This window comes from Xanthomonas vasicola pv. musacearum NCPPB 4379 (assembly GCF_000277895.2).
In the GTDB taxonomy this organism is placed as follows: Bacteria; Pseudomonadota; Gammaproteobacteria; order Xanthomonadales; family Xanthomonadaceae; genus Xanthomonas; species Xanthomonas vasicola.
In genome coordinates, this window is record NZ_CP034655.1 from 2,247,583 (window position 1) to 2,305,253 (window position 57,671).

At 62.7% G+C, this 57,671-nt stretch carries 39 protein-coding genes, 5 pseudogenes and 1 riboswitch (2 of these 45 only partly in view); of the genes and pseudogenes, 32 read left to right on the forward strand and 12 right to left on the reverse strand.

The window, feature by feature from the left end:
* The 3 genes from KWO_RS10490 to lolA all read left to right on the forward strand — a co-directional run.
* Nucleotides 1-196, forward strand: the end of a protein-coding gene (locus KWO_RS10490) for a DNA translocase FtsK (RefSeq protein ID WP_010380806.1). Its footprint begins 2,162 nt before the window's first position; only the last 196 of its 2,358 coding nucleotides appear in the window; the start codon falls outside the window, past its left edge; it ends in the stop codon at nt 194-196.
* Nucleotides 197-354: 158 nt separating this feature from the next.
* Nucleotides 355-2,286: a DUF3857 domain-containing transglutaminase family protein gene (locus KWO_RS10495; protein ID WP_010373562.1), complete on the forward strand. Its 1,932-nt coding sequence runs from the start codon at nt 355-357 to the stop codon at nt 2,284-2,286.
* Nucleotides 2,287-2,350: 64 nt separating this feature from the next.
* The gene (lolA, locus tag KWO_RS10500) at nt 2,351-3,022 is read left to right on the forward strand and encodes an outer membrane lipoprotein periplasmic chaperone LolA (RefSeq protein WP_017112868.1); all 672 of its coding nucleotides are present in this window, start codon (nt 2,351-2,353) and stop codon (nt 3,020-3,022) included.
* A 118-nt stretch (nt 3,023-3,140) separates the two neighbouring features.
* Here the strand turns inward: lolA and xopZ are convergent, their stop codons facing one another.
* Nucleotides 3,141-7,307 carry a XopZ family type III secretion system effector gene (gene xopZ, locus KWO_RS10505; RefSeq protein ID WP_010380804.1) on the reverse strand — a complete coding sequence of 1,389 codons (4,167 nt, stop codon included), beginning with the start codon at nt 7,305-7,307 and terminating at the stop codon, nt 3,141-3,143.
* Between the two features lie 234 nt (nt 7,308-7,541).
* On the opposite strand from xopZ, the gene KWO_RS10510 reads away from it, so the two are divergent.
* Both KWO_RS10510 and crcB read left to right on the forward strand, forming a co-directional pair.
* Nucleotides 7,542-8,915: a replication-associated recombination protein A gene (locus KWO_RS10510; RefSeq protein WP_010380801.1), complete on the forward strand. Its 1,374-nt coding sequence runs from the start codon at nt 7,542-7,544 to the stop codon at nt 8,913-8,915.
* A 2-nt stretch (nt 8,916-8,917) separates the two neighbouring features.
* Nucleotides 8,918-8,986: riboswitch (Fluoride riboswitch) on the forward strand.
* Nucleotides 8,987-9,095: 109 nt separating this feature from the next.
* Nucleotides 9,096-9,497, forward strand: a complete 402-nt coding sequence (gene crcB / locus KWO_RS10515) for a fluoride efflux transporter CrcB (RefSeq protein WP_017114189.1) — start codon at nt 9,096-9,098, stop codon at nt 9,495-9,497.
* A 336-nt stretch (nt 9,498-9,833) separates the two neighbouring features.
* Here crcB and KWO_RS10520 read toward each other — a convergent pair whose 3' ends face one another.
* From KWO_RS10520 to KWO_RS10530, 3 genes are all read right to left on the reverse strand, one after another.
* The gene (locus KWO_RS10520; RefSeq protein ID WP_017112864.1) at nt 9,834-11,039 is read right to left on the reverse strand and encodes an acetyl-CoA C-acyltransferase; all 1,206 of its coding nucleotides are present in this window, start codon (nt 11,037-11,039) and stop codon (nt 9,834-9,836) included.
* A 169-nt stretch (nt 11,040-11,208) separates the two neighbouring features.
* A complete protein-coding gene (locus KWO_RS10525) occupies nt 11,209-13,581 on the reverse strand; it encodes a 3-hydroxyacyl-CoA dehydrogenase/enoyl-CoA hydratase family protein (RefSeq protein WP_017112863.1) in 2,373 nt (790 codons plus the stop codon).
* A 24-nt stretch (nt 13,582-13,605) separates the two neighbouring features.
* Nucleotides 13,606-14,238 (reverse strand): TetR/AcrR family transcriptional regulator, encoded by a 633-nt coding sequence (locus tag KWO_RS10530; protein WP_010380788.1) that lies wholly within the window; start codon nt 14,236-14,238, stop codon nt 13,606-13,608.
* A 217-nt stretch (nt 14,239-14,455) separates the two neighbouring features.
* On the opposite strand from KWO_RS10530, the gene ndk reads away from it, so the two are divergent.
* The 8 genes from ndk (at nt 14,456) to KWO_RS10575 (ending at nt 22,710) form a co-directional block, all read left to right on the forward strand.
* Nucleotides 14,456-14,881: a nucleoside-diphosphate kinase gene (ndk, locus tag KWO_RS10535; RefSeq protein WP_002812972.1), complete on the forward strand. Its 426-nt coding sequence runs from the start codon at nt 14,456-14,458 to the stop codon at nt 14,879-14,881.
* A gap of 18 nt (nt 14,882-14,899) precedes the next feature.
* Nucleotides 14,900-16,105, forward strand: coding sequence for a dual-specificity RNA methyltransferase RlmN (gene rlmN / locus KWO_RS10540; protein WP_010380785.1), 1,206 nt, complete (start codon nt 14,900-14,902; stop codon nt 16,103-16,105).
* 10 nt (nt 16,106-16,115) lie between these two features.
* Nucleotides 16,116-16,904, forward strand: a complete 789-nt coding sequence (gene pilW, locus KWO_RS10545) for a type IV pilus biogenesis/stability protein PilW (RefSeq protein ID WP_010373540.1) — start codon at nt 16,116-16,118, stop codon at nt 16,902-16,904.
* A complete protein-coding gene (locus KWO_RS10550; protein ID WP_010380781.1) occupies nt 16,901-17,761 on the forward strand; it encodes a helix-turn-helix domain-containing protein in 861 nt (286 codons plus the stop codon). Before pilW ends, KWO_RS10550 begins: the two co-directional genes overlap by 4 nt.
* A gap of 70 nt (nt 17,762-17,831) precedes the next feature.
* Entirely contained in the window at nt 17,832-18,470 is a 639-nt protein-coding gene (locus KWO_RS10555; RefSeq protein ID WP_010373536.1) for a YfgM family protein, read from the forward strand.
* Nucleotides 18,470-19,687: an outer membrane protein assembly factor BamB gene (gene bamB / locus KWO_RS10560; protein ID WP_010373534.1), complete on the forward strand. Its 1,218-nt coding sequence runs from the start codon at nt 18,470-18,472 to the stop codon at nt 19,685-19,687. Before KWO_RS10555 ends, bamB begins: the two co-directional genes overlap by 1 nt.
* Nucleotides 19,688-19,697: 10 nt before the next feature.
* Nucleotides 19,698-21,095 carry a ribosome biogenesis GTPase Der gene (der, locus tag KWO_RS10565; protein ID WP_010380778.1) on the forward strand — a complete coding sequence of 466 codons (1,398 nt, stop codon included), beginning with the start codon at nt 19,698-19,700 and terminating at the stop codon, nt 21,093-21,095.
* 394 nt (nt 21,096-21,489) lie between these two features.
* A complete protein-coding gene (locus KWO_RS10575) occupies nt 21,490-22,710 on the forward strand; it encodes a molybdopterin molybdotransferase MoeA (protein WP_010380772.1) in 1,221 nt (406 codons plus the stop codon).
* A gap of 361 nt (nt 22,711-23,071) precedes the next feature.
* On the opposite strand, the gene moeB is transcribed toward KWO_RS10575, so the two are convergent.
* A complete protein-coding gene (moeB, locus tag KWO_RS10580; protein ID WP_010380769.1) occupies nt 23,072-24,214 on the reverse strand; it encodes a molybdopterin-synthase adenylyltransferase MoeB in 1,143 nt (380 codons plus the stop codon).
* Nucleotides 24,215-24,464: 250 nt separating this feature from the next.
* Between moeB and KWO_RS10585 the strand changes: the two genes are divergently transcribed.
* The 6 genes from KWO_RS10585 (at nt 24,465) to KWO_RS10610 (ending at nt 31,638) form a co-directional block, all read left to right on the forward strand.
* Nucleotides 24,465-27,128 (forward strand): TonB-dependent receptor, encoded by a 2,664-nt coding sequence (locus KWO_RS10585; protein ID WP_017112860.1) that lies wholly within the window; start codon nt 24,465-24,467, stop codon nt 27,126-27,128.
* Between the two features lie 82 nt (nt 27,129-27,210).
* Nucleotides 27,211-27,426, forward strand: coding sequence for a hypothetical protein (locus KWO_RS10590; RefSeq protein WP_010380761.1), 216 nt, complete (start codon nt 27,211-27,213; stop codon nt 27,424-27,426).
* A 523-nt stretch (nt 27,427-27,949) separates the two neighbouring features.
* Nucleotides 27,950-29,203, forward strand: a complete 1,254-nt coding sequence (locus KWO_RS10595) for a cytochrome P450 (RefSeq protein WP_010380758.1) — start codon at nt 27,950-27,952, stop codon at nt 29,201-29,203.
* Nucleotides 29,204-29,344: 141 nt separating this feature from the next.
* On the forward strand, nt 29,345-29,923 hold the full coding sequence (locus KWO_RS10600) for a DUF4142 domain-containing protein (protein WP_026112877.1): 579 nt from the start codon (nt 29,345-29,347) through the stop codon (nt 29,921-29,923).
* Between the two features lie 2 nt (nt 29,924-29,925).
* Nucleotides 29,926-30,456, forward strand: a complete 531-nt coding sequence (locus KWO_RS10605; protein WP_010380756.1) for a hypothetical protein — start codon at nt 29,926-29,928, stop codon at nt 30,454-30,456.
* A 12-nt stretch (nt 30,457-30,468) separates the two neighbouring features.
* Nucleotides 30,469-31,638: a zinc-dependent alcohol dehydrogenase gene (locus tag KWO_RS10610; RefSeq protein ID WP_010380755.1), complete on the forward strand. Its 1,170-nt coding sequence runs from the start codon at nt 30,469-30,471 to the stop codon at nt 31,636-31,638.
* A gap of 220 nt (nt 31,639-31,858) precedes the next feature.
* On the opposite strand, the gene KWO_RS10615 is transcribed toward KWO_RS10610, so the two are convergent.
* A complete protein-coding gene (locus KWO_RS10615; RefSeq protein WP_026112492.1) occupies nt 31,859-32,629 on the reverse strand; it encodes an OBAP family protein in 771 nt (256 codons plus the stop codon).
* A 146-nt stretch (nt 32,630-32,775) separates the two neighbouring features.
* On the opposite strand from KWO_RS10615, the gene xth reads away from it, so the two are divergent.
* Entirely contained in the window at nt 32,776-33,765 is a 990-nt protein-coding gene (gene xth, locus KWO_RS10620; protein WP_010373500.1) for an exodeoxyribonuclease III, read from the forward strand.
* Between the two features lie 40 nt (nt 33,766-33,805).
* Here xth and KWO_RS22560 read toward each other — a convergent pair.
* A pseudogene (locus tag KWO_RS22560) lies at nt 33,806-34,079 on the reverse strand (hypothetical protein).
* Nucleotides 34,080-34,263: 184 nt separating this feature from the next.
* Here KWO_RS22560 and KWO_RS10625 point away from each other — a divergent pair.
* Genes KWO_RS10625 through KWO_RS10635 form a run of 3 tightly spaced genes read left to right on the forward strand, consistent with a single transcriptional unit; the run spans nt 34,264 to nt 36,491 of the window.
* Entirely contained in the window at nt 34,264-35,538 is a 1,275-nt protein-coding gene (locus tag KWO_RS10625; RefSeq protein ID WP_017113729.1) for a molybdopterin molybdotransferase MoeA, read from the forward strand.
* A 37-nt stretch (nt 35,539-35,575) separates the two neighbouring features.
* On the forward strand, nt 35,576-36,145 hold the full coding sequence (locus KWO_RS10630) for a molybdenum cofactor guanylyltransferase (RefSeq protein WP_010380748.1): 570 nt from the start codon (nt 35,576-35,578) through the stop codon (nt 36,143-36,145).
* The gene (locus KWO_RS10635; RefSeq protein ID WP_010373493.1) at nt 36,129-36,491 is read left to right on the forward strand and encodes a hypothetical protein; all 363 of its coding nucleotides are present in this window, start codon (nt 36,129-36,131) and stop codon (nt 36,489-36,491) included. Before KWO_RS10630 ends, KWO_RS10635 begins: the two co-directional genes overlap by 17 nt.
* 144 nt (nt 36,492-36,635) lie before the next feature.
* Here the strand turns inward: KWO_RS10635 and KWO_RS10640 are convergent, their stop codons facing one another.
* Nucleotides 36,636-37,631, reverse strand: a complete 996-nt coding sequence (locus KWO_RS10640; protein ID WP_017112855.1) for an NAD(P)-dependent oxidoreductase — start codon at nt 37,629-37,631, stop codon at nt 36,636-36,638.
* 106 nt (nt 37,632-37,737) lie between these two features.
* Between KWO_RS10640 and KWO_RS22985 the strand changes: the two are divergent.
* From KWO_RS22985 to KWO_RS10675, 7 genes and pseudogenes are all read left to right on the forward strand, one after another.
* A pseudogene (locus tag KWO_RS22985) lies at nt 37,738-37,854 on the forward strand (response regulator NasT); the annotation flags it as partial.
* Nucleotides 37,837-37,992: pseudogene (locus KWO_RS22990) on the forward strand ((2Fe-2S)-binding protein); the annotation flags it as partial. The pseudogenes KWO_RS22985 and KWO_RS22990, both read left to right, overlap by 18 nt.
* A gap of 82 nt (nt 37,993-38,074) precedes the next feature.
* Nucleotides 38,075-38,149 (forward strand): annotated as a pseudogene (locus KWO_RS10650) (uroporphyrinogen-III C-methyltransferase); the annotation flags it as partial.
* A 378-nt stretch (nt 38,150-38,527) separates the two neighbouring features.
* Nucleotides 38,528-38,785 carry a KGG domain-containing protein gene (locus tag KWO_RS10655; RefSeq protein WP_010373484.1) on the forward strand — a complete coding sequence of 86 codons (258 nt, stop codon included), beginning with the start codon at nt 38,528-38,530 and terminating at the stop codon, nt 38,783-38,785.
* 638 nt (nt 38,786-39,423) lie between these two features.
* Nucleotides 39,424-39,933 carry a ferritin-like domain-containing protein gene (locus tag KWO_RS10665; protein WP_010380742.1) on the forward strand — a complete coding sequence of 170 codons (510 nt, stop codon included), beginning with the start codon at nt 39,424-39,426 and terminating at the stop codon, nt 39,931-39,933.
* 104 nt (nt 39,934-40,037) lie between these two features.
* Nucleotides 40,038-40,958 (forward strand): M14 family metallopeptidase, encoded by a 921-nt coding sequence (locus KWO_RS10670; protein ID WP_010380741.1) that lies wholly within the window; start codon nt 40,038-40,040, stop codon nt 40,956-40,958.
* 215 nt (nt 40,959-41,173) lie between these two features.
* Complete coding sequence (locus KWO_RS10675; protein ID WP_010380738.1) at nt 41,174-41,872, forward strand: DUF1349 domain-containing protein; 699 nt, start codon at nt 41,174-41,176, stop codon at nt 41,870-41,872.
* A gap of 129 nt (nt 41,873-42,001) precedes the next feature.
* On the opposite strand, the gene KWO_RS10680 is transcribed toward KWO_RS10675, so the two are convergent.
* Nucleotides 42,002-43,813 carry an EAL domain-containing protein gene (locus KWO_RS10680; protein ID WP_017112853.1) on the reverse strand — a complete coding sequence of 604 codons (1,812 nt, stop codon included), beginning with the start codon at nt 43,811-43,813 and terminating at the stop codon, nt 42,002-42,004.
* A 750-nt stretch (nt 43,814-44,563) separates the two neighbouring features.
* Here KWO_RS10680 and KWO_RS10685 point away from each other — a divergent pair.
* Nucleotides 44,564-44,821, forward strand: a pseudogene (locus KWO_RS10685) (ESPR domain-containing protein); the annotation flags it as partial.
* Between the two features lie 114 nt (nt 44,822-44,935).
* Here the strand turns inward: KWO_RS10685 and KWO_RS10690 are convergent.
* Nucleotides 44,936-45,919 (reverse strand): IS5 family transposase, encoded by a 984-nt coding sequence (locus KWO_RS10690; RefSeq protein ID WP_017113471.1) that lies wholly within the window; start codon nt 45,917-45,919, stop codon nt 44,936-44,938.
* Nucleotides 45,920-45,946: 27 nt separating this feature from the next.
* Here KWO_RS10690 and KWO_RS10695 point away from each other — a divergent pair, with 27 nt between their 5' ends.
* Complete coding sequence (locus tag KWO_RS10695; RefSeq protein ID WP_050561030.1) at nt 45,947-55,921, forward strand: autotransporter-associated beta strand repeat-containing protein; 9,975 nt, start codon at nt 45,947-45,949, stop codon at nt 55,919-55,921.
* Between the two features lie 305 nt (nt 55,922-56,226).
* Here the strand turns inward: KWO_RS10695 and KWO_RS10700 are convergent, their stop codons facing one another.
* Entirely contained in the window at nt 56,227-56,838 is a 612-nt protein-coding gene (locus KWO_RS10700; protein WP_010378617.1) for a response regulator transcription factor, read from the reverse strand.
* On the reverse strand, nt 56,835-57,671 hold the 3' portion of the coding sequence (locus KWO_RS10705; protein ID WP_026112879.1) for a sensor histidine kinase. Its footprint extends 186 nt past the window's final position; the window shows 837 of its 1,023 coding nt (coding positions 187-1,023); its start codon lies off the right edge, out of view — the gene reads right to left on this strand; it ends in the stop codon at nt 56,835-56,837. Before KWO_RS10705 ends, KWO_RS10700 begins: the two co-directional genes overlap by 4 nt.

A 57,671-nucleotide genomic window follows, 5' to 3' on the forward strand; every position in this document is an offset into this window, starting at 1 on the left:
CGACCCCTTGTACGACGAAGCCTTGCGCATCGTCACCGAGACCCGGCGTGCGTCGATCTCTGGCGTGCAGCGGCGTTTGAAGATCGGCTACAACCGCGCCGCACGTCTGATCGAAGCGATGGAAGCGGCCGGCGTGGTCAGCCCGCCCGAGCACAACGGCGACCGCACCGTGTTGGCGCCGCCGCCGCCGAAGTAAGTGCCTGCGGTATCGGTGCACGCTGCCGGATGTGTTACTGATTGAAGAAGGCTACCGCGTGCATCAATGCGGCATTGTTGGAAGTCCGTGCCTGTCATTGCCGGGCACAACGGCTACCCTGTGCGTGAGGGCCGCGCCGGCCGCCGTGATCGAGACCCATGTTGCATCGTCCCTTGTTGTTGCTTGTGCTGTTCATCTGCGTACCGTTGCTCGCCCAGGCCCAGGCCGAGCAACGGTCCGCGCCCACAGCTGCTGTGGCGCGCACGCAGGCCGACACCAACTACAGCTTCGTGCGCTACCGCGCCGACTATGAAGTGCGTGCCGATGCCAGCAGCGTGGAGACCGACGAGTACGAGATTCTGCTCAACACCAAATCGGCGGTGGAGCAGTTCAGTCAGGTCCGGCTGAGCTACAGCGAAAAGATGGAAACGCTGGAAGTGCTGCAGGCGTATACCGTCACGGCCGAAGGGCTGCGTCAGGATGTGGCGGCCGACAAGATCTACACCCAGGAAAGCTATTCCAGCGCCTCGGCGGCGATGTATGCCGACCGCAAGGTCAAGGTGGTGGTGTTCCCGAATCTGGCGCCGGGCGCGCGCATTGTCTACCGGGTGCGGCGCGCGCAGAACACGCCGTATTTCCCCGGCTACTTCAGCTTGTGGGAGACCTTCAGCGTGTTCGCGCAGTACGACGACGCGGTGGTCACGCTGGTCGCGCCGAAGTCGCTGCCGATGCATCTTTCCGCGCGCGGGCTGCAGGGCAGCAACAAGCCGGTAGTGCGTGGCGACCAGGCACGCTGGGAGTGGCGCTACCAGCGCACCGCGCCGATGAAAAACCAGAACTGGAGCGCGGCCACCTGGGAGTTCAGCCCCACCTTGATGGCCAGCACCTTCGATAGCTGGTCGCAGATGGGCCTGGCGTATCACGTCAAAGGCGGGCGCGCGGCTGCGGTGACGCCGGCGATCCAGGCGCTGGCCGATGAGGTGACCCGCGGCATCGACGCACCGCGTGTGCAGGCAGCCGCGCTGTATGCCTGGGTCGCGCGCAACATCCGCTATGTCGCGGTGTATCTGGGCAATGGCGGGCTGGAACCCAACAGTGCAGGCAGCATCCTGGCCAACCATTACGGTGATTGCAAAGACCACACCGTGATTCTGGAGGCGTTGCTTGCGGCCAAGGGCATTGCCAGCACGCCGGTGCTGATCGGCGCCGAGGGCGGGCCGACGCTGCCGGACATTCCGGTGCTGGGCCGCTTCAATCACGCCATCACTTACATTCCCGCGTTCGATCTGTATGTCGATTCGACCAACCCATATGCGCGCTTCGGCCAGTTGCCTGCCGGCGATCTCGATGCGCCGGTGGTGCATACGCGCGACGGCAAGGTCACGCAGACGCCGCCGAACGACCGCAAGGTCAATCGCTATGTTGCCCGCACCGAATACCGATTCGCGCCGCAAGGGGGCCTGCAGGGCATGACCACGCTCGACAGCGGGCAGACCGGCGAAGTGGGCCTGCGCGCGATGTTCGTGCAGCTCAATGCGCAGAATCGCAACCGCATCGAAGAGTCGATCCTTGCTCAGTCCGGTTTCGACGGCACCGGCGATCTGCTGATCCAGGGCGACCCGCTGGATCTGGATGCGCCATTCAATTATCGCTACACCTTCCAGGCCAAGGATGCGGTGGATTTTTCCGTGGTCGGCGGCATGACCTTGCCGGACATGCCGGGTGCCGAATCGATCCGCGCGATCTACACCACCACCTCGGCCGAAGACAATCTGACCCCGTTCTACTGCAACGACAGCGTGCGCGAAGAGACCTATGTGGTGAGCTTTCCCGACACGGTGCCGATCATCGCCATCCCGCGCAGCAGTACCTTTCGCAATGCCGCTGGCGAATATGTGGTCGATTGGAAACGCGATGGGCAGACGGTAACCGCCGTGCATCGCCTGCAGCGCGCCGCCGTGCGTGGGCCGCAGGCGTTGTGCCAGCCGCAGGATTACCGCGCGTTCCGCGAGTTGTACCAGCAGGTGCGGCGCGGCTTTCGCGGGCAGATCGTGTATGGCGATTTGTCCAAGGTGCAGACAGCGCACTGAGCCAAATCGCCGCGCACGCGCCTCCATCTGAACATCCCGTGCAATAGCGCTCGCCCATTCATCTATGAAGTATCAGAATCCACGCATGTCCTTCTGGAAAACCGCGATGCATCGCCAGCTCCGTTATGCCGTCCTTGCCACTGCTCTGCTCGCCAGCACCGCCATTGCCGGGGCGCGCCAGGAGCTGGACACCTTCACGCGTGGCTTGAAGGGTCTGGATGGACAGTTCAGCCAGCGCGTCACCGATGCGAATGGCAAGGTCAAGGAAAATTCGAGCGGGCGGGTTGCCTTGGCAACCCCGCGTCAGTTCCGTTGGGAATATGCCAAGCCCTACAAGCAGCTGATCGTGGCCGATGGGAAGAAGGTGTGGGTGTTCGACCCGGATCTGGAGCAGGTCACCGTGCGCGCACAAGGCAGCGAGGAACAGAACAGCCCGCTGGTCGCATTGATCAACCCGGCACTTCTGGACAAAAAGTACGACGTCAGCGAAGAAGCCGCGCCGCGCGACGGGCTGCAATGGTTGTCGTTGACGCCCAAGGTGGACACCGACGCCAGCTTCCAGATGGCTTCGTTAGGATTCGGCAAAGATGGCCTGGCCAAGATGGAAGTGGTGGATGCAGTCGGCCAGCGTACCGCGATCAGCTTCAGCGGTTGGAAGCGCAACCCGGCCTTTGCGGCAGACACCTTCCGTTACACGCCAGCCAAGGGCGTGGATGTGGTGGGCGACGCGCAGTAAGCGCATCCGTGGGATGCCCGGCAGGACGGCGTGGCGTAGCGATCGGTCGTTGCGTCCAAGAGCGCAACAGTTGTTATGACGCGACCGGAACCGCGCCGTTAGGGCAACGCCGGCAGCGCTACGGGACTGGCTCGTAGGGAATCCATTGACCGACCGTGCGCATCGCTTCGGCGGATTGGTTGGTCTGGCGTTTGACGAAGAAATCAATTCCGCGTTCGCGTTGGCGTTTTCCCTTTTCGCGCAAGATCAGGATGGTCGGTTCCCAGATGCTTGGGTTGCTGATCAGCTCATCGAAGGCGCGATCGGCTTCCGCCGCTTGCGCTTCGCATCCGGCGACCCGCAATAGCTGGGACTGCGCGCGCAATGCGTCCAGACGTGGCGCGGCTTCTGCCTGCAACACCCAGTCCACGATCAGCGAGGCGAATTTGTTGTCTTGCATATGGATGCGGACCCGGTCGACGAAGTCCTGCAACTGTCGCTCGGCCACCATGTAGAGCCGCTGGTCGTCGACCTTGCCTTGCAGTTTGGAGATTCCGTAGTGGGTCCATAACTGCCAGTTGCGTTTTACTTCCCGTTCGAACGATGCGACGTCGAAGAATTCGAAGCCACGATCGGTGCGTACAGGATCGATTTCGTTATTGAACATCCACAAGGTGGAGAACGTGTTGCTGCCGGCCGAGTGCACTTCTCTGCTATAGCCGAGATCGAGCGCGGCCATGGAGAGACGCGCGATGGGGTTAGGCGGCGCATTGCCAGTGCTTGGCTGCGTCCACTGCTGTGCGACGAGACTGGCCGATGCGCGCCCTGCGATCTCTACCCTGGATTGCGCACTCGAATCTTTAAGTACCATCGTCATGTAGCCTTCGATCGGCGTCTGCGTACGGGAAGTTTCCCGTCGTGCTTTGATGCCGAGCGAAGCCCCCAGGGTCGCGCGACGCGGTCGGCCGTCCATGTTTCCCACCCTCACGCCTGCGGCGACGCTGACGCTGGATTCGGTGGTCGAGGAATTGCGCTCGGCATGGCCGATCAGGCCGACTGTGATGCTGGGGTGGTGTGCCAGCAACTCCGCCAGAAAATCGCGCTCGGTCAGCTGGGCTGTATCGCCGCCGGATTGCTCAGCCAGTTGCAGCAGGTGTTCAAACATGGCCAGGAATTGCGCGCGTTGCTCCAATTCCTGGCCTTTGCCTCGCCGTGGCACGCGGATCTGCACGCCATGTTCGACGCCCGATTCCTTTTTGATGCGCCAGTCGGCTGCTCCGGTGATACCCACCGGTGCCCGTTCTGTGCCCGGCAGCAACACGCCCGCATTAATGCCCGTACTGGCCTGGAACTGACGTGCCTTCTGCTGTCCTATCTGCAGCGACAGCCCGGTCCGGCCCATGTAAATCTCCACCGAGCGATCAGAACTGATTTGACCGCCTGCGGACAGTCTCAGTCCCAGCCCGCTGGGGATGATGGCAAGCGCGGCCGACAGCGGCGTCGTATTGAGCCCGATCACCCGCTGCTCGGTGATCCGCAGCTTATCGCGCCATTCCAATCGTTCCATCACGTTGCGCAGGCAGGCAAATAGCGCACGTGGCGACCTGACGCGGGATGTGTCGCCCTCATGCAAAAAGCGGCTGGCGTTACCAACGGCCTGATGAAAGTTGTTGCGCGCGACCGAAGCCAGTTCCTTACCCAAGTGCGCTGCGCCGTCCGGTGTGTCGATCGGCTGTACGGGGTGGTCGAGCAGGCCGCGTTGGATCAGGCGCAGCGTTTCCGGCAGGCGCACGCGGCCGGTACGTAGCGCAACCCAGGCAGACGCGATCGCCGGATGGCACGCTGCCGGTTGCCGATCATCGGTCGTGCTCAGCGAAGCAGTCACCGAGTCCTGCAGCTCCAGAGCGCGCTGTTCGATCTCGGCCAACACCTTGGCAGTGAAGATCAGGTCGGTCGCGTTCTGCTCGTGCGGGAGCCACTGCACGTATTCCGACAGCGCCTGCATCGCCAACTCATCCTGCGACGGCAACTGCCCACAGGCCGATTGAGTGTGGCGACGCGCAACGAGCCAACTGGTCAAGTGGCCGGCCGCTTCGCGAAAAGCGTCGTTGGCACGCCGCACAGCAGTCGGCAGTGCTTCAGATGCGCCGACCTTCATTCCCAGCTTGAGCGCATTGAAGGGGTTGAGGGCGCGCTTGCCCCGCGTTTCGCCGCCAGCTACCGCCCACTGCGCAAACATCTGCAGGCTTGCGTTGACGCGCGCATAGGGCGAACCAGCCCGGGTGGTTTCATAACCGTTGCGGAAGGCATGGAATGCGCTGCGCTGGGCATCCGTTGCAGACTGCAGGCCCTGCAGCGGCGTTGCACCATGCACGGCATGCCGCGCTCCCATTTGCGCATCGGCCAACCAGGCGCGTTCGGCCTGTTCTGCGTCCGGCGTCAGTGCAAGCCGGTGGCTGGCGCGCAGATAGACCTGCGCTGCTTCCAGCCACTCCCTGGCTGGGGATGTGGGTTGTTCGCACAGAGTGTGCAACAGAACCTGCATGCCGCGCGGAACGCTGGCCAACAAGCCGACGCAGGTGGTGACGGCCTCCATCGGCGGGACCGCCTCGGCAGCGTTGGAGACCTGTGGTGGCGGAATCAGCTCGCGCAACTGCACCTCGCCCAGGCGTTGCAGCACGTTGGCCGCTTCCGTAGCGTCGCCCTCGCTGGCGATCGATAACGCCTGAAGGGCGATGTTCAATGCGTCGACTGGCTGCAAGGCGTCGGTCCCGAATGCAGCGCTGCGGCCCTGCAGACCGCCAGCCCAGGTGCGAAGGATCTGTCGACTCATCGGGCCGATCGTGTCTTCGCGAAAGCCGGGCAGTGCATCGAGCAGGGCCGCCATGGCGTCGGCGACGCTATCGTCAGGTGCGCGCCGAGCCTCATTGGCCGGCGGCTGCGCGGCTGCAGTTTCCACCGCGCGCTGCATGTCGCCGTTCGCTGCTTCCAGCGCGCTGACTGTTTGTTCGTGCTGCCACAACTCCTTTGTGTTGACACGCGACGAGTGCTGCGCTTGCTGCAGTTTTGCCTCGACCTGGGCGAGGCGCTCCTGTAGGCGCCGCGCATTCCGCTGGCAGCGCTCGGCATGCACGCGTTGTAGGGACAGCATCTGTTCGTCGCGCACCAGCTGAGTGCGCAGCACCTGCATTTCTTGTCTTTGCTCTGCGGCAAGGTGAGACGCAAGCGTGCGGGGTGCCGGCGCACTGGCAGAACTGCTTGCTTGCTCCGACTGCAACGCATCGCGCGCTTGTGCATACGCGCTCTGTAACTGCTCGATCTGCGCATTCGTACGCGCGAGTGCTTGTTGTGCTTGTGCTGCCTGCGCCGAGCCGCGGCCGAAGAAGACCGCCTTGGCCTGCGCATGGCCGCGCGCGCGCGCGTCCTGCAATGCATTTTCGAGGCGAGTGCAGGTGAGCTGCAGTGGTGAGGAATCGGCGCCCTGATGCGTGATGACCGAGGATGGGGACGCCTGGGCCATGACAGCGCGCGCCTGCGGATCGACCGGTCGCGCATGCAACGCGGCGTGTGCGGAGAGAATCTTCGACTCAAGATCGCGTATCGCGGCCGACACCGCATCGGTTTGCACATTGCATCCATGCAGCTGTTGCAGCAGCTCGGCGCGTTCGCGCGTCAGCCCGCTGATGCTGTCGCTGAGATTGGCGGCGCGCCGGGCTCTCAGTGCCAGCTGCTCGCGTGCGGCCTCTAGCGTCTGTGCATGTGCGTACTTCAATTCGTCACGGCGACGCCGGGAAATCCGTGCGGCCAAGTCGTGATTGGATTGTTCCAGCCGGCATATCAACGCTCCATTGAGATCCTGGGTGGCATTGGGCGGCGGCAGCGCTGCTTGCGGAGGACGTGCGGCACTGGCGTCGCTGTCCGATGGATCGGCTGGCCGGTTCCGTTCGCACTGCGCCGAGGAATAGCGCAGCAGCGTCGCGTGTGGTTCGGGCGTGCCACTCCTCAGGCCCAGTAGCTCCGCGGCCTTCCCGAAGGGCCGCAGGAGCGTGTGTCTGCGCTTGGGAGCTGCTTTCAATCCGGGCTCGACAACGCTCGCCTGCGACGCTTGCTCAAGCAGCGTCGCGGACCAAGCCAGCGGATCGTCCTGTGCCTGGATCAGTTCTGCTTCGAACGCAAGTGGATCGGGCGTCGCCAGTTTGTTGTGCGTCTGCCGCCTTGCCGAATGTTTGGATGGATGCGAGATGGTCTCGGCCATTCCTGGAAGGCAAGCGGCGATGGCGGAGGGGCGGAGCGGAATACGGGGCATGGTGGACTCCGTGCGCGGATCGAGTCGCTGGCACTTGCGCCGCTTGCGGCCGATGCCAGGTGCATGCAAGCGATGCATGCGGTCACTGGTTACTTAATAACAGTATTGCGCTGCGCGTTCGTGGCGTTGCAGCTGCGCGAAGTGGTCGCTTGGAAAGAGAATGTCAGCGTCTGCCCGCGATGGTTGAACACTGCGTTGTGGAACGTCCACCAGTCGCAGGCGTTAGAATGAAGCGTGAGCAAACACACACTTCCCGACTCGGTTACGCCTGATCTGTTGCATGTCGATCGCAGCGCCATGGGGCCGTTGGCAGAGCGCATGCGGCCGCGCACGCTGGACGAAATGGTGGGGCAGAAGCGCTTGCTGGCTCCGGACAGCGCATTGCGCCGTGCGGTCGAATCCGGTCGCGTGCATTCGATGATCCTGTGGGGCCCGCCTGGCTGCGGCAAGACCACACTGGCCTTGTTGCTGGCGCACTATGCAGATGCCGAATTCAAGGCAATTTCGGCGGTGCTGTCGGGCTTGCCGGAAGTACGCCAGGTGCTGGCCGAGGCCGCACAACGTTTTGCCGGCGGCCGCCGCACGGTGTTGTTCGTCGATGAGGTACATCGCTTCAACAAGGCGCAGCAATATGCGTTCTTGCCGCATATCGAGCGCGGCACGATTCTGTTCGTCGGCGCGACCACTGAAAACCCTTCCTTCGAATTGAACTCCGCGTTGCTGTCGCGCTGCCGCGTACATGTGCTGGAAGGCGTGTCGCCGCAGGACATCGTCGAAGCCTTGCAACGTGCCTTGCACGATGCAGAGCGCGGCTTGGGCCAGCAAACGATCCAGGTCAGCGAGGCGGCGCTGCTGGAAATCGCCAGCGCCGCCGATGGCGATGTGCGCCGGGCACTGACACTGCTGGAAATTGCTGCGGAACTGGCGATGGGCGAGGGTGGCGAGATCACACCGCGAACCCTGCTGCAGGTGCTGGCCGACCGCACGCGCCGCTTCGACAAGAACGGCGAGCAGTTTTACGACCAGATTTCGGCACTGCATAAATCCGTACGCAGTTCCAACCCGGATGCGGCGCTGTACTGGCTGACGCGCATGCTCGATGGCGGTTGCGACCCGGCGTATCTGGCGCGGCGGCTGACCCGCATGGCGATCGAGGATATCGGCCTGGCCGATCCGCGCGCGCAGAGCATGGCGCTGGAAGCGTGGGACATCTACGAGCGCCTCGGTAGCCCGGAAGGCGAGTTGGCCTTCGCACAGCTGGTGCTGTACCTGGCCAGCACCGCCAAATCCAACGCCGGCTACGCGGCCTTCAATCAGGCCAAGGCCGAAGTGCGTGCCACCGGCACGCAAGAGGTGCCACTGCACCTACGCAACGCACCGACCAAGCTGATGAAGACGCTGGGTTACGGCCAGGACTATCAATACGACCATGATGCCGAAGGCGGCATCGCGCTGGATCAGACCGGCTTCCCGGATGCGATGGGCGAGCGCGTGTACTACAACCCGGTGCCGCGCGGGATGGAGATCAAGCTGAAAGAAAAGCTCGATCGGCTGCGCGAGGCCCGCGCGCGGGCGCGGGCTGACAAGGCCGGCAAACCCACGGCATAATCGCCCGTACAGGAGATGGCATTCCTCCTTGAACCGCACGCGCCCTGCGCGCTGATGATGCCTGCTCACCCCCGCCGGGGCGGCAGGTCTGTGCCCCGGCATCGCTCTTGACTCAGGATGGATGACGCCGATGTTGCACGCTATTTCTTCGATGACGCTTCCCGATTGCGGGGTTCGCGCATGAACGCACCGGTGTGGTGGCAACAGCTTTTGCTGGCGATGACCGGCGGCGCGCTGGGTTCCGGTCTGCGTTTTGCGATTGGTACATCGCTGATCCAGCGCTTCGGTACCGGCTTTCCGTGGGGAACGCTGACGGTGAACCTGGCCGGTTCATTCGTCGCCGGTGTGTTGTTGGTCTGGCTGGATGCCCGCGGACCATCGAGCTGGCCGCTGCGGGCCTTGTTGATCGTCGGCGTGATCGGCGGACTGACCACGTTTTCGTCGCTGATGATGGAGTGCCTGGTGTTCGCGCGCACCGATCGCTCGACGATGATCGGCATCTATCTGGCGGTGACCTTACTGGCGGGACTGGCGCTGGTCTTTGCGGGTGCGCGTACCGGTCAATGGTTGGTGGCGCGCTGAGCGCAGCTGCTTAATTGCTGTTGCGTGTGGCGGCTGCATCCGCAGTCGTGTGCGCGTTCGAAATCGATAGTTTCAGATGCTGCAGCGACGGTGCCGGTGCATCAGCAAAGAAAGCATAGCGCTTCCAGAGGGCGTGTTCTGTGTCGGGCTGTCCGACACAATTTCGGTGAAACGTTGTCGACCAATACCGAAAGGGCGTGCTTGCGCACGCCCTTTCGGTAAGACCATTGCGATGCAAGTGGCTGAAAAACTCGTAGCCGCAGGCCTTGCACGCCTCAAGCAACAGCTTGCAGCACCAGATCGACCCGGAAGGGCGATCCAGTCACGCAAGGCGCCTTACAGCGCTTCGATGATGCCAGCCGCGCCCATGCCGGTGCCGATGCACATGGTGACCATGCCGTACTTCTGCTGACGACGACGCAGGCCGTGCACCAGCGTGGCCGCACGGATTGCGCCGGTCGCGCCGAGTGGGTGGCCGAGCGCGATGGCGCCACCCAGCGGGTTGACCTTGGACGGATCCAGTTCGCTGTCGCGAATCACCGCCAACGCCTGTGCGGCGAAAGCTTCGTTGAGCTCGATCCAGTCGATCTGGTCTTTGGTCAGGCCGGCCTGTTTGAGTGCCTTGGGAATGGCGGCGATCGGGCCGATGCCCATCACTTCCGGGCGCACACCGGCGACCGAGAAGCTGACGAAACGGGCCAGCGGGGTCAGGCCGTAATCCTTGATCGCCTGCTCGGAGGCCAACAGCACCGCACCTGCGCCATCGCTCATCTGCGACGAGTTACCGGCCGTGACGCTGCCACCGAACTGGCCATTACGGAACACCGGGCGCAGCTTGGCCAAGCCTTCGAGCGAGCTGTCCGGACGCGGGCCTTCGTCTGTATCGACCAGGCGCTTGCGCAGCGCGATGACGTTACCGGCCAGGTCGGGCTGATGCGAGTGGATTTCGTACGGAGTGATTTCGTCGCGGAACTCGCCAGCGGCGATTGCGGCGATGGCCTTCTGATGCGACGCCAGCGCGAAGGCATCCTGATCTTCGCGCGACACCTTCCACTCTTCTACGACCTTCTCGGCGGTGATGCCCATGCCATAGGCAATGGCGACATGGTCGTCGGCGAACACGCTCGGCGACATCGCGACCTTGTTGCCCATCATCGGCACCATTGACATCGACTCGGTACCGCCGGCCAGCATCAGATCGGCATTGCCCAGACGGATCTGGTCGGCCGCCATGGCGATGGCCTGGATGCCGGACGAACAGAACCGGTTAATGGTCTGGCCGGCCACCGAATTCGGCAAGACTGCCAGCAGCACGCCGATGCGCGCCACGTTCATGCCTTGCTCGCCCTCGGGCATGGCGCAACCGATGATCGCGTCGTCGATACGCGACAGATCGATACCCGGCGCCTGCGCGACCACTGCGCGCAAGACGTGCGCCAGCATGTCGTCGGGACGGGTATTGCGGAACACGCCTTTCGGCGCCTTGCCCACTGGCGTACGCGTGGCGGCAACGATGTAGGCTTCTTGGATCTGCTTGCTCATGGCTATCTCCGATTGCCGGGATTGGGGATTCGGGATTTGGGATTTGGGATTCGTCAATGCCAATCCCGATGTCCGAATGGTCCAACCCGGCGGATAAATTTGGTGGAAGCGAAGGTCGTGCAGGGCTGGGGAATCGCCGTCGCGAATCCCCACTCCCGAATCACCAATCTCAGTTCCTCAACGGCTTCCCCGTCTTGAGCATGTGCCCAATCCGCGCCTGGGTCTTTTCCTGCTGGGCCAGTTCGACGAAGTGCTTGCGCTCCAGCTTGAGCAGCCATTCTTCGTCCACCAACGCGCCGCGATCGACTTCGCCGCCGCACATCACCGTGGCGATGCGGGTGGCGATTTCATAGTCGTATTCGCTGATGAAACGGCCTTCCAGCATGTTGACCAGCAGCATCTTGAAGGTGGCGATGCCGACGTCGCCGGCGACCTGGATGCGGCGTGCCGGCAGCGGGGCGCGGTAGCCGCCCTCGGCCAATGCGCGCGCTTCGGCCTTGGCGATGTGCAGCGCCTCAAAGCTGTTGAACACGACCTTGTCGGTGGCACGCAGCAGGCCCAGTTCCTGGGCGTTGACCGCCGAGTTGGAGACCTTGGCCATTGCAACGGTTTCGAAGGTCTTCTTCAGCTCGGCGAACACATCGCCGCCCGGACCTGCGGCAACCGACGCACGCACCGCGATTTCCTTCAAGCCGCCGCCGGCCGGCAGCAAACCGACGCCGGCTTCGACCAGGCCGATGTAGCTTTCCAGCGAGGCGACGGTCTTGGCGCTGTGCATCTGGAATTCGCAACCGCCGCCCAGCGCCAGACCGCGCACGGCTGAAATCACCGGCACCTGCGCGTACTTGATGCGCTGGCTGGTGGCCTGGAAGTTGGCGACCAGCGCTTCGAACGCATCGACCTTGCCGGCCTGCAGCAGGCCAAGCGCGCCGGCCAGATCGGCACCGGCGGAGAAGGGCTCCTTCTGCTGCCAGATCACCAGACCAGCGAAGTCCTTCTCGGCGCGTCCAACGACTTCCTGCAAGCCGTTGAGCACGTGGTCGGAGACGGTGTTCATCTTGGTCTTGAAGCTGACCACCGCAATATCGTCGCCGTCATGCCACATGCGCACGCCGTCGTTTTCGAACACGGTTTCGCCCGGCGAGAACTGCTCGCCCAGTAACGGATCGGGGAAGCGTTGACGCTTGTACACCGGCAATGCCGAACGCGGCAGCTTGGCATCGCGCGCGGGGCTGTACGACCCTTCGGGGCCATGCACGCCACCACGGCCATCGAACACCCAGTTCGGCAGCGGCGCGCTGCTCATGCTCTTGCCATTGGAAATGTCTTCGGCAATCCACTGCGCCACCTGCTTCCAGCCGGCGGCCTGCCAGGTTTCGAACGGGCCCAGCGACCAGCCGTAGCCCCAGCGGATCGCCAGATCCACATCGCGTGCGGTCTCGGCGATATCGGCCAGATGGAAGGCGCTGTAGTGGAACAGGTCGCGGAACGTCGCCCACAGGAACTGCGCCTGCGGGTGCTGGCTTTCGCGCAGCTTGGCGAACTTTTCCGCCGGGTTCTTGACCTTGAGGATCTCGACCACTTCCGGTGCGGCAGTGCGATCGGCGGCGCGGTAATCCTGCTTCTGCAGGTCCAGCACCACGATGTCCTTGCCGACCTTGCGGAAGATGCCGGCGCCGACCTTCTGGCCGAGCGCGCCCTTGGCGATCAGCGCATCCAGCCACTTCGGCGATGTGAAGTAATGATGCCACGGGTCGTCCGGCAACGTGTCGCCCATGGTCTTGATCACGTGCGCCATGGTGTCCAGGCCGACCACGTCCGAGGTGCGGTAGGTGGCCGACTTCGGGCGACCGACCAGCGGGCCGGTCAGCGCATCGACTTCATCGAAGCCCAGGCCGAATTCCTGCGTGTGGTGGATGGTGGACAGGATCGAGAACACACCGATGCGGTTACCAATGAAGTTCGGCGTGTCCTTGGCATACACAACGCCCTTGCCGAGCGTGGTGACCAGGAACGCTTCCAAACCTTCGAGCACAGCCTTGTCGGTGCCCTTGGCCGGGATCAACTCGGCCAGGTGCATGTAGCGCGGCGGGTTGAAGAAGTGCACGCCGCAGAACCGGTGACGCAGCTGTTCCGGCAGCACATCCGACAATTTGTTGATGCCCAGGCCCGAGGTGTTGGAGGCCAGCACCGCATGCTCGGAGACAAACGGGGCGATCTTCTTGTACAGGTCCTGCTTCCAGTCCATACGCTCGGCAATTGCTTCGATGATCAGATCGCAATCGCGCAGTTGTTCCAGACCACTCTCGTAGTTGGCCGGCGTGATCGCCTCGGCCAGCGCCTTGCTGGCGAGCGGGGCAGGGCTCAGCTTTCCGAGATTGGCAATCGCCTTGAGCACGATACCGTCGGCCGGGCCTTCGTTGGCAGGCAGGTCGAACAGCACGGTGTCGACACCGGCATTGGTGAGGTGGGCGGCGATCTGCGCGCCCATGACGCCGGCACCGAGCACGGCGGCACGACGGACTAGCAACGGATTGGACATAGCGACAAGCCTCTTGTGGAACGTTTACGGTGTGGAATGAGCACGGAAACCGGGTTCCGCGAAACGAATGAGTTCGCGCGCGGCACGCGCACGGTGGTCGGCCTCGCTGACGCCCGGCGGCCGCTTGATGAGACCGAAATCGGCCATGGCATAGGTCAGCGCGCCGGCGAGAAAATCCAGTCGCCAGTACAGCTCTTCCTTGCTCAGGCCGGGCACGCAGCCGGCGATGGCTTTGCCGAATTCGCGCAACACATGGCCGTAGTGGTCGGACAGGAACTTGCGCAAGTTGTCGTTCTTTTCTGCGTAGGCGCGTGCGATCACGCGCACGAACGCGCCGCCGTTCTGGCGGTTCTGCGCCATTGCCAGCGCAGGCTCAACGAACGCAGCGAGCACGGCCGTGAGCTCGCCCGGCTGCGACTTCTTCGCCGCTTCCAGCTGCTGCAACCGCGCAGCGGTCATCTCGTCCATGCGCTGACGAAACACTTCGTTGACCAGATTTTCCTTGGAGCCGAAGTGGTAATTGACCGCCGCGATATTGACGTCAGCCTGGGTGGTGAGCTGGCGCAGCGAGGTGCCGGCGAACCCGTGCTGGGCGAACAGCTCCTCGGCCGCACCGAGAATGCGGTCTTTCGTGGAGAACTGGGCGGGCTTGGACATGCGCGGGGACAAGGCTCAATCAAACGATTGTTTGAGTTTACGGCCACGGTTGCTGCAGGTCATGCCGCAACGCAACACGATTCAGGGGCTGGCGTGCAAATGGATCTGCGAGGGGATAGAATTGACCATCGCAAAGAAGCCTAAGCCCGCGTTTTGACGCGGGTTTTTTTCATGATAACCTCGGGCCTTCAGTGGCCCGCCCAACGGAGAACTTCCTATGGCGCTGGAGCGCACCCTGTCCATCATCAAGCCTGACGCCGTCGCCAAGAACGTCATCGGTGAAATCTACAGCCGCTTCGAGAAGGCTGGCCTGAAGGTTGTGGCCGCCAAGTACAAGCAGCTGTCGCGCCGTGAAGCCGAGGGCTTCTACGCCGTGCACCGCGAGCGTCCGTTCTTCAACGCGCTGGTGGAATTCATGATCTCCGGCCCGGTGATGATCCAGGCGCTGGAAGGCGAGAACGCCGTTGCTGCACACCGTGACCTGCTGGGCGCGACCAATCCTAAGGACGCTGCGCCGGGCACCATCCGCGCCGACTTCGCCGATTCGATTGATGCCAATGCCGCCCACGGCTCGGATTCGGTCGAGAACGCTGCCAACGAAGTCGCGTATTTCTTTGCTGCCACCGAAGTGGTCTCGCGCTGAGGCCGAATGAGTCGAATCGTGAATGAGGTCGTGATTCCCTCCGTGTTGCAGGACGTTCCCGTCCGCACCTCGGAACCGCGCAAGCAGAACCTGCTCGACCTCGATCGCGAGGGTCTGGAGCGCTTCTTCGCCGACACGCTCGGCGAGGCGCGCTACCGTGCCCATCAGGTGATGAAGTGGATACACCGTCGCTACGTCACCGATTTCGACCAGATGACGGACCTCGGCAAGCCGCTGCGTGCGAAGTTGCACCAGCACGCCGAGGTCCTCGTCCCGAATGTCGTGTTCGACAAGCCTTCGACCGACGGCACCCACAAATGGCTGCTGGCCATGGGTACCGACGGCAAGAACGCCATCGAAACCGTGTATATCCCCGACAAGGGCCGTGGCACGCTGTGCGTGTCCTCCCAGGTAGGCTGCGGCTTGAACTGCACCTTCTGTTCAACCGCCACCCAGGGCTTCAACCGCAACCTCACCACTGCTGAAATTGTCGGCCAGGTGTGGGTGGCAGCACGCCATCTTGGCAATGTGCCGCACCAGCAGCGCCGTCTCACCAACGTGGTGATGATGGGCATGGGCGAGCCACTGATGAATTTCGACAATGTCGTGCGCGCGATGAGCGTGATGCGCGACGACCTTGGCTATGGCCTAGCCAGCAAGCGGGTGACTTTGTCGACCTCGGGCCTGGTGCCGATGATCGACCGGCTGTCCACCGAAAGCGACGTGTCGCTGGCGGTGTCGCTGCACGCGGCCAATGATGCGCTGCGTGAAAGCCTGGTGCCGTTGAACAAGAAATACCCGATCGCCGAGTTGATGGAATCGTGCGCACGCTATCTGCGCGGCAGCAAGAAGCGCGATTCGGTGACCTTCGAATACACCTTGATGAAGGGCATCAACGACCAGCCGGAGCATGCGCGCCAGCTGGCCAGGCTGATGCGGCAGTTCGACAATGCCGTGCAGTCCAAGGACGCCGGCAAGGTCAATCTGATTCCATTCAATCCGTTCCCGGGCACACGCTATGAGCGCTCGGGCGAGACGGAGATTCGCGCGTTCCAGAAAATCCTGCTCGATGCGCAGGTGCTGACGATGGTTCGCCGCACCCGTGGCGACGACATCGACGCCGCATGCGGGCAGCTCAAGGGGCAGGTCATGGACCGTACCCGTCGCCAGGCGGAGTTCCGCCGCACATTGGAAGGGCAGGCCGATCGAGATGCGGCAGCGTGAACTCGCGTTAATGGCGGCTGTGGCGATCGCGCTGTGCGCGGTCGGCTGCGGTGGGCGTAATGCCAAGGCAGGGTCGGTCAAGACCGTGGAAGAGGTCTCGCCGGTGTATTCATTCCGCGACAGCTCTGAGACCAAGAGCCGTCTGGCGGTTCAGGAGAAACTCGGCCTTGCCCGTAATCGCCTGCAGACCGGCGATTACGCCAGTGCCGAAGAACAGGTGCGTGCCGCCCTGAAAAAGGATGCGCAATCGGTGGATGCCATCGGCTTGCTGGCCTTGATTCAGGGAGCCAAGGGCGACACAGCAGCTGCTGGTGTGTCGTACCGGCGCGCTGCAGAACTCGCGCCGCAGCGCGGCGACGTGCTGAATAACTACGGCGCCTGGTTGTGTGCGAATGGTTCGCCCGCCGAAGCATTGACCTGGTTTGATCGTGCATTGGCTGATCGCACGTACGCGTCTCCCGCGTCTGCACTCGGAAATGCTGGCGGTTGCGCGATCAAGGCAGGGCAGCCCGAGCGCGCTGCGGGCGATCTGCGCAAAGCGCTCGATTTAGACCCGGATAATCCGTATGCGCTCGAATCAATGGCGCGCCTGGAAGCGGCGCGTCGCAATTATTTCGAAGCTCGCGCTTTTATCGAACGACGTCTTTCGGCTGCACCAGCAACTGCTTCCGTGTTACAACTCGCCATTCAGATTGAGCAAGGGCTAGGCGACAAGGTAGCTGCCGGCCGTTACCAACAGCGGTTGGTCAAGGAATTCCCTGACGCAGCGACCGCTACTCCCGGGGCCAATGCATTGTGATCAGTGATTCCAACCCGAACCTTTTCGAGCAGGAAAAGGGCTGCGGACAGCATTTGCGCGAAGCGCGCGAGGCAGCAGGTCTGAGCGTGGACGACGTGGCCGGCAAGCTGCGCATGCCAGGGCATGTAGTGCGTTCGTTGGAGCAGGAAGACTGGCCGCGTCTGGGCGCGCCGGTGTTCGTGCGCGGGCAGCTGCGTAGCTATGCGCGCTTACTGCAGGTCGACCTGGAGCCGCTCCTGCAGCAGGCAACCATCGCGCCGATCGAACCGGTCAAGCTGGTCAGTCACACCCATACGCCACGTGTGCGCCGCATTCTCGAAAGTACAGCGCGTAAGGCCATGTACGTGGTCATCACTGGCGTGTTCGCGGTGCCGGTCTGGTACGCGACGCGCTCGCATCTGGACGGCAAGGCGCCAAGCACGGTGTCGTTGGACAGCATGCCGGAGGCTACAAAGTCCGCTGCGCCAGGCGCTCCTGCAGCCCAGCCGGCCCCCGCGCCGCGCGAGCAGCCAGCGCCGTATATCGCATCGATGACCCCGGTGCCACGTGCCACCGCCGATGCCCAGGCGCCTGCCGCGGCAGCTGCCCCGGGCGGCAGTTTGTCGTTGAATTTCAGCGGCGACAGTTGGGTGCAGATTCTGGCACCGGATGGCAGCGCGGTTGAAAAAGCACTGATACGCGCCGGCGAACGTCGCACATATTCGCCGGGCCAGGTGGGGCGCATCGTGCTTGGCAATGCGTCGGCGGTACAGGTTCAGCAAGGCGGCAGTATCGTCGATGTGAAACCGTTCCAGCGCGCTAACGTGGCCCGTTTTGCGGTATCCTCCGACGGCTCCGTGGTACCTGCTTCCGAGTGAAGCGGACTGCGGTTTTTCATTTATCCCTTTTGATGTTCCGCGCCTCCGGGATGACGGAGCGAGAGTACGCATGGCGATCGACGATCTGCTGGACGAACACGAACAAGGCGAACGCGTTCGTTCCTGGTTGAGAAAGAATGGCGCGGGTCTGGTGGGCGGCATCCTGGTTGGCCTGGCCTTGATCCTGGGTTGGCAGTGGTGGCAGAAGCACACCAACACCGAGTTGGTCGAGGCCAACACCCGCTACCAGGCGGTGGTGAAGTCGATCCAGGCGAAAGACCTCGACAAGGCAGCCAAGGACATCGTGGCGCTGGACGACGGCAAGGGCGGCATTTACGCCGAGCTGGCTGCGCTGCGTCTGGCCAAGGCTCAGGTCGATGCCGGCAAGAACGCTGAAGCGATCAAGACATTGCGCGACGTGCCCGCCGAAGGCGAGCTCAAGCAGATCGTGCAGCAGCGCCTGGCGCGCGTGCTGACCGAAAGCGGCAAGCCGGACGAAGCGATCAAGCTACTGGCCGATGCCCAGGACCACGCCAGCCTGGAGATCCGCGCCGACGCACTGGTCGCGCAGGGCAAGCCGGATGAAGCGCGTGCGTTGTATACCAAGGCCCTGACCACGGTGGATGTGGCTTCGCCGCAGCGCCGGTTGCTGGAAACCAAGCTGATGGATGTGGGCGGAAAAGTGCCCGATCCGGCGGAGCAGATTTGATGAAGCAGGTTGATATGTATAAGCGCGTTGCGTTGATTGCCGTGATGGGTCTGTCGCTGGCTGGCTGCAGCACCGTCAAGGGCTGGTTTGCCGGGAAGGACGCTGCTGCCAAGAAGGCGCAGGAACCTGCCGAACTGGTGAAGTTCGAGCCGTCGGTCAAGGTCGAGAAGATCTGGTCCACCGGCGTTGGCAAGGGTGAAGGGCACATCGGCGTACGTCAGCGCCCGGCCGTGGCCGATGGCAAGGTGTATGCAGCGGCCATCACCGGCGGCGTACAAGCGCTGGACCTGCAGACCGGCAAGCGCGTGTGGGAATACAAGCCCAAGAAAGAAGAGCGTAACGATCGCAAGTTCAAGCAGCGCCTGTCAGGCGGTCCTGGCGTCGGTGAGGGCCTGGTGGTGATCGGTAGCCTGTCTGGCGACGTGATTGCGTTGAACCAGGCTGACGGCACTGAAAAGTGGCGCGCCAAGGTGCCGAACGAAGTGATCGCCGCTCCGGCCATCGCGCAGAATTTGGTGCTGGTGCGCAGCAACGACGGTCGCGTAACCGCCTTCGATGCAGCGACCGGCGAGCGTCGCTGGTTCCATGCCGAAGAAGGCCCGACCTTGTCGGTGCGCGGTAATGCGCCGATCGTGACCGGCCCGGGCGTGGTATTCGTGGGCAACGACAGCGGCACCTTGAGTGCGCTGGCGCTGCAGGATGGTCGCCCGTTGTGGGAGCAGGCTATCGGCGTGCCGGAAGGCCGTACCGAGTTGGAGCGCATGTCCGATGTCGACGGCGCACCGGTGCTGGATGGCACCACGCTGTACGCCACCAGTTTCAAGAATGAAACCCTCGCGCTGGAAGGCCCGAGCGGCCGTCCGCTGTGGACGCGCGATCATGGCGGCGCCGGCGGCGTTGGTGTGTCGTCGGCCGTTGTGGTCGTATCGGACAACGCCGGTTCGGTGTGGGGCCTGGATAAGAGCAGCGGTGCGGCGATGTGGTCGCAGGCTGCCTTGGCGCGCCGTTCGCTGACCGGTGTGGCCATCCAGGGCGATTACGCCGTGGTTGGCGATTACAAGGGCTACCTGCACTGGCTGAAACTCAGCGACGGTGCACTGGCTGCGCGCGCCCGCGCTGGACGCCACACGCTGCTGGCGCAGCCGCAGGTCGTTGATGGCATTTTGCTGGTACAAAACACCGACGGCGATCTCACCGCCTTCCGGCTGGCACAATAAGGACCTTGCGATGCTGCCCCTGGTCGCCCTGGTTGGACGGCCCAATGTCGGCAAGTCCACCATCTTCAATGCGCTGACGCGCACCCGCGACGCGCTGGTCCACGACCAGCCCGGCGTGACCCGCGACCGTAACTACGGGGTCTGCCGTCTCGACGAGCAGCAACCCTTCATCGTCGTCGATACCGGCGGTATTGCTGGCGACGAGGAAGGCCTTGCCGGCGCCACTGCGCGCCAGGCACGTGCCGCTGCCGGCGAAGCCGATCTGGTGCTGTTCGTGGTCGATGGCCGCGAAGGCGCGTCCTCGCTCGACGACGAGATTCTGGCCTGGTTGCGCAAACTTGCGCGGCCCACCGTGTTGGTGATCAACAAGATCGACGGCACCGACGAAGAAACCGTTCGATCGGAATTTGCGCGCTACGGTTTTTCCGACGTGGTGGCGCTGTCTGCCGCGCATCGGCAGGGCATCGACGAACTGCTCGAAGAGGTTGGTGCACGACTGCCCGAGGAAGGGTCCGGCGAGCTGCTGGACAACGACCCGGCACGCGTGCGTATCGCCTTTGTCGGCCGCCCGAATGTGGGCAAGTCGACGCTCGTCAATCGCCTGCTGGGCGAAGAACGCATGATCGCTTCGGAAGTCCCGGGCACCACGCGCGATTCGATTGCAGTTGACCTGGAGCGCGATGGCCGCCAGTACCGCCTGATCGACACCGCCGGCTTGCGCCGTCGCGGCAAGGTGGAAGAGGCGGTCGAGAAGTTCAGTGCATTCAAGACGCTGCAGGCGATCGAGCAATGCCAGGTCGCGGTCTTGATGCTGGACGCCACCGAAGGTGTGACCGATCAGGACGCGACGATTCTCGGCGCGATTCTGGATGCCGGCCGCGCGTTAGTCGTGGCGATCAATAAGTGGGACGGGCAAAGCGATTACCAGCGTGCGCAGGCAGAAGATCTTTTGTCGCGCAAATTGGGTTTCGTCAGCTGGGCCGAGGCAGTGCGGATTTCGGCATTGCACGGCTCGGGCATGCGCGAGCTGTTCCAGGCGATTCACCGCGCGCACGCGTCGGCGACGCATGAGTTCAGCACCAGCGAAGTCAATCAGGCGCTGGAAATTGCCTATGAGACCAATCCTCCGCCGAGCATTCGCGGCCATGTCTCCAAGCTGCGTTATGTACATCCGGGCGGGGCGAATCCGCCGACCTTCATTGTCCATGGCACGCGTCTGAAGGTGTTGCCGGAGTCGTACAAGCGCTATCTGGAAAACTTCTTCCGCAAGCGCTTCAAGCTGGTCGGCACGCCGGTGCGCTTTATCTTCCGCGAAGGTGCCAATCCGTACGAGGGCAAGAAGAATCCGCTTTCCGATCGGCAGGTGGCCCGCAAGCGGCGGCTGATGCGGCACGTCAAAGGCAAGTAATTGCGCTCGTCCGCCTGACACCCGAAGGTCAGGCGGTATGGGAAGCGCGCAGGTCTGTTGCCTTTGGGTTGAAGGCGGCCCTTACGAAACGGGCCAAGAAAGCGTCTAACACGGCATCAGTCTGGTCAAAAGTGCGTATCTGTGGAGCACGCGCCCCGCAGACAAATCGCCTTGATGCTATGAACAACCTGTATGCGTTCCGATTAACAACCAGCGCAATCGCCGTCACGTGCACGTCATTGTTCTTGATCTTGAGCATAGGTAACCGACGCGCTTAGGCGACAGCCCACATCGGCGTGCCATGTCTTGCGTTGTCCCACCGCGCCCTGCTGCTTCAGCGGCTGAGTGATATCGCGGTTCTTCGCGGTAGCGGCGCGCTGGTATCCTGCGCGTTATGACCGACTATCCTTCCCGCATTCCTTACGCGCAGGCGCTGCAGATTCTGCGCACTGTCGCGGCCAGCAACCGTTCGCCCGATGAAAACATCGCCACCTCGCGTGCCGATGGGCGGATCTCGGCCGGTGATCTGATTGCGCCGCTGGCGTTGCCGCCATTTGCCAACAGCGCGATGGACGGCTTTGCGCTGCGGCACGCCGATGTTGGTGGCGGCGATACGTCGTTACAGCTGGTTGGCGAGCAGTTTGCTGGCGAGCATTGGGCCGGCATACTGCGTTCCGGGCAATGCCTACGCATCACCACGGGCGCACCGCTGCCCGATGGCGCCGATACCGTGATTCCCAAGGAAGATGCCGATGAGCGTGATGGCATCGTGCGCTTTCGTACTGCGCCTGGGCCGGGTGCTGCCGTACGCCCGGCCGGTAGCGACGTGCGTGCCGGCGATCTGGTGATACAGACCGGGCAGGTGCTGACGCCGGCGCGTATTGGTCTGGCTGCTGCGCTGGGTGTGTCGCGTCTTGCAGTCGCACCGCGCCCGACCATTGCGGTGCTGGCCACCGGCGATGAGTTGATCGAGCCGGGCATGCCGCTCGGACCGGGACAGATCTACAACAGCAACCGCGACATGCTGATGGCGCAGCTGCGTGCACTTGGCTATGCGCCGACCGCCTGGCCAACCTTACCAGACGACCCGCAGCGCATCCGCACCATGCTGGAAGATGCGGCCGCTGCGTTCGATGTGGTGATTACTTGCGGCGGCGTGTCTGCCGGCGAAAAGGATTATCTGCCGCGGCTGATCGGCGAACTGGGCCGCATCCACTTCTGGCGCGTGCGCATGCGCCCGGGCATGCCGGCGGTGCTTGGGCAGATTGGCCGCTGCTTGATCTTGGGCCTGCCGGGCAACCCGGTCTCGGTGCTGGCAACTTTGATCGCCTATGGCGTGCCGTTGCTGGACGGATTGCAGGGGCGTAGCGAGCAGCGCCCTGTCTGGCATGCGGCGTTGGCAAGCCCGTGGGAAAAGCGCCACGAACGCCTGGAATTTCTGCGCGGACGGTTGGAATGCAGCGAGAGCGGGCAGCTTGTGGCACTGCCGCACCGCGCTGACGCATCGCATCTATTGCGTGGCGCGGCCGACAGTAATGCCTTGATCGTGCTGCCGGAGCAGGCGCGGCGCTTCGAGGCTGGCGAAATTGTGCGGGTGATTCCTTACGCGTTGTGAGCGTTCGATGGATCGACAGTGTCCGGCAGAATGATGCACGCCTTGTTTGAGTGGCGATGCAATGCGCAAAGAATGCGACGTGCGTTGCGCGACGCTTCAATGTGCAGAGTCATGTCAGCTTGCGTAAGCGTTTTGGTCGTGGCGTAAGTGAAAGCCTCGAATAAGCGAAAGCCTCGACCAGTGAGAGCGAGTCGCTCCATAGCCCCTCTCCCGTCGGGAGAGGGGGGGTGAGGGTAGGGCGGAAGACAGCCATCCACCCCCAAGCCACCGAAATGCTCAAAAGTAGCGACACACATCGCATTGCATCGGTGGCAAGCCAATCAACTAACCGACTGACACCACACAGCCACTGCCAGCCGCCTCAACCAAGTGCACTCCCGCAAAATGCCGCGTAATCCGCATAGCCCCTGACCACCACGCCAGGCGCACACACCGGGCAGTGCGGATCCGGCGGCAAGCGGATATCCCGGAAGCGCATCGTTAACGCATCGAAGCTGAGCAGGCGGCCAGTCAGGCTGTCGCCAATGCCGAGCAGCAACTTGATCACCTCGGTGGCTTGCAATAAACCGATGACACCGGGCAGCACACCGAGCACGCCGGCCTCGGCACAGCTGGGCGCAAATTCCGGCGGCGGCGGTTCCGGAAACAGACAGCGGTAGCACGGCGCATCGCCGCGATTGCGGCCTGCATCGAACACGCTCACCTGGCCTTCGAACTGCTGCACGGCGCCATAGACCAGCGGTTTGCCGAGTTTGACGCAGGCATCATTGAGCAAATAACGCGCAGGAAAATTATCTGCGCCATCTACCACCACATCCACGTCCTGCAGCAACGCTTCGACAGTGTCGGCGGTGACGCGCGTCTGCACCGCATCGACCTGCACGCGCGGATTGAGTGCGGCAATGCGCTGCGCGGCGGAGTCGACTTTGGCAGTGCCGACGCTGTCTTCGGTGTGCAGAATCTGGCGTTGCAGATTACTGCGGTCCACCACATCGTCGTCGGCGATGCGCAAATGCCCCACACCGGCCGCAGCGAGGTAGAACGCTGCCGGCGAGCCCAGTCCGCCTGCGCCGACCAGCAGCACGCGCGCACGCGACAGGCGCTGCTGACCTTCCACGCCGACCTGCGGCAGACGCAAATGGCGCGAATAACGCTCGAGAAAATCCTGCTCGTCCGGTGGCAGCGTCGGGCGCACCAGCGGCAGGCCGTCGCTCGCCCAGGCGCTGGTACCACCGGCCACCGACGCCACTTGTGCATAGCCGAGCGCGCGCAAGATGGCAGCCGTGTGTGCCGAGCGTTTGCCGCTCTGGCAGATCAGTACGATGGCGCGGGTTTGCTCGGGCAGATGAACTGCCGGCTCCGTTTCCAGCGCGTTCTGTGTGATCGCCAACGCGCCTTCGGCCTGGCCGCTGGCACGCTCATGCAGTTGCCGGATGTCGACCAGCAAGGCGCCTTGCAAAGCGCGGGCACGGGCGTCGGCGGGGGGGATGTCGTGGCTGCTCATTTGGCCATTGTCGCGCAAATGCTGCCGCTGCGATGTGCAGTCGCCCAGCGATAGGCAGCACTCATCGCTCTCGATGAAAGCGGCGTCATGGTCGCGGCGATGCCGCGGTCGCGATCACGCTGCAGTGCGAGTGGCACCGCTGTAATCCGGCCTCGCTACACACGTCACGCGGCTCGTCCGGCCCGGTTTGCCCATTTTGCGCAGCGCGCCGAGCTGGACGTCATCGCAGCGACCGCCTCAGGAGAACCGCATGCCTATTTCATCGCAGCACGCGTCTTTCGCGCGCCATGCCATCACTAATCGACCGCTGAGCTTGTGCATCGGTCTGGCCCTGAGTTGCAGCGCAGCGGCGCAGCAAGCCGCACCCAGCACCGATGGCGCAGTTGCACCCACGTCCACGTTGGAGGCCGTGCAGGTCAAAGGCGTGCGCAGCAGCGTGGAAAGCGCCATTGCAATCAAGCAATCGAATGCGGAAATCAGTGATTCGATCGTGGCCGAAGATATCGGCAAGTTGCCGGACAACAGCGTGGCTGCGGCCCTGCAACGCGTCACCGGTGTGCAGGTGGCACGGGCTGGCGGCGAGGTGGGGCAGGTGCTGGTGCGTGGCCTGCCGAACGTAATCACGACCCTGGACGGGCGCAACGTTTTTACCACCGTGGGCCGCGATATGGAGCTGGCCGATGTGCCGGCCGAACTGCTGCGCAGCGTGGATGTCTACAAGACCACCGGCGCGCAATTTCAGGAAGGCGGCATTGCCGGCGTGGTCGACGTGCATCTGCGGCGGCCGTTCGATTTCGATCAGGACAGCACGATTGCCGGCAGCCTGAGCGCGCTGCATGGCGATCAATCCGGCAAGACTGTTCCCAATGGCAGCCTCACCATCAGCCAGCGCCGCGACACCGATGTGGGACGCATGGGCTGGATGGGCAGCGTGTCGTATCAACGCCGCCCGTATCAGGAATCCAATACGCTGTACGGCACGTACGATCTGAAACAGAACCCGCTCGATCCGGGCCAGCAGATGTATGTGCCCTATACCGCTGGCGGGCTGATGGCGCGCGGTGATCGCAAGCGCAAATCGGCGAATTTTTCATTTCAATGGGCGCCGAGCGAACACAGCGAGGTGTATTTCGACACGCTGTATATTGGCTACGACAACCGGCCACAAGTGAATTACTGGTTGCCGTTTCCGGGGCTGGCAACGCCGGAGAACACCGAATCGATCAGCGTACGGCCAGGCAGCAATGTGCTCGATGGCCTGGTGGCGCGCGATATGCGCACGCTCTCCAGCACGCAGGCGCACAAGAACGCCTCGGACACCTACCAGGCTGCGCTGGGCGGGCGTTGGACCGGCGAGCGCATGCGTGCGAGCAGCGAGCTCGCCTATACCTACAGCACTGCCAAGAACCGCTCATTCACGCTGGACATGAACACCCAGGCGCCGTTGTTGAACATGCGCTCGGCTGGCGGTGCTGCCGATGTCTGGATCACCCAGGCCAACGGCAGCGCGTACGACATGACCGCGCCCGGCAACTGGGAATTGAGTCAGTACTACGACAGCTGGAACACGCAGAAGAGCGAGGAGTGGGCTTGGCGAGGCGATGCCACGTTCGATCTTGAGTTGGGACCATTGCGATCGTTGGACGTGGGGGCGCGTGCGAGCCGGCGGACGGCGACCAATCACTCCGGCGATACCGGTGCGCGCAACAATGTGACCGGCGCACCGATCTATTTGAGTGATGTGCCGGGCCTGGCATCGGTGACGCCGGGCAATATGATCGATGGTGCGCGTGCTTTCACCAGCGACCGCTGGGCGTCGGCAAACCAGGATGTTCTGCTGCAGCAACGCACGCAGGTGCGGATCTTGATGGGGCAGCCACCCGGCCCGCCGGACGAGAATCCGGCCTTGTTCTTCGATGATCGCGAAGACAACACTGCGCTCTATGCGCAGGTGAACTATGGATTTTCGTTAGGGTCCATTCCTGTTGACGGACGTGTAGGCGTGCGCGCGACGCGGCTGGATTCGCAACTGCAGGGCAGCCAGTCGCTGGATGGCCTGCTAAGCCCGGTCAGCATCGATCGGCGCATCGACAAAGTGTTGCCCAACTACAGTGCCAACCTCACTTTGCATGAAAACGTGATGCTGCGCCTGGCTGGCAGCACTACGATCACGCGCCCGGAGTTTGCAGATCTCAACCCGCAGCTGGCGTTGTATCAATCCACCGAGTCGTTGCCGGCACGTGGCAATGGTGGTAACCCGCAGCTGCGTCCGGTGGAATCGCGTAATGCCGATGTGTCGCTGGAATGGTATTTCCGCCAAGGCTCGTTGCTGTCGGTTGCCTGCTTCCATCGCAAGATCGATGGCTATATCCAGAACTACGCGGCCGACGAATTCATCGGCGGCATCGTCTATTCGATCAGCCGGCCACGCAATGCAGGCGAGGGCAGCTTGAAGGGTGTGGAAGTGGGCTACACGCAGTTCTACGATTTCCTGCCGGGCTGGTGGTCTGGCTTCGGTAGCCAGCTCAACTACACCTACATTTCGGCCGAGGCCGATTCGCCGGAAGGGATCAGCCAGCCGTTGACCAACGTCTCCAAGAATTCCTACAACGCAATCTTGATGTACGAGTACGCACGGTTCTCGGCGCGGGTGGCCTACACCTGGCGTGGCGACTATGCGGTGAGCTTCAACAGCTCCGGCGATCAACCCGAGCAGATCAATCAAGGCCGCGAAAAGTGGCTGGATGCAGCCTTCAACTACGAGTTGAACAAGCATGTGACCTTGTTTGCTGAGGCCACCAACCTGCTCGGCACCACCACCAATAATTATTTCGGTCAGCGGCATGGCGATTTTCCCCGCGAGATCGCATCGCCCGAACGCACCTATACGCTGGGTTTTCGCTTCCGTTTGTGATGCGAATAACGGGTTCTGCGCGCGGCGTTGGCATCAAGCTCACCGGTGCAGCGGTAGCGTGATCGCAGCAGAGGAGACCGTTATGACACCTGAGATCGATGCCCAGTTGCACCAACTTGCCGAGGCACTGCCGGACATGCGCAGCCAGCATCCGGACAACTTCTGGGATGTGTTCCATGCCCATTGTGAAAAAATCACTGCGGCGGCGGAATCGCAGGAGCAAGCGGCGCAGATTGTGAAACGCATTGATGCAATCCTGGCCGCCAATCAGCTGGGACCGGCGGATCCTGGTGCGTGATGCTGACCAGTGGTGTTGCTGCCCTGGTACGCGTCTTCAACAAGGCTAGCCAGTGAAGCTGCTGTGCTTGCAGCAAGACACGTCGGGGTGGCGCACGTGAATTGAAACTGGCGCTGCAGCACTACAGCACTGCAACGCCAGCTTTTTACTTGTGCTGTCTTCCTCATGGATGCGGTGAGTTCCATGACAGAGATGCAGTTATTTACGGATAGCCTGCAGTTCTCCCGTTGATACTTGAGCGATTGCAGGCAGGTAAAGCTGGTGCGCAAGTGCGGGAGCACGCAGGTGACGACAATCGTCGTGCCCGCATAAGTCTCGTGTCCGCATGAGTGATGCCGCTAGCCAGCCGCTCCCATGCGCGCGATGTGAAGCCGGCGCATGTATCGCACTTCGCCACATGCGCTGATTCACACCTGCATGTCGGCCCGCATTGCAGTGTTCCCTGGCACTAGCACCAGGAGCAGCAATGCAGTCGTCCATCACGCCACACGGTTGCGCACCCGGGTGCGCATCTCCTACGCCAGTGTCCGCCGACGCCGTCATTGTCCGCGCGCCGCAGTGGGATGTACTGCCGCAACTGCTGCGCCGCGGCTATTTATTTGTCACCAGGCAGTGCGAGGCGCTGGGCTGTGATGCGTTTTCGGCGCGCCTGGCGGGGCGCCCCGTGGTATTCGCACGCGGCCCCGATGCGGTAGCAACCTTCTACCACCCCGGGCGCTTCAGCCGTGTTGCTGCGCTACCGTCCACCACATTGCGTCTGTTACAGGGCAAGGGCAGCGTGCAACAACTCGACGGTGACGCGCATCAGCATCGCAAACAGTTATTCATGCAAGTCTTGTCGCCCGCGCAGGTGTCGCGTCTGGTTGCGTGTTTTATCGAAGAATGGGAACAGCAGGCCAGCAACTGGCAGCGTAGCGCGCATTTCAGGTTGCAGCATGAGGCTGAGTATGTGCTGTATCGGGCTGCATGCCGCTGGGCCGGGTTGACCTTGCGTGTCCACGATAGCCGTGCGATGCCATGCGATGTGGGTGCCATGATCGACGGCGCCGGTGCGGTGGGCGTACGCTGGCTGCGTGGTTGGCGTGGACGTCGTCGGGTCGAACACTGGGTTGCGCAGAGCGTGCGTAACCTGCGCCGCGCACGCACGCCTGCGGACGCAAGCGTGGCCGCCAGCGTCGTCGTCCATCGCGATGCGGATGGCACGCTGTTGAGCGAACAGGTCGCGACAACCGAGCTGATCAACCTGCTGCGCTCGATTGTCGCAGTGGCACGCTGGATCACCTTTTCGGCGCTGGCACTGCATGAGGATCCCGCGCTACGTCCACGCTTGCGTGCCGGTGAGCCTGGCTTTCTGCAGAATCTAGTGCAGGAGGTTTGCCGCTATTACCCGTTCTTTCCGATGGTGGCTGGGCGGGTGCGCGTGCCGTTCGAATGGCGCGGCAAACAGTTTCGAGCGGGCGACTGGATGATGTTGGATCTGTATGCCAGCAATCATCACCCCGGCGTCTGGCAAAACCCGCAAGTGCTGAATCCGTCACGCTTTCGGCAGTGGCAGGGCAGCGCGTTCGATTTTGTCGCGCAAGGTGGCGGTAGTTTCGACCGCGATTATCGATGCCCCGGCGAAAACCCGACCATTGCGTTGATGATGGCAGCGATCGACGCGCTGGCAGCAAGCGATTACGTCCTGCCAGCGCAGGATCTACGCTACCCGCTGACGCGCTATCCCACGTTACCGCGCAGCGGCTTAGTGATCAGTGCTTTCAAAGCCGGAGGATAAGGCCAGCCATGCGACCTTCATGCGACGTGAGGATGCATTGTGCTGCAGCAGGCGGCCTTCGCCAGGTCTCGACGCTGGCGCGACAATCGAGTTACACAGCGAAGCCCAGCATTCATGCACATCATCCAGCTGGAGACTTTCATGACCAAACGTCGCCCGATACTGCTTGTCCTGGCTTTGTGCGTTGGCGCCAGCGCGTCTGCGCAAGCGCAGGACGCCACACACTCGGCAACGCCCGGCGGACAGCAAACCACAGGTGCAACAGCACTCAGCGAAGATGAGCGCGAGGCGCTCGGCATGCTGAGTGCCATCAATACCAGCGAGATCAATGCGGCGAGTCTGGCATTGCAGAAGCAGGTGCAAGGCGGCGCGCGCGACTACGCAACGCGCATGCTCAAGGAGCACACCGATAACAACCAGAAGATTGCCAAGTGGCAACCGGACACTTCTGCAACGGGTGCCAAGCTGCAGATGACCAAGGGCAAGGCAGAACTGGCCAAGTTACAAAAGCTCGACGGTAATGCGTTGGAAACCGCCTACATCAGCGCCATGGTCAAAGACCACACCGATGCGCTGACCGCGCTCGACAAGCAGCTGATTCCGCAGGCGAAGACGCCGCAGGTGCTTGAACACCTGCAGACCACGCGCCGCCACGTCGCCGATCATCTGAGCAGTGCCAAGGCGCTGCAGACCGCTAGCAAGCGTTCTGGAGCTCACTAGCCATGGCCGCATTTCCGATCAATCCGGTACGCAACGACGATGAAGGCACGCACATTGTGCGCAGCTTGACGATCCGCGCCGAGCCTCATCAGATACTGGACGCCTGGTGCGATGCCAATGTGCAGCAACGCATCCTGCAGGGCGCTGCCGAGCTGGTCTCGGGCGATGGCCAGGCCTCGCGCTGGCGGCTGCATGCGCCGCTCCATCAAAATGTGGCCGTGACTCTGTACCGCGCCGATGCGCGGCTCGGCGAAGCGGTGCGTTACGACGCCGAAGGCGAACACGGGCTAAGGCTGAGTATTGTGTTGCAGGTGCGGCCGGCACGCGGGCGCCAGGCCAGCGAAGCGACACTGAGCCTGCACTACGCCGTCGAGGGCCTGCTGGCGCAGCTGTTGACCAAACAGGTGGATCCCGCGCCCTACCTACTGGCCGGCAAGGGACTACGGCGACTACGCGCATGGCTGGAAGCCGGTGAGGTTCCAACCTTGTTGCACACCCCATCGGCGCGCACGTCGGCGCGTTCGCATTGCTGAGGAGAATTTTCCGTGCGAGCACTTTGCTGGAATGGCGTCAACGATTTACGTGTGGAAACCGTACCCGACCCGGTGCTGGTCAATCCGCGCGATGTGATCCTGAAGGTGGGGCTCACGACCACCTGTGGATCGGATCTGCATTTTATCGATGGCTATCTGCCGACCATGCGCGAGGGCGATGTCATCGGCCACGAGTTCATGGGCACGGTGGTGGAAGTGGGCACTGCAGTGAAGAACGTGCGTGTTGGTCAGCGCGTGGTGGTGCCGTCCTTTATTTCCTGTGGCGGTTGCTGGCATTGCGAGCGCAAGGAGTTTTCGCTGTGCGACAACACCAACCCTAACTGGGAGATGCAAGAGCCATTGCTGGGCCATCCAACCGCCGGAATTTACGGCTACACGCATGCCTTTGGTGGCTATGCAGGCTCGCACGCTACCTACATCCGCGTGCCGCACGCGGATGTAGGGTGTTTCGAGGTGCCCGATGGCGTCTCCGATGAGGATGCACTGTTTCTATCGGATGCAGGCCCCACCGGTTTCATGGGTGCAGACTTCTGCGATATCCAGCCCGGCGACACAGTGGCGGTCTGGGGCTGTGGTGGGGTCGGGCTGATGGCGCAGCAGAGCGCACGCATCCTGGGCGCAGAGCGCGTCATCGGCATCGACCGGTTGCCTGAGCGTCTGGCGATGGCGCGCGATGTATTGGGTGTGGAGGTGATCGATTATTCGGCAGTCGACAGCGTGGTGGATGTGTTGCGCGAAATGACCGGCGGGCGCGGTCCGGATGCGTGCATCGATGCGGTTGGCATGGAAGCGCACGGCACCGGGATCGGCCACACCTATGATCGGGTCAAGCAGGCCTTGCACTTGCACACTGATCGTGGCCAGGCACTGCGAGAAGCCATTTTGGCTTGCCGCAAAGGCGGCATCCTGTCCGTTCTGGGCGTGTACGGGGTGATGGACAAGTTCCCGCTGGGTGCGGTGATGAACAAAGGCCTCACTGTGCGGACTGCGCAGCAACATGGGCAAGGGTATGTGCCCAAGTTGCTGGACCTGGCTCAGGCCGGTCGACTCAAATCCGGCTTTCTGCTGACCCACAAGATGCCGCTGGAAGATGCAGTGCGCGGCTATGACATGTTCAAGCACAAGCACGATGGTTGCGTGCGTGCGGGGTTTGTTCCCTAGCGCGGCGGACAAGCCAGTGCGCTTTGTTGCAAGGCGAGCGTCGCTGCCAGTCCAAGTCGATACCTTGCGCTTGTAGGCACCTGTTCCAAATACTACGTTCGCGCATGCTGGCAGCTACGTGCCACGGATTAACCGTTCTTTTCGCTCAAACGCATTGCCGCGTTCTTGAGCCAACTGTCGCCCTGCTGCGCGCTTGCAGCAGGGTTTTTGTATCGTCGGATCAACGGTTGTTGGCGTTGGCGTCTACCACACCGGGAATGGGTTTGGCATCGGGGAAGTGTGCATGCAAGGCATCCACGCCGTGCTGCGGCTTTGCCAGCGGCGTGAGGTCCTGACGGTGGGCGCGGCGCTCTGCGGTAGAAACCGGAACGGCCTGGTCGCGTTGTGCAATCAGTGGTTGCTGCAGCTCCCCATCGCGATTGAACGACCATGCCAGCATCGGCTCGCCCAGCGGCAAGCTGTCGCCCGGCGCAGTGCCCTTGCGCGAATGCCAGGTGTGCCAGGTCTTGCCGTAGCTGTTGATCTTGTTGCGCATCAGTTCCTTCTCTGCGATCTGTGGCAGATTGGGAGCGGAGAGCTGGCCGGAGAGAATCTCTCCGTTATGCGGATGCCAGAAGCTGCGCTCCTGTTCCGGCAACTGGGCAAATAGGGTTTCTGAGATGATGTATTCAATGCCGGTAAGGTTGGCGCGGTCGGTGTTGCCGTCGTAAAGCGCGCATTGCGCGAAATCCTCATTGACCTGTTGGCAATAGTGATGCGCTTCCATCTGCTCATTTGGCGCGTCCTTCATTGGATGAAAGCCAACCAGATAAATGTCCAGCTTGCCGACCGGGCCATTGGGTTGCAGAACCTTTGCACCGGCTTCCAGCACAGTGGTCTTGGCACTTTCTGGCGCGCCGGGCGGGGTGACTGAGGAGGGGCTGCGTGAGCAGCTGGTGCAGAGCGCAAGGCCGATCAACAAAGCGGAATATCGCATGGCAATTCCAATCAATGAATGTGCCTCAAGCTAAGAGCGCCGGCGGTTTGCGAAACGTGAGCGCGGGCAGGAGCACAGCGCGCAGCTTCACCTCGCTTGAGCATCGGCTTAATCAGGCTGCGGTCATGCTGTTCCACCACGCAAGCGGCCTCCCGCACTCTATGTCAGCCACCACACGCAAGATCGCCACGTTCAACGTCAATGGCATCACCAGCCGTCTGTCACACCTGCTGGAATGGCTGCAGCGTGAGCAGCCGGACATCGTAGGTCTGCAAGAATTGAAATCGACGCAAGCGGCGTTTCCGGAGCAAGCGATTCGCGATGCTGGTTACGGGGTGATATGGCAGGGCGAGAAATCCTGGAATGGCGTGGCCTTGCTTGCACGTGGTACCGAGCCGGTAGAGATTCGTCGCGGCTTGCCCTGGGACCCTGGCGATACGCAAAGCCGCTATCTGGAAGCGGCCATTCACGGCGTGGTGGTGGCCTGCCTGTATCTGCCCAATGGCAACCCACAGCCCGGGCCGAAATTCGATTACAAGCTCGCCTGGTTCGAACGCCTGATCCGGCATGCGAAAACGCTGGTGGACCTGCCGCATCCGGTCGCATTGATCGGCGATTTCAACGTGGTGCCCACGGATGCGGATATCTACGACCCCAAGGGCTGGCGCAAGGATGCATTGCTACAGCCGGAAAGCCGTGCGGCGTACCAGACGCTACTAGCGCAGGGCTGGACCGACAGCTTGCTGGCAATGCACGGCGCTACCCCGATCTACACATTCTGGGATTATTTCCGCCAGCATTTCGCGCGTGACCGTGGCTTGCGCATCGATCATTTGCTGCTCAATCGCAAGCTAGCGCCTGGCCTGCAGGATGCAGGCGTGAATAAGTGGGTGCGTGCGCTGGAAAAGGCCAGCGATCATGCGCCGACCTGGATCAGCGTACATGTGCCCGACGCGCCGGGTAAGGCGGCAGTGGATGCAGGGCATGTTGAGAAAGTACGCAAGCCGGCTGCAGCGAAGAAGCCGGCTGTGCGCAAGACAGCAGCCAGGAAGGCGCCTGCCGCGACGAAGAGAGCTGTCAAGAAGACGGTTGCAAAGACAGCGACAACTGCATCGGCGAAGCTGCGCAAGTCAGCCAAAAAACGAGACTGACAATCTCCCTCAGCCTGCTGGCGCTATCCCCACCAGCCATCTACGTCACGCGCTCCAGCTTGCGGCGTTTGAGCTGCTGAAATCCGTAGCCGGTGAGGGCCGTCAGCAGGATCAGTACATTGCTGACGATAAACACCGCATTGCCAACCAGATAGCTGTACAGGGCGAACAACACCGAGGCGCTATCTGGCCGAGGAACAACCAGCGCGAGACCCTGTGCGTGGCGTCGGAGCGCCATTGTTTGTAGATCTGCCGGATCAAGGTGGCGATCAGGATGATGCGGCGAGCCAGCCGACATAGTCGACGAATTGCATGCGTTGCAGTTGTTCTCACGTGCGGCCTGCAGCCTTGCAACGTGCACTGTCTGCATGCTGTTTGAGCAGCTTCAAGCGGTGTATGCAATGCGTGATGGGCTTTGGCTATGCAAACGTTGCGCCGCCGCAACTGCAGCGCCTGTACCTGCTGCGCCAGGGGCCGGTATCCTAGTAGGGTCAACCATTGATCGGCACTGTCCTGCACATGATCAGTTATGCCGAAGCACTTGCGCTGCTCCACGCGCACGTCGCAACGCTCACCAGCGAGTGGGTGGCGAGCGCCGATGCGGAAGGCCGCGTGCTTGCAGACGCGTTGTCGAGCCCGGCCGAGTTGCCGCCTTTCGATAACAGCGCGATGGATGGATTTGCGCTGGCAACCGCCGGCGCTGGCGCGTTGGCAGACAGCGAGCACGTAGTGAGCGGCACCGTGGCGGCCGGCCAGGATGCTGGCGCGGCCGCAACAGGTGCGGCCTGGGAAATCATGACCGGGGCTGGCGTGCCCGCAAGCGCCGATGCGGTGGTGCCGATCGAGCAGGTTCAGATTCTCGAACACGACGGCGAGCGCCCCTGCCGCATTCTGCTGCGTCAGCCGGTGCGTACAGGCCAGCACATCCGTCGTCGCGGCGAAGACGTGTCCCTGCACGATCGCGTGATCGAAGCCGGTACCGTGGTGCGCGGTGCGCATCTGATGCTGCTAGCGGGCTTGGGCTGCGCGCGTGTGCAGGTGGTGCGGCGGCCGCGTGTGGCCTTGATCGCCACCGGGCGCGAGTTGATCGGCAACCCGGCGCAACCTTTGCAGCCTGGCCAGATCCACGACGGCACCAGCAGCTATCTGCTGAGTCAGCTGCGTGCCGCCGGTGCAGACGTTGTGTGGCGCGGGCAGGTGGGCGATGACGATGCGGCGTTCGACGCTGCGCTGGCGCAGGCCCGCGATGCCGGTGCCGATCTCATCCTGAGCACCGGCGCGGTCTCGCGTGGTCGTTACGACTTCATCCCGGATGCACTGGCACGCAACGCTGCGGCGTTGCTGTTTCACAAGGTCGCGGTGCGGCCAGGCAAGCCGGTGTTGCTGGCACGCTTCGGTGATGGTGCGCTGTATGTCGGTTTGCCCGGCAACCCAATGGCCAGTGCGGCCGGACTACGCTTTTTTGTCGAGCCAGCAGTGCGTGGTTTGTTGGGCATGCCGCTGGAGCGTAGCCTACGCGTCGCGTTGGAAACGCCGATGCAGGCACGACCGATCTGGCGGCAGCATCTGCGCGCACGGCTGCTGTGCAGCGCGGCGGGGGAGTTGTCGGTGCAGATCCTGCCGCAGCAAGAATCCTTTCGTGTGGTGCCGTTGCTGCAGGCCAACGTCTGGGCCGTGCTGGAGCCGCAGGACGAAGGCGCAGCGCCGAGCACACATGCCGAAGTCTTCGGTTTGGGCCATCTGCAGCCAGCGGCGCCGGCGATTACGCCATGAAAACGCATCTGACTGACATGAAACCTGGTGCGGCTGCATGACGGCGATGCAGCCGTGGACAGGCGTTGTGCTGGCCGGCGGCCGTTCGTCGCGTATGGGGCAGGACAAGGCGTTGTTGTCCTGGCATGGGCGCCCGTTGTTGGAGCAAATGCAGACGCTGCTGCGCGAGGCTGGTGCGCAGCACGTCCTTGTCAGCGGCGACCGGCCCGACTACGCCGGCATTGCCGATGCCCAGCCTGATCTGGGCCCGCTTGGCGGCCTTGCGAGCGTGATCGCACGCGTGGCCGATGCAACCACGCTGGTGGTGGTGCCGGTGGATATGCCGCTGTTGTCGGCCGCGTTGCTGGGCAAGCTGCTGGCGCCGTCGCAACACCGCTGCGCGGGCTTTGCGGATCAGATGCTGCCAATGTGTCTGCGCATTGATGCGGACGTGCGTGAGGCCTTGACCGCGCTGATGGCTGGCGCTGCATCGTCACGCTCGCTGCGCGCCTTGCAGCGCTCACTGCATTGCCATCGCGTGGCTGTCACCGCCAGCGAACGTGCCGCGTTCGTCAATTGCAACACGCCCGAGCAATGGAGTGAGCTGATCCATGAAAATCCAGATTGAAGGCCAGCAGTTGCGATTCCGTATCGACGAAGCGGAGCTAGCCGAACTCCTGGCCGGGCGCACGGTCGACAACGCGAGCCGGTTGCCGAGCGGGCAGGGTGCGCGACTGGTGCGACACAGCGTGAGCCTCACCGGCGGTCACGCCGCGTGCAATTGCGCCACCGATCATTGGCAATTGCTGGTGCCGCGCGGCGCGCTCGAAGAGCATGCCCGGCAATTGCCCAGCCGCGAGGGTTTGACCTTCACCTTCGATGCCGGTGCAGGGCATGCCGAAACCATGGCGCTGCGTGTCACCTTTGATATCGATGTGCGCGACAGTGCGCGTAAACGGTTTCCGAAAGAGTGATGTTTCTCGCGTGCAATGCGATGAGGCTGCGGTGGTTGAAGTGAGGCAGAGCTCGATATGCCAGCCTGCAGGATGTCAGCTCAGGCAGTTGCTGCGTATGTGCCGTTTGCTTTCACCAGCTCGTCGCCAGTCACGACACCGCGTTCAACCGCGCACATCTGCGGGCGCAATTCCTGGCACGCGATCGCATGCCAGACCGCACGCCTGCAAGGCAGCCGCGATCGTATCCGCAGCCACATCGTCGTAACCGGCGCCGCTGCGCAATGCGACCACCTGCAGCCCTTCGCTAGCCAGTTCCACGATCAGCTGCTGTTGCGCATCGGTTGTCTGCGGTAACGCGCGGCGTGAGGCGTCGCGACGCGCAAGCTCCAGCACTGCATCGGGAATGCGTTCGTCGATCAGCAGCACATCGGCCAGATTCATCGCGCGCAGGGCTTTCAAGCTGAGCAACCCCGGATCGCCGGGGCCGGTGCCGACCAGTTGCACGCTGCCACGCGCCGGGATGGCGCCGGCATCGTCCAGTGCTGCGCTGAACGCGGTCTCTGCCGCTGCGTCATTGCCAGCCTGCAGCAACAGCGGTACCTCGCCGTCGATGACGCGGTCGAACCAGCGGCGGCGCCGGTTCATGTCCGGAAACTGGCTGCGAATGCGCTCGCGGTGTTTTGCGAATAGTTCGGCGAAGCGGCCGACCGACGCATCCAATTCACGCTCCAGCCGTTCGCGTAGACGCCGTGCCAACATCGGCGCGGCGCCTGCCGAGGAGATGGCGATGATCAGTGGGTCGCGGTCTACGATGGCCGGCACCTGATACGTCGACAGCTCGGCATCGTCCACCACATTGACCAGCCGGTTTCGTAAACCTGCAGCGGCAGCTACACGCTGATTTAAATCGGTGTCGTCGGTCGCGGCCACGACTAGCCAGACATCGTCGATCCATGCCGGGTCGAACGCGCCACCCAGTTGCTCGAAGCGGCCGGCTTGCATCAGCACCGCAAGCTCGGGCGAAAGCGCGTGCGCATACAGGCGGATATGCGCTTCGGCTTTGAGCAAGGCCAGTACCTTGCGCGTGGCGACTTCGCCGCCACCGATCACCAGCACGGCACGCCCCTGCAGATTGGCGAACAACGGGAACAACGGCATCAGACACACTCCGAAAAGATGACTCGCATGGACGGCATGTTGCATGGCACCATCAGGCCACGTCCACGTCCACGTCCACGTCCACGTCCACGCCTCGCTGCCGCCAATGCGTGTTTTGCTGGTCAACGATACCCAAAAGCCAATCGGCGAACTGCGCCAGGCGTTGACGTGCGCCGGCTACATCGTGCTCGACGATGTGGCATCGGTCAGTGCGTGCATGAACGTCTCGGCCACTGCGATTCACGCAGCCATCGACGACGGTGCCGATGTCGCGTAACTCAAGCAACGCCTGGGCTGCGGCACCGTCTGTGGTTCTTGCCTGCCGCAACTCACACCGCTGTGTCGGCAACCGCGGCTTGCCTCAGGACAGGTTTCCCTGAGCGCACTTTCCTCCACACACAGCGAGATCTCTCATGTCAGTCACACCTTCCTGCGCGCGTGATGTGGTGCTGTTGTCCGCCGGCCCCGGCGATCTGGAATTGCTCACCATCAAGGCGTTGAAAGCGCTGGCATCTTCCTGGGGCACGAGGGTCTGGTGCGTTGTGAGGGCAGGGCCGACCCTCTCACGGGTTTGGTAGCAACTGAACCAGACGAGCCTGCGCAACGCCCGCGTCCCCTACAGGGCAGTTGCTCGTATGCGCATTAGCTCATTCTGCTGCAGCTCCGCAATCCGCTTTGAGCCATATCTGTCCGCAGCAGTGCCTGTGGTAGCGATCCACTTAAGGGTACGGCCCATCATATGGCGACGTAGAGGTGCGCAAGATTTGCGCAGCGAGCGCAGCTGTTTTTTCCTGCATCCACACGCAACGCACCGCGAAACATGCCTTTCAGGGTTGGCACGAATGTTGCGGTAGGCCTATTACCCAGCCGTAACCGAAGCATCGAGAGGAGGCACAGTGGAAGAGGGACAAAACACAACCCGTAGCCGGCGCGGCTTTGCCGCATTGGATCCGGAAAAGCGTCGCGTGCTCGCAAGCAGCGGCGGCAAAGCCGCGCATGCCAGTGGCAACGCGCACGAATTTACTAGCGACGAAGCACGCGAGGCTGGCCGTAAGGGTGGCCAGGCTGTGAGCCGCGATCGCGATCACATGTCGCGGATCGGCAGCAAGGGCGGGCGTTCCAAGCAGTCCAGGCCGCAGGAAGAATCCGCATAATCCAGCGATCGGCGCGCTATGGCGCGCCGGTCTTGGATGGTGATGTTAGACACAGGCGCTATGCCCACCCGGCTTGGCGCCTGTGTTGCTTTCGCCTGACGCAGGGCAAATCATTGCCCGCCGTTGCGCAATCGATTGCATTTCTTTTGTGGTCGATCACGGCGAGTGACGCTTGATGTGCACTTCAAACGTGGAAATTCCTTGCTGTACAACGCATCAAGCGCAAGTCGGAAATTTTTGCAGTCCTGTTGGATGTCTGACATCGATTGCATGGAGAAATTTCGCTTTCGCCATGCTGTCGCTTTCCAAGATGGCAGCATTTGCATCTACTCCAGTTGTCTGGCCGCCGGTGCAGCCGGTGGGTGAAGCATCGCAAGCGCTGACAGGAGCCCGGATGCATTCGACCTGATGTGAGGTCAGGCGGGCGGGCGGTCCAGCGCATGGGGGGTGCGCGCAGATCTTGTCGCCGCGCATCTTCTGTCGTTGCGCATCAGTCGTGGCGACAGGTGGGCTATCCGCAGCGCTGCTGCATGTGTCAATGCCACGTAGACAGCGCACGCGACGTTCACCTGAAACAGCCGTGTATTTCATGTGCGTCGCGGCAGGCTGGACACATCGCACACAAACAGGAGAACCCCATGGCCGAACCCCAAGAAAATCTGATGGACTGGTTGCGCGACGCACATGCAATGGAGCAGCAGGCAGAGCAGATGCTCAAGGCCCAGGCCGCACGCATCGAGCACTACCCCCAGCTCAAGGCGCGCATCGAGCAGCATCTGGAAGAGACCCTGGGGCAGCAGCGCTTGGTCGAGTCGTGTATCGAACGCCTGGGCGGCTCGCCGTCGGTCATCAAGGACACCATGGGCAAGATGGCAGCGTTCGGCCAAGCCATGGGCGGCATGACCACCTCTGACGAAATCGTCAAGGGTGCAATGGCCAGCTACGTGTTTGAGAACCTGGAGATCGCGACCTACACAGCGTTGCTGGGTGCCGCCAAGACGGTGGGCGATATCGAAACGCAGCGCGTATGCGAGCAGATCCTGCCGCAGGAACAGGCCATGGCCGATTGGCTGCTGGCCCATCTGCCGGAGCTGACCGAAGAGTTCCTGGTCCGCGATGCCACCCCAGGTGTTACCGCGAAGAAGTAAGCATCGCCAAGCACGCTACATTACACAGGCCCCGCAGCGCGGGGCCTTTTTGTTCTGCAAGCAGAGCGCTTACCCTTGGCGTTTTCCTCGTATCGGTGTCTGCAATGTCGACCAACGCAACCTATCCGATCGGCACGCCTGGGCAACCGTGGGGTGAGCCGGAGCGCGCCGCGTGGCGTGCACGCCAGCTGCAGCAGCGCAGCTATGCGGACGATGTCGTGCAGCAGATCGCCGCATTGGCCGCGCGCTACCAGCGCGTGCAGTACGGAACCATTGCCCACGCGCAAGGGGACTATCCGCTACTGGCACTGCGCAGCGCCGAGTGGGACGACCGCTTGCCGTGCGTGTTGGTCACAGGCGGCGTGCACGGCTACGAAACCAGTGGCGTGCAAGGTGCGCTGCAATTCCTGCAGCAGCGCGCCGCCGAATACGCTGGCAGATGCAATCTGTTGGTGGCGCCGTGTATCAACCCGTGGGGCTATGAGCGCATCCAGCGGTGGAATGCCCACGCGGTAGATCCGAATCGTGCCTTCCGCGACAACAGTCCTGCCGAAGAATCGGCTGCATTGATGCGGCTGGTGGCTGCGACCACAGGGCGGATGCTGGTGCATATCGATCTGCACGAAACCACCGACAGCGATGAAAGCGAGTTTCGCCCCGCCTTGGCGGCGCGCGATGGTGCGACGTTTGTGCCAGGCAGCATTCCGGACGGCTTTTATCTCGTCGGCGATAGCGAAGATCCGCAGCCAGCGTTCCAGCAGGCGGTGATCGCGGCGGTGGCAGAGGTGACGCATATCGCGCCTGCCGATGCGGAGGGGCGGCTCATCGGCGCACCCGTGGCGGGGCATGGTGTCATCAACTATCCGGTGCGGCGGCTGGGGTTATGCGCTGGTGTCACCGATGCGCGGTATCGCACAACCACCGAGGTCTATCCGGATAGCCCACGCGCCACACCTGAGCAATGCAATGCTGCGCAGGTGGTCGCGATCTGTGCGGCAATCGACTATGCATTGGTGCAGGGCTGAGGGCAGGGCATGTGAGGCTGGGGCAGCACGCATCTGGACGCGGTGCGCGCCGCCATTGTTGCGCTGATTCGGTCCGCTTTTCCGCGATATATCGCAGTTGCGAGCGACGCATGTCTGCAATGCCGTGCATTAAACCGCGGCGCAGCGCTGCATGTGTGTAGCCTTGCGCGTCCACCACTTAAACTACGCATCCATCAGTCGCAGGAGCGCAGTCGATGCAACATGACGCATTCAATCGCACACGCAGGCGCGTGCTGGGTGGCATAGTCGGGATGACGTTCGGTGGCAGTGCGTTTGCACAACAGACCAAACCGGAGAAAACGATGACGCAGGAAAGCAGTTGGCAGGCGGGCACCTGGCTCAACCGGCCGAAGACAGTCGATCTCAATGGTGACACGCTGGATGTGGTGACCGATAAGACGACCGACTTCTGGCGCAAGACGCATTACGGGTTCACCCGCGACAGCGGGCATTTTCTTGGCATCAAGACGGGCGCACGCTTCACCGCACAGCTGCGCGTGCGAGCGCAATACGAAGCGTTGTACGACCAGGCCGGCATCATGGTGCGCGTGGACGAACAGCACTGGGTCAAGGCCGGGATCGAACTCAGCGACGGGCGCGCCATGCTCAGTAGCGTGTTGACCAACCCAGTGTCGGATTGGGCCACCGGTCCATACGAAGCCGACCCCAAAGATTTCTGGGTGCGTGCCACGGTTGCCGACGGTGTGTTGCGCCTGCAGGTGTCTGCGGACGGCCGTCACTGGCCGCTGGTACGTCTGTGTCCATTCCCGGTGGCAAGTGAGTATCTGGTCGGGCCAATGTGCTGCACGCCGGAACGCGCCGGCTTGAAGGTGCGTTTCTCGGACTGGGCGCTGACTGCGCCGTTGGGCAAGGACCTGCACGATCTCAGTTGAGCGGCTTGGCCACTGCTGCATCGCGGATTGCAGAGAGCACGTGCATCGCATCGCGATGCACCGTACATGCATCCTAATAAACGTGGAGCGGCGTTCTTGCGTGTCAAGCAGTACCTCGCCGCGTAAACGTCAGGGCAGGCGCTGCAAGGCCGCGGTCTGTTTGACGTAGTCGGCCACTAAGTGAGCTTCCATCGGTTTGGCGAGCAGATACCCCTGCGCCTCGTCGCATCCCCAGCTGCGCAGCAGGGCGATTTCATCGGCATGCTCGATGCCTTCGGCCACGGTGCGATAACCCAAGGCGTTGGCCAGGCGCACGACCGCTTCTGCACGCATCTGCATGCCGGCTTTATTGGCGATGCCGGTGACCAAGGACCGGTCCAGCTTGAGCACATTGACCGGCAACTCGGTGAGATAGCCGAAATTGCTGTAGCCGGTGCCGAAATCGTCGATGGCCACGCTCACGCCTGCGTCGCGCAATGCGCGCAGCCGCGGAACAGCTTCGACATTGCTGCGCAGCCAACGGCCTTCGGTGATTTCCAGCTCGATGCGAGTGGTGGGAATCGCCAAGTCCTTGCAACGGTTGATCACATCGGCTGCCAGATTGATGTTGCCGAAATCGCGCGAGGACAGGTTGATGGAGATGGAAAAATCCAGCCCCTGGGCGCGCCACTGCGCCAGCTGCACCAGCGCACTTTCGATCACCCAATTGGTGACCGTGCACATCAGTGCCGTCTTTTCGAACAGCGGGACGAACTCGTCCGGACCGATCGGGCCGAGACTGGCGTGATGCCAGCGCAGCAAGGCTTCGAAGCCGGTCACCGAGAGATCTGCAAGATCGATACGCGGCTGGAACACCAACCGAAAATCGCCGGCGTCTAAGGCCTGTTCGGCATCCAGTGCCAGCCGGTAGGAACGCTGGATCGCATCGTCCTGCGAAGCGCTATACCAGCACACAATGGCGTGGTTGTTGATTGCATCGCCTAGCGCCACCAAGCCCTTGCGCATCACATCGTTGGTGTCTGGCTGCTGCGGTGCAAAGCGCACCACACCGGCATGAAAGGTCAGCGACATCGGTACACCTGCGGCATCCACAGGTTTTTGCAGCATGTCGCGTAGATCCAGCAGCAGGTCTTCCATCTCATCCGGCGCGGAGTTGAGGAGGAAGAACGCAAAGCGCATCGAGGCCACGTGGTACACGGTAGCCTTGCCGCGCAAGGCGCGCGTCAACACGTAGCTGGCGTGGCGGATCAATTCTTCCAGTGGCTGCATGCCCAGCGCCTGGCGCGCTTCATTGGCGGCCTGGGTGTCGTAAACCTCGATGAAGGCCGCAATGGTGGGCAAGCAGTGGCTGCCGAATGCGAGGGCATCCAGATCCGATTGCAGCTGACGCGTGTTGAGCAAGCCGCTATGCGGTTCGCGTCGGCCGGCACCGAACTGCAATTCCAGCTGTGCGGCAGCCACATTGGCGAACATCAGCAGTTGCTGGTGTTCCTGGCTTGCCAGCCGGCGCTCGCGGGTGTCGATCACGCACAACGTGCCGGAAACGCCTGTCTGCGGCGCGCCCACCGGCACGCAGGCGATAAAGCGTGCGGGCAAACCGGGGAACGCGGCATCGCCGAGTTGAATCTGCGCAAGCGTTGCATGTTCGATCAACTCCGCCACACCGTTGGGCGCTGCTGAAACCTGTTGGCATAGCGCAATCGCCTGCTCGACATGACTGGGACTGATGCCACGCGCTGCCAGCACGCGCAGGTGGCCGCCTTCCGTGATCGTCAGCGCAGCTGCCGGCGCAACCAATGCGTGGCAGAGCAAGCGTGCAATTTGTTCAAGCGGTTCCATGCCGCCAAGTTCGATAGGGACACCCGACCAGTCGAAGTGGCGATCTTGCGGTTTGTCGTCCAGAGCAAGCGTCATGTCGTCAGGTTCCGTGTTGAAGATCACACACTGCACCGCTACTAGAAACAAACCGAGGTCATCGATAGGTGACGAAAGCTGCGCAAACTGCGCGCCGCGCTTATCACTGTGAAGGTATTCCAGATGTTCAGCAGGATAGCAGCCCCGACCATAAATACTGCTGTTGCGCCTGCGACATACAAATACCGTACTCCACCGATCGATGTCGACTAGGTGAGTGGTATTAATCCATCAAGCGGGCTCATAAATAACCACGCCCATCCGTTATTTGCGCTTTCTGGGCTTTTGCGGCGCAGCAAATTTATTGAAAACGATTGTTCTGAATACAGTCGATGGCTGAGTTAGAATATGCATCAGCCTGCTTTAAATAAGCCAGCCTCATCCAATCAAGTTCCTTGCAAATGCTAGATAAATACCGATTTTTTTGGTGAATCAAACGGCGCAAATGACGTGCGCGCTTACGGGTGAGGCAGTAAATTGACTTAGCGAGCACGAGCAAACCAGTCGACAGATTTTGCTTGTGTCATGGATGAGTTTTAGGTTAGTGATATTCAGCACAGTTTCAGTCGTTTCAATTCGCCTATTAGTCTCGCAACAGGGCAATTCCGAAGTGGTATTAACCGATGTGTTCGTTTCAGGGTCGTCTCTGGCTCTGGATCGATACTCGCTGGAATAGCGTTGCCGCTTTAAACCAGCTCTACCGTTATTCCAATCCCGTCTTAGGAGGCGCGTGCATGGGTACGCGTCGGTCTTCGCTCGGCAATCAGGGGAATTCAAATGAATCGTGCATTTGCGCTGGTCTGGAATGCTGCAATTGGCAATTGGGTGGTGACGCATGAGTTGGTGCGTCGGCGCCGCAAGCCTGGCTCTACCCGTCGTCAATTGCCGGCCCTGGTGGTCCTGGCGGTGGGGGCCGCCGCACCGATGCTGGCCTGGGGAGCGTGCACACCAGCCATCCCTGCAGCGGGCGCGACAGTCACGTGCTCGGGTACGCCGGTTACCAGCAACAGCTTCGCCAGCAGCGCAAACGGCTTAAGGATGGTCTGATCAACGCGACCGGAAAACGAAGCAACCGCATCCGCCGCGCTGAGGGCGCTCAAATCGCCGATTTTTTGCCGGTTTCGGCACGTTTGCGGGGTGTTGCCTGGATTACAGGCACAGCTTCCCCGCAGCAGGCATTAACGCTTTGCGCGTCAGCCACAGATTCGATAGTGCAAACAGCGTCAGCACCTGTGCGGTGTTCTTCGCCAAACCGCGATAGCGCACCTTGACGTAACCAAACTGACGCTTGATCACCCGAAACGGGTGTTCCACCTTCGCACGCAGGCTGGCTTTGGTGTGCTCCCAGCGCTTGGCCAACTTCAGTTCGCGCTTATTCTTGATCTGCTTCAGCTTCGAGGGCTTCTCCGCGATCAGGTAGCGCAGCGTGCGCTTGCCCTTCATCTCATCGCGCTTGTCCAGCCCGGTGTAGCCGCTGTCGCCGCTCACAGTGTCTTCCTTGCCGTGCAGCAGCTTGTGCGCCTGCGTGATGTCCGCTGCGTTGGCCGCCGTGCATTCCACGTGGTGCACCAGGCCCGACTCATCGTCCACCCCGATGTGCGCCTTCATCCCGAAGAAGTACTGGTTGCCCTTCTTGGTCTGGTGCATGTCCGGATCGCGCTCGCCATCCTTGTTCTTGGTCGAACTTGGCGCCGCAATGATCGTGGCATCCACGATCGTCCCGCCCCGCAGACTCTGCCCTTTACGCGACAGGTGCGCGTTGACCCGGTTGAACAGCTTGCGCGCCAAATCATGCCGCTCCAGCAAATGCCGGAAGTTGAGAATCGTCGTTTCATCCGGCACCTCATCCAGCCCGCCGATCTTCGCAAAACGGCGCATCGACACCGTGTCGTACAGTGCTTCTTCCGCCGATGGATCGCTCAGTGCGTACCACTGCTGCAAAAAGTGGATGCGCAGCATCGTCTCCAGCCGATACGGCTGTCGCCCCGGCTGCCCCGACTTCGGGTAGTGCGGTTCGATCAGTGCCAGCAGATCCTTCCACGGCACGACCTGGTCCATCTCGGCCAAGAACACCTCACGCCGCGTCCGCTTGCGCTTGCCGTTGTACTCCGCATCGCCGAAGGTCAGTTGCATCGTCGTTGTCCCGTTGCGTCTGTGTGATTGTCGCAGGATCAAGGGGAGTTGTTCAGAGTTTCCTTAACCGTGAATATTGCGTCCGGCAGCCAAATGACTGCGGGTCTCTTGGGCGGTACGGCCATCGCCTTGAGCGGCACCAATTCCACGCTCAACAACGCCGGCACCATCGACCCTTCCATCCTTGGGCTGCTTTCGGCGCTAAGCGGCGGCGTGACGATGGGCAATGCCAGCTCCACTGCAGTGTCGTTCAACAATCTTGCCGGCGGCACGATCTATGGCACCGGCGGTTTGCTTGGCGCCAATCTGCTCAATCTCGACGGCATGGCGCTCGGGCTGACTTCGGCCAGCGGTGGCACGGTGCAAATCAATAATGCTGGCATGATCGATAGCCGTCCGTTGGCTGGGCTGTCGATTCTAGGCTCGGACACGCCCGTCATCGCGGTGACCGGCGGCGGCACGGTCAATGCCGTCAATACCGGCACCATCAACGGGCGGGTGGGCTTTCAGAGTTCGGCCACCGGCAATACGTTCGTCAACGCAGGCACCATCAACGGCAGTGTTTCGATGGGTGTGGGCAGCACCAACAGCTTCACCGCGGTGACTTCTAGCACCGTCACCAGTGCCGGTGGACTTGCACTCGAACTGCTCGGACCAGGTGGTTTGCTGAGCTTCGCGCAGACCGGCGTGGTGGACGGCGGCCTGGGCGGCAACAACACGCTGATCCTGCAGAATTCTGCAGTGGGTACCGGCAGCGGCAACACCGGTGCAGGCACGTTGAGCACCGCGCAGTACATCAATTTCGGCAACTTGCGCGTCAATAGCGGCACCTGGTTGGTAGGCGGCGCGAGCAACTTCGGCAACAGCGCGCTCAATGGCGGCGTATTGCAGTTCACCAATCCCGCGCAGCTAGGCAACACCATTACCGCCAACGGCGGCACGCTCGAAGCCTCGGCGACGGGTCTGACGCTGGCACCGACCAATGGCATTGCGCTGGGCGCGGGCGGCCTGACCGTGCAGGGCACCAATAACTTGACCGTCGGCAGCGCAATCACCGGCACCGGTGCGTTGACCAAAGCCGGCACCGGTGGGCTGGCGCTGAATGGTACCGGCACGTTCACCGGTGGCGTCAATTTGACCAATGGCGCGTTGACGGTCGGCACCAACAACGCGTTGGGCACCGGCACCGTCACCGCATCTGGCGGCAGCGTATTGGCGGGTGCTTCGGTGAACCTGGCCAATGCATTTTCGTTGAGCAACACGGTTGGTATCGGCGGTACAAACGCGCTACGGATTGGCGGCACGATCAGTGGCACCGGTGTGCTCAATAAGGTTGGCACCGGCACGCTGACCTTGGGCGGCAGTAATACCTATAGCGGTGGCACCACCTTGGGCGCAGGAAGCGTACTGCTCGAAACCTCCGGTGCGCTTGGCACTGGCACGGTCACCGCAGCAGGTGGCTTGCTGGACAACACCGCTCCGCTATCGCTGACCAATAATTTCGCACTCACCAATACGTTGGGCCTGGGCGCCAGCGGCAACGCGCTGACCTTGAGTGGCACGTTGGCTGGCGCTGGTGGCGTCAATAAAACCGGTGCGGGCACGCTTACGCTCAGCGGTACAAACACATACACCGGTGGCACCAACCTGGCATCGGGCACGCTGCAATTGGGTACCGCGTCTGCGCTGGGCACCGGTGCATTGAATGTCACCGGCGCATCTAACCTCAGCACGACTGTGCCGTTGACGGTGGCCAATGGCATCAGCCTTGCTGCGGCGCTGAACTTGCCCAGCACACAAGCGCTCACGCTCAGCGGCGCCATCAACGGTGCAGGCAGCTTGATCAAGAGCGGCACTGGCGATCTCACCTTGACCAATGCGAATGCCTACACCGGAGGCACGACGCTCAACGCCGGGCGGTTGGTGGTCGGTGCGAATACAGCATTAGGCACCGGCACGCTCACCGCCAGCGGTGGCGAACTCGATGCCACGGCTGCGACAACCTTGGGCAACGCTGTTGCGTTGACCGGTACGTTGGGTGTCGGCAGTAGCGGCAACGCATTGAATCTCACCGGCACCATCAGTGGTGCCGGCGCATTGAACAAACTCGGCACCGGGACACTGACGCTGGGCGGTTTGAATACCTATACCGGTGGCACCAGCCTCAATGCCGGCACCTTGCAGGTGGCCAGCGGAACCGCACTGGGCACCGGTGCATTGAACGTCACTGGCTCCGCGACATTGCAAAACACGGCCGCTGCCACGCTGAATAATGCAGTGACGTTGAGCACCGGCGCACTGACGCTCAACGGCGCGCAAGCGTTGACCTTGGGCGGCAACATCAGCGGTGCCGGCAGCCTGGTCAAATCCGGCGGCGATCTCACGCTCAGCGGCAACAACACCTATGCCGGTGGCACCGCGCTCGATACCGGCAAGCTCACGGTGGGAAGCAATACCGCGCTGGGGAGCGGCACCTTGACCGCAGCGGCCGGCACGACGTTGGACACCGCAGCAGTGAGCACGCTCACCAATGCGATCGCACTGGCAGGGCAACTCAACCTGGGCGGCAGCAATGCGCTCACGCTCACCGGTGCCATCAGTGGTGCCGGCAGCCTGGATAAACTCGGCCCGGCCAGCCTGACGCTTTCCGGTAACAACACCTATCTGGGCGGCACCCGCCTGACGGCAGGCAGCCTGATTCTGGGCAGCGATAGCGCACTCGGCGTAGGCAGCCTGAGCGTGAGCGGCGGCTTGCTTGATAGCACCGCGGCACGTGTGCTTGCCAACAGCGTGGTGCTGGATGCAGATCTGCAACTGGGTGGCAGCCAGGACCTGACGCTCAATGGAGGTATCAGCGGCGTCGGTGGCTTGACCAAGAACGGCGCTGCGGCGCTGACACTGACTGGCGCAAACACCTTCAACGGCGGCGTGGATCTTAACGCTGGCAGTCTGTTGATCGGCAGCGGCGCTGCACTGGGCAGCGGGGTGTTGACCACAGCCGGCGGTACGCAACTGCAGGCCACCGCGGCGACCACGGTGGCTAACGATGTCGTCGTGAATGGTGCACTGTCGTTGACCGGCAACAACGACCTGGGTTTGACCGGCACCGTCAGCGGCACCGGCAGCCTGGTCAAGCAGGGCACCGGTGCGCTCACACTCAACGGCAACAACGTCTACACCGGCGGCACGCTGTTGGACAACGGTGCCCTGGTGGTGGGCAGCAATACCGCGCTCGGCAGCGGCGCACTTACTACCGCCAACGGTACGCTGCTCAATGCCGCCACCACAGTGACCTTGCAGAACGCGGTCACCGTCAATGGTGCGCTGACGCTCGATGGACAAAACCTCACGCTCGATGGCGTGATCGATGGCGCCGGCAGCCTGGTCAAGAACGGCACGCAAACGCTCACCCTCAACGGCAACAACACCTGGGGCGGCGGGCTGCAACTGCAGGGCGGGGCGTTGCTGGTTGGCAGCGATACTGCATTGGGCGCGGGCACCTTGACCGCCGCAAACGCTACGACGTTGGACGCAAGCACCGCCGTGGCATTGGCCAATGCGGTTGCATTGGATGGCACGCTGACATTGCCGGGTACGCAGGACATCGCGCTCAATGGCGTCATCAGCGGCATCGGTGGTGTCAACAAACAGGGTAATGCCATGTTGACGCTGGGCAACGCCAACATCTTCAGCGGCGGCGTTGCGCTGGATGCGGGGCGGTTGGTACTTGGCAACAATGATGCGCTCGGCGTAGGCGGCCTGGTGGTCGGCGGCGCTGCCGAACTGGATACCACCGCCGCGTTGGCGGTGGGCAACGACGTCTTGTTGAACGCTCCACTGACGCTGGTCGGCAGCAACGATCTGGCCCTGGATGGCACCATCAGCGGCACCGGCAGCCTGATCAAGAACGGCAACACCACGCTGTCGCTCAATGCAACCAACAGCTATAGCGGCGGCACGAGCTTGACCGCAGGCACGGTTGCAGTGGGAGCCAACAATGCGCTCGGCACCGGTAGCCTGTCGGTTGTCGGTAATTCGGTATTGAGCAACGTGGTCGCCATTGCGCTGGCCAACGACATTGCGCTGGGCGCTGCGCTGACGGTGGATAACGCCGCAGAAATGGCCGCCAGCGGCGCCATCGGCGGTGGCGGCGATCTGATCAAGACCGGACTCGGCACGCTGACCTTGAGCGGCAACAATAGTTACACCGGCACGTTCGCGATCCAGGCCGGCACCGTGGTGGCCAGCACTGCTGGCTCGCTGGGCAACGCCAGCAATGTCGATGTCGCAGCAGGTGCGCGTTTGAATCTGACCAACGGTGGTTTGATCAACGCGCTCACTGGTGCGGGCGGTGTCGGCACCGATGCCGGCGCCACGCTGCAACTGGGCGGCGGCGATTTCTCCGGCAGCCTGAGCGGTGGCGGGAACCTGGACAAGGTGGGCACCGGCACCGTGCGTTTGCTCGGTACCAGCGCGATCGGTGGCACCACCCAGGTCAGTGCCGGCACGCTTGACGTAGTCGGCAGCCTCGGCACCAGCGCGTTGAATGTGGCCACGGGCGGCACGCTAACCGGCACTGGCACCGCCGGTAACGTGGGCGCTGCCGTGAACATCAGCGATGGCGGCCGGCTCGCATTGACCAGCGGTTCGTCGCTGAGTGTGGGCGGGTTGACGCTGGCACCGGGCGCGTTTGTCGATGTGGCGTTGGGGGCGCCAAGCGCAACGCGCCTGCTTGAGGTCAATGGCAATCTCACGCTGGACGGCACGCTCAACATCACCGACATCGGTGGTTTCGGGACCGGCGTGTATCGCTTGATCGACTACACCGGCGCGCTCACCGATAACGGCATGCTGATTGGCCTGTTTCCCGGCAGCGTAGACATCAGCCAGCTCGCGTTGCAGACCGCCATCGGTCAGCAACTCAATCTGGTGGTAACCGCGCCGGGCAGCATCGTGCAGTTCTGGGACGGCGTGCAGACCACGGCCAATGGAACCATTGATGGCGGTAGTGGCACCTGGGGTGCGGCCACCAACTGGACCGACCAGGACGGCAGCGCCAACAGTACCTGGCAAGGCGATTTCGCGGCGTTTTCCGGTGCCGCGGGCGCAGTGGGCGTGCAGGGCACGCAGAACATCGGTGGCCTGCAGTTCGTGACCGATGGCTATCAGTTGACCGATGCCGGCGCGGGCGCACTGGCGGTGACCAACCCATTGACCGCCATCCGCATGGACCCGGGCGCAACCGCCAGCATCGATGTGGCCATCACCGGCACCGGCGGCGTGCAGAAGCTCGATACCGGCACGCTGGTGTTGAGTGGTCCCAATACCTACACCGGCGGTACTGCGCTGGGCGGCGGCAGTTTGGTGCTGGGCAATGCGCAAGCGTTGGGCACCGGCACGCTGACTGCCGCAGCGGGCACCACACTCGACACCAATCAAGCAGTGGCGGTCGGCAATGCGGTGGTGCTCGATGGTGCATTGACCTTGCCCGGCAGCAACGATCTGGCATTGACCGGCGTGATCAGCGGTGCCGGCAGCTTGATCAAGAACGGCACCTCCACGCTCACGCTGGATGGCAGCAATAGCTACGTCGGCGGCAGCGTGTTGAATGCCGGCACGCTGGCGGTGGGCAGCAACACGGCACTCGGTGCAGGCAGCCTGTCGGTGCTGGGCACCTCTACCTTGAGCAATGCGATTGCGCTTGCTCTGGGCAACAACGTCAATCTGGGCGCCAATCTGACCATCGCCAGTGCGGACGATCTGGCGTTGACCGGCGTGCTCAGTGGTGCGGGTGCACTGACCAAGACCGGCCTGGGCACGTTGACCTTGTCTGGCAGCAATTTGTTCAGTGGCCCGGTGTCGGTGCAGAGTGGTGTGCTTGCCACCTCCGCCACCGGCACGTTGGGAACGACCGCCAGCGTGGATGTTGCGGCAGCTGCAGGGCTCTCGCTCGGCAGCAATACCGCATTGAACAGCGTGACCGGCGTGGGCAATGTCGCGATCCTGGGCGGCAGCACGCTGCAGCTGGGCGTCAACGACGCAAGCAGCACGTTTGCAGGCTCGTTGAATGATGCTGGCTCTCTCGAAAAGATCGGCACCGGCACACTACAACTCACCGGCACCAGCGCGATCGGCGGCACCACGCAGATCACCGCCGGCACGCTGGATGTGGATGGCACGCTCGGCAGCACCGGTGGCCTGACGGTAGGTAATGGCGGCACGCTGAGCGGTAGCGGCGTGGTCAATGCCGCAGTCACGGTGAACGACGGCGGCCGCCTGGTGGTGACCAGCGGCGCGCTGCTGACCACCGGCAGCCTGAGCTTTGCACCCAATGCCACGCTCGATGCGTTCCTGGGGGTGCCCAGCCAGACCGGTGTGCTGGCGGTCAATGGCGACCTCACGCTGGACGGTACGCTCAACATCACCGACATCGGTGGTTTCGGCACCGGCGTGTATCGCTTGATCGACTACACCGGCGCGTTGACCAATAACGGCATGGGCTTCGGCACGTTGCCCGGCACGGTCGACCCCACCCAGCTGACATTGCAGACCTCGCTGGCGCAGCAGGTCAATGTGGTGCTGTTGGCATCCGGCACCACCGCGCAGTTCTGGGATGGCGCGCAGACCGTTGCCAACGGCATCGCCGATGGCGGTACTGGCACATGGACTGCCGGCGCCACCAACTGGACCTCGATTGATGGGCTGACCAACAGCGCCTGGCAGAACAGCTTTGCAGTCTTCGGCGGCACTGCGGGCAACGTGGGCGTGCAGGGTACCCAAGGCATCGTCGGTATGCAGTTCATCACCGATGGCTATGTGCTCAGCGATGCAGGTGCTGGCGCATTGAGCGCCAACGCAGCGAATACCATCATCCGTGTGGACCCTGGCGTTACCGGCACCATCGACGTTGCCATCACCGGCACTGGAGGTGTGCAAAAGCTTGATACCGGCACGCTGGTCTTGAGTGGTCCCAACAGCTACACCGGCGGCACTGCGCTGGACGGCGGCAGCCTGGTGCTGGGCAATGCGCAAGCGTTGGGAACCGGTACGCTGACTGCCGCAGCAGGCACCACACTCGATACCAACCAAGCCTTGTCCGTAGGCAATGCGGTGGTGCTCAATGGTGCGTTGACGCTGCCCGGCAGCAACGATCTGGCATTGACCGGCGAGATCAGCGGCACGGGCGGCTTGATCAAGAACGGCGCCGCCACGCTCACGCTGAGCGGCAACAACAGCTATGCCGGCGGCACGGTACTCAGCGATGGCAGTCTGGCGGTGGGCAGCAATACCGCGCTGGGTAGCGGCACCTTGTCGGTGACCGGCGATTCGGTGCTGAGCAATCCGGTTGCCACCGCACTGGGTAATGCGGTCACGCTAGGTGCTGCGCTCACCGTCGATAACCCGGCCGACCTCGCACTCGCAGGCAACATCAGCGGTAACGGTGCGTTGATCAAGACCAACACCGGCACGCTGACCCTGGACGGCAGCAATAGCTACAGCGGTGGCACCACGCTCAACGCCGGCACGCTGGTAGGTGATAGCGCGAGTCTGCAAGGCGCCATCGTCGACAACGCAACGTTGGCGTTCAACCAAGCGGCCGACGGTGTGTTCAACGGCTCGATCACCGGCACCGGCACTGTGGTCAAGGATGGCGCCGGCGCGCTGTTGCTCAATGGCGCCAATGGCTACACCGGCGGTACCAGCATTGTGGCCGGCACTCTGATCGGCGACACCGCTAGCCTGCAGGGCGATATTGCCAACAACGCGGCGTTGGTGTTCAACCAGACCACCGGCGGGGTGTATGCCGGCACGGTCAGCGGCACTGGCTCGCTGGAGAAGGCAGGCGCTGGCGTGCTGCAGTTGCTCGGCCCCAACACGTACACCGGCGGTACCGTGATCAGCGCCGGCAGCTTGGTCGGCAACACCACCAGCCTGCAGGGCGACGTGGTCGACAACGCAACCTTGGTGTTCGATCAGGCTAGCGATGGCGCGTTTGCCGGCGTGGTCAGCGGCACCGGCAGCCTGATCAAGCAGGGCACCGGCGCGTTGACGCTGCTCGCCCCCAACACCTACAGCGGCGGTACCACCATTGCCAGCGGCAGTCTGATCGGCACCACCGCCAGCCTGCAGGGCAACATCGTCGACAACGCGGTGCTGGTGTTCGATCAGGCGACCGACGGGACCTATGCCGGCAATGTCACCGGCAGCGGTACCTTGATCAAGAACGGTGTCGGTGCGCTGACCCTGGATGGTGTCAACGGCTATCTGGGCGGCACCACCATCAATGCAGGCACGCTGATCGGCGACACCGACAGCCTGCAGGGCAACATCGCCAACAACAGCGCACTGGTGTTCCAGCAAGCCGCCAATGGTACCTACGCGGGAACCTTGTCCGGCACTGGCAGTCTGCTCAAAGACGGCGCAGGCACGCTGCTGCTGACGGCCAACAGCGGTGGCTTCGATGGAACGACAACCATCGCGGCCGGCACCCTGAGCGTGGGCAACCCGGCCAACCCCGGCGCAGCGCTGGGCGGCCCGGTCACGGTGGGGCCTGGCGGCACGCTCACCGGCAGCGGCAGCATCGGCAGCCTGGTCTCCTCGGGCACGGTGGCCATCGGTGGCGCCGGTGGCACCATCAGCGTGGGCGACAACGCCACGTTTGCGCCAGGCTCTACGTTGCAGGTGACGCCCGGCGACGGCGGTGCGGTCACGCCGGTGACGGTGGGCGGCGCAGCCAGTGTGGCAACCGGCACCACCCTGGAGTTGCTACGGGCGACCGACCTGCCGCTGTTTACGGAGATTCCTGTGATCAGCGCCGGCGGTGGCCTCACCGGGCAGTTCAGCAACGTCGTTTCCGACTACGCGTTTATCGAGCCGGATGTCAGCACCACTGCTACCGGGTTGTCGGTGACGTTCGGGCGCAATACGGTGGGCATGGTGGATGCAGTCACCACGCCGAACCAGCAGTCCACGGCGGCGGCTGTGGACGGCTTGCCGAACACCAGCCCGATCTATCAGGCCGTGGTGCGTTTGCCCAACGACCCGGAAGCGGTGCGCACTGCGTTTGCATCGCTGTCGGGCGAAAGCCATGCCAGTACCGCAACCGCGTTGCTGGACAGCCGCTTCCTTTACAGCGGCATCAGCAACCATCTGCGTGGCGACAGCCAGGACACGCTGGTTGGCGACACCACGGTGTGGATCACCGGGCGCAGCCTGCCCAACCGCGTCGATGGCGATGCCAATGCGGTGTCGGTGCGCCGCGAGGACAACGGGGTGATGGCCGGTGCGGAACGCCGCTTCGGCGAACGCAGCGTAGTGGGAATTGCAGTGGGCAACCAGGACATCGAGAGCTGGTCGCGCGAGTGGGGCGACCGGGCCGATGTGGATGGCACCCATGCCGGTGTGTACGGCCGGGCCGATTGGTCTGCGTTCTCGCTACAAGGCGCGGTGGATTACGCCAGCTACAACGTCGACAGCACGCGCGGTGTGATGTTGCCTGGCGTGCTCGAAGAACGCCTGAGCAGCCGCTATGACGCCACAGCGGTGACGGTGTCGCTGGAAGCGGCCTGGAATCTGCGCACCAAGGGCGCGGTGTACAGCCCGTTTATTGCGGCCGATTACACCCGTCTGAAGACCGATGGTTTCACCGAGCGCGGCGGCATTTCCGCATTGTCGGTGGACAGTGCCAGCGATACCTTCAGCACCGCCACGCTGGGTGTGCGTGGGCATTGGGATCTCGACCAAAAGGCGGCGTTGTACGCGTCGGCAGGCTGGCGGCACGCGTTTGGCGACCGCTCTGTGCAGCGTTCGGCCGGCTTCGTCGGCACCGCTTCGGAGTTCTCGGTGCAAAGCGTCACCCTGGCCAAGAACGCTGTTGTCGGCGAGTTGGGCGTCAGTCTGATCACCTCGCCGCGCAGCCGGTTGGCACTGTCGCTGCAAGGACTCAACGGCGACGGGCAGACGGCGTACGGTGGTCAGGTGACCTGGGGGGTGAGCTTCTGAATCCTGGCTTGCCGCATGCTTGAAACTGGAAATGGAAACGCCCCGGCATACCGGGGCGTTTTTTTGTGCGCTTTTCTATGTGCGTCGCGCCAGGCGTAGGCGTGCACGTGAGTGTTGATGTGCGTTGCTGCGGTCCGGTCAGCGCATGACATGCAGGCACTGATTGATGCGCTGCCTGCATGCAGCGTCACTGCAGCTTTGCAGTGACAACCGCGCAAACCATTGCTGCGGCTGCCATCAGCCAAAGGCGTATGTACGAGCATGCAATACAGCACGCACTACAAATCCCGGTAACACAGCGCGCCTCACAGACCGATGCGTTCCGCCAAACGCACCAGCTCGGCCAGCGAGCCGGCCTGCATCTTGCGCATGGCCTGCGCACGCCGCACTTTTACGGTGATCTCGCTGAGGTGTAAGCGCGCGGCCACCTGTTTGTTCAACAGACCTTGCACCACCAGCCGCGTCACATCCTGCTCGCCGCTGCTCAGCGATTCCCAACGCGCACGCAGCTCGGCGGCAACCGCATCGCTCTGGCGGCGCGCGCGGTCGCGGCGGATACCGTCTTGAATTGCGTCCAGAAGGGCCTGATCGCGGAACGGCTTGGTCAAAAATTCGATCGCACCATTCTTCATCGCTTCCACGCCCATCGCGATATCGCCATGACCGGTGATGAAAATGGTTGGCAGGGCAAAGCCGGATTCGACCATGCGCCGATGGAATTCCATCCCACTCTGGCCTGGCATACGGATATCCAGCACCAGACAGGCGGGCGCGTCCTGCAGCCGATGCGCAAGGAATTGATCGGTGGAACCGAACGCATAGACCTGTAAGCCGACCGAGGCGAACAGATCTTCCAGCGCGGCGCGCATCGAAACATCGTCGTCGATGAGATACACCACCGGTGCCATCTCGTTCATTCCCTGCGCTCCGCTGTGACCAGGGGCAAGCGCAGGCCGAAGCGCGCACCGCGCGTGCCGGCCGGCTCGGCCCAGATCTGCCCGCCGTTGGCTTCCATGATGGTACGGCTGATGCTCAAACCAATGCCCATGCCATCGTCCTTGGTGCTCCAGAATGCTTCGAAGACATGTGCCAGTGCATCTTCGGATAACCCCGGGCCGGTATCGTCGATGCACAGGCATGCCCACGCACCATCGATATGCGAGCGCACGTGGATGCTGCGCGCCTCATCCGGCAGGGTCGCTAGCGCCTCCACCGCGTTGAGCAACAGATTGCCGATGACCTGCTGAATTTGCACGCCATCGGCCAGCACCGCAGGCAGGGCAGGGTCCAGTTCCAGCGACAATGCGATGCCATGGCGCTCGGTTTCGCCACGGGTGAGCGCAATCATGTCGAGCACCGTGCGGTTCAAATCCAGCGGGTGACGTTGACTCGCTTCGCCACGCGCCAGCGCACGCATGCGCGCAATGATGGCGCTGGCGCGGCCGGCGTCGGCAAGCATGCGCTCCAGCGCGGCATCGGCCTTGGCCAGGTTCGGCGGTTGCTGTGCCAACCAACGCTGGCAGGCGTTGCCGCTGGTCACGATGGCCGCCAACGGTTGATTGACTTCGTGCGCGATCGACGCGGCCAGCCCACCCATGCTGCCGCTGCGGGTCAGCCGCAATAGCCGCGCCTGCGCTGCATGCGCGCTGGCCTTGGCCGCTTCCATCTGCACTGCCAGATACGTGGTGACCGCAACCACCACCGCGCTGATGCAGGAATTGATCACCCCCACGCGGTAACTGCCGGCCGG

What these genes read in the sequence shown, in the direction of transcription:
- KWO_RS10555 (WP_010373536.1), top strand. Translation starts at nt 17,832, where the DNA reads ATGGCGATCGACGATCTGCTGGACGAACACGAACAAGGCGAACGCGTT.
- KWO_RS10495 (WP_010373562.1), top strand. Translation starts at nt 355, where the DNA reads ATGTTGCATCGTCCCTTGTTGTTGCTTGTGCTGTTCATCTGCGTACCG.
- xopZ (WP_010380804.1), bottom strand. Translation starts at nt 7,307, where the DNA reads ATGCCCCGTATTCCGCTCCGCCCCTCCGCCATCGCCGCTTGCCTTCCA.
- KWO_RS10635 (WP_010373493.1), top strand. Translation starts at nt 36,129, where the DNA reads ATGAAAATCCAGATTGAAGGCCAGCAGTTGCGATTCCGTATCGACGAA.
- KWO_RS10530 (WP_010380788.1), bottom strand. Translation starts at nt 14,238, where the DNA reads ATGTCCAAGCCCGCCCAGTTCTCCACGAAAGACCGCATTCTCGGTGCG.
- KWO_RS10600 (WP_026112877.1), top strand. Translation starts at nt 29,345, where the DNA reads ATGACCAAACGTCGCCCGATACTGCTTGTCCTGGCTTTGTGCGTTGGC.
- KWO_RS10665 (WP_010380742.1), top strand. Translation starts at nt 39,424, where the DNA reads ATGGCCGAACCCCAAGAAAATCTGATGGACTGGTTGCGCGACGCACAT.
- KWO_RS10605 (WP_010380756.1), top strand. Translation starts at nt 29,926, where the DNA reads ATGGCCGCATTTCCGATCAATCCGGTACGCAACGACGATGAAGGCACG.
- xth (WP_010373500.1), top strand. Translation starts at nt 32,776, where the DNA reads ATGTCAGCCACCACACGCAAGATCGCCACGTTCAACGTCAATGGCATC.
- KWO_RS10630 (WP_010380748.1), top strand. Translation starts at nt 35,576, where the DNA reads ATGACGGCGATGCAGCCGTGGACAGGCGTTGTGCTGGCCGGCGGCCGT.
- crcB (WP_017114189.1), top strand. Translation starts at nt 9,096, where the DNA reads ATGAACGCACCGGTGTGGTGGCAACAGCTTTTGCTGGCGATGACCGGC.
- KWO_RS10590 (WP_010380761.1), top strand. Translation starts at nt 27,211, where the DNA reads ATGACACCTGAGATCGATGCCCAGTTGCACCAACTTGCCGAGGCACTG.
- lolA (WP_017112868.1), top strand. Translation starts at nt 2,351, where the DNA reads ATGAAGTATCAGAATCCACGCATGTCCTTCTGGAAAACCGCGATGCAT.
- KWO_RS10675 (WP_010380738.1), top strand. Translation starts at nt 41,174, where the DNA reads ATGCAACATGACGCATTCAATCGCACACGCAGGCGCGTGCTGGGTGGC.
- KWO_RS10690 (WP_017113471.1), bottom strand. Translation starts at nt 45,919, where the DNA reads ATGCAACTGACCTTCGGCGATGCGGAGTACAACGGCAAGCGCAAGCGG.
- der (WP_010380778.1), top strand. Translation starts at nt 19,698, where the DNA reads ATGCTGCCCCTGGTCGCCCTGGTTGGACGGCCCAATGTCGGCAAGTCC.
- KWO_RS10585 (WP_017112860.1), top strand. Translation starts at nt 24,465, where the DNA reads ATGCCTATTTCATCGCAGCACGCGTCTTTCGCGCGCCATGCCATCACT.
- KWO_RS10640 (WP_017112855.1), bottom strand. Translation starts at nt 37,631, where the DNA reads ATGCCGTTGTTCCCGTTGTTCGCCAATCTGCAGGGGCGTGCCGTGCTG.
- bamB (WP_010373534.1), top strand. Translation starts at nt 18,470, where the DNA reads ATGAAGCAGGTTGATATGTATAAGCGCGTTGCGTTGATTGCCGTGATG.
- ndk (WP_002812972.1), top strand. Translation starts at nt 14,456, where the DNA reads ATGGCGCTGGAGCGCACCCTGTCCATCATCAAGCCTGACGCCGTCGCC.
- pilW (WP_010373540.1), top strand. Translation starts at nt 16,116, where the DNA reads ATGGCGGCTGTGGCGATCGCGCTGTGCGCGGTCGGCTGCGGTGGGCGT.
- KWO_RS10520 (WP_017112864.1), bottom strand. Translation starts at nt 11,039, where the DNA reads ATGAGCAAGCAGATCCAAGAAGCCTACATCGTTGCCGCCACGCGTACG.
- KWO_RS10670 (WP_010380741.1), top strand. Translation starts at nt 40,038, where the DNA reads ATGTCGACCAACGCAACCTATCCGATCGGCACGCCTGGGCAACCGTGG.
- KWO_RS10525 (WP_017112863.1), bottom strand. Translation starts at nt 13,581, where the DNA reads ATGTCCAATCCGTTGCTAGTCCGTCGTGCCGCCGTGCTCGGTGCCGGC.
- moeB (WP_010380769.1), bottom strand. Translation starts at nt 24,214, where the DNA reads ATGAGCAGCCACGACATCCCCCCCGCCGACGCCCGTGCCCGCGCTTTG.
- KWO_RS10575 (WP_010380772.1), top strand. Translation starts at nt 21,490, where the DNA reads ATGACCGACTATCCTTCCCGCATTCCTTACGCGCAGGCGCTGCAGATT.
- KWO_RS10700 (WP_010378617.1), bottom strand. Translation starts at nt 56,838, where the DNA reads ATGAACGAGATGGCACCGGTGGTGTATCTCATCGACGACGATGTTTCG.